This is a genomic window from Massilia sp. BAP21 (genome assembly GCF_057801335.1).
In genome coordinates, this window is sequence record NZ_CM173596.1 from 3837347 (window position 1) to 3895017 (window position 57671).

48 protein-coding genes, 1 tRNA gene, 1 pseudogene and 1 riboswitch (1 of these 51 cut by a window edge) are annotated in these 57671 nt (G+C 61.5%); of the genes and pseudogenes, 28 read left to right on the top strand and 22 right to left on the bottom strand.

Features of this window, described 5'->3' with window-relative positions; genetic code table 11:
* Positions 1 to 1259, top strand: partial view of an efflux RND transporter permease subunit gene (locus tag ACWYRN_RS16920; RefSeq protein ID WP_488688737.1) — the 3' portion only. Its footprint begins 1993 nt before the window's first position; only the last 1259 of its 3252 coding nucleotides appear in the window; its start codon lies off the left edge, out of view; the stop codon is at positions 1257 to 1259.
* 156 nt (positions 1260 to 1415) lie between these two features.
* On the opposite strand, the gene ACWYRN_RS16925 is transcribed toward ACWYRN_RS16920, so the two are convergent.
* The 6 genes from ACWYRN_RS16925 to ACWYRN_RS16950 form a co-directional block, all read right to left on the bottom strand.
* Complete coding sequence (locus tag ACWYRN_RS16925; protein ID WP_488688738.1) at positions 1416 to 1931, bottom strand: hypothetical protein; 516 nt, start codon at positions 1929 to 1931, stop codon at positions 1416 to 1418.
* Positions 1932 to 2001: 70 nt separating this feature from the next.
* Positions 2002 to 2475 (bottom strand): hypothetical protein, encoded by a 474-nt coding sequence (locus ACWYRN_RS16930; protein ID WP_488688739.1) that lies wholly within the window; start codon positions 2473 to 2475, stop codon positions 2002 to 2004.
* A gap of 410 nt (positions 2476 to 2885) precedes the next feature.
* Entirely contained in the window at positions 2886 to 3353 is a 468-nt protein-coding gene (locus ACWYRN_RS16935; protein ID WP_488688740.1) for a hypothetical protein, read from the bottom strand.
* Between the two features lie 257 nt (positions 3354 to 3610).
* A complete protein-coding gene (locus ACWYRN_RS16940; RefSeq protein WP_488688741.1) occupies positions 3611 to 4603 on the bottom strand; it encodes an NAD(P)H-hydrate dehydratase in 993 nt (330 codons plus the stop codon).
* 16 nt (positions 4604 to 4619) lie between these two features.
* Entirely contained in the window at positions 4620 to 5384 is a 765-nt protein-coding gene (locus ACWYRN_RS16945) for a histidine phosphatase family protein (protein ID WP_488688742.1), read from the bottom strand.
* A 111-nt stretch (positions 5385 to 5495) separates the two neighbouring features.
* Entirely contained in the window at positions 5496 to 6896 is a 1401-nt protein-coding gene (locus tag ACWYRN_RS16950; RefSeq protein WP_488688743.1) for an L-cystine transporter, read from the bottom strand.
* 255 nt (positions 6897 to 7151) lie between these two features.
* Here ACWYRN_RS16950 and ACWYRN_RS16955 point away from each other — a divergent pair, with 255 nt between their 5' ends.
* The 4 genes from ACWYRN_RS16955 (at position 7152) to pbpC (ending at position 18360) form a co-directional block, all read left to right on the top strand.
* On the top strand, positions 7152 to 8861 hold the full coding sequence (locus ACWYRN_RS16955; RefSeq protein ID WP_488688744.1) for a methyl-accepting chemotaxis protein: 1710 nt from the start codon (positions 7152 to 7154) through the stop codon (positions 8859 to 8861).
* A 273-nt stretch (positions 8862 to 9134) separates the two neighbouring features.
* Positions 9135 to 10208: a DUF3466 family protein gene (locus ACWYRN_RS16960; RefSeq protein WP_488688745.1), complete on the top strand. Its 1074-nt coding sequence runs from the start codon at positions 9135 to 9137 to the stop codon at positions 10206 to 10208.
* A 131-nt stretch (positions 10209 to 10339) separates the two neighbouring features.
* Positions 10340 to 16210, top strand: coding sequence for an alpha-2-macroglobulin family protein (locus tag ACWYRN_RS16965; RefSeq protein WP_488688746.1), 5871 nt, complete (start codon positions 10340 to 10342; stop codon positions 16208 to 16210).
* Positions 16210 to 18360: a penicillin-binding protein 1C gene (gene pbpC, locus ACWYRN_RS16970; protein ID WP_488688747.1), complete on the top strand. Its 2151-nt coding sequence runs from the start codon at positions 16210 to 16212 to the stop codon at positions 18358 to 18360. Before ACWYRN_RS16965 ends, pbpC begins: the two co-directional genes overlap by 1 nt.
* Before the next feature lie 34 nt (positions 18361 to 18394).
* On the opposite strand, the gene ACWYRN_RS16975 is transcribed toward pbpC, so the two are convergent.
* Positions 18395 to 18754 (bottom strand): hypothetical protein, encoded by a 360-nt coding sequence (locus tag ACWYRN_RS16975; RefSeq protein ID WP_488688748.1) that lies wholly within the window; start codon positions 18752 to 18754, stop codon positions 18395 to 18397.
* Positions 18755 to 18873: 119 nt separating this feature from the next.
* Entirely contained in the window at positions 18874 to 19767 is an 894-nt protein-coding gene (locus ACWYRN_RS16980) for a DUF3667 domain-containing protein (protein ID WP_488688749.1), read from the bottom strand.
* 687 nt (positions 19768 to 20454) lie between these two features.
* Between ACWYRN_RS16980 and ACWYRN_RS16985 the strand changes: the two genes are divergently transcribed.
* On the top strand, positions 20455 to 20763 hold the full coding sequence (locus ACWYRN_RS16985) for a hypothetical protein (RefSeq protein WP_488688750.1): 309 nt from the start codon (positions 20455 to 20457) through the stop codon (positions 20761 to 20763).
* Positions 20764 to 20968: 205 nt separating this feature from the next.
* Here the strand turns inward: ACWYRN_RS16985 and ACWYRN_RS16990 are convergent.
* The 9 genes from ACWYRN_RS16990 to ACWYRN_RS17030 form a co-directional block, all read right to left on the bottom strand.
* Positions 20969 to 21044: transfer RNA gene (locus tag ACWYRN_RS16990), tRNA-Lys, on the bottom strand.
* 72 nt (positions 21045 to 21116) lie between these two features.
* On the bottom strand, positions 21117 to 21872 hold the full coding sequence (ybgF, locus tag ACWYRN_RS16995) for a tol-pal system protein YbgF (protein ID WP_488688751.1): 756 nt from the start codon (positions 21870 to 21872) through the stop codon (positions 21117 to 21119).
* 115 nt (positions 21873 to 21987) lie between these two features.
* Positions 21988 to 22512, bottom strand: a complete 525-nt coding sequence (pal, locus tag ACWYRN_RS17000) for a peptidoglycan-associated lipoprotein Pal (protein ID WP_488688752.1) — start codon at positions 22510 to 22512, stop codon at positions 21988 to 21990.
* A gap of 37 nt (positions 22513 to 22549) precedes the next feature.
* Positions 22550 to 23815, bottom strand: a complete 1266-nt coding sequence (gene tolB, locus ACWYRN_RS17005; protein WP_488688753.1) for a Tol-Pal system beta propeller repeat protein TolB — start codon at positions 23813 to 23815, stop codon at positions 22550 to 22552.
* 28 nt (positions 23816 to 23843) lie between these two features.
* Complete coding sequence (gene tolA, locus ACWYRN_RS17010) at positions 23844 to 24878, bottom strand: cell envelope integrity protein TolA (RefSeq protein ID WP_488688754.1); 1035 nt, start codon at positions 24876 to 24878, stop codon at positions 23844 to 23846.
* A 15-nt stretch (positions 24879 to 24893) separates the two neighbouring features.
* Positions 24894 to 25328, bottom strand: coding sequence for a biopolymer transporter ExbD (locus tag ACWYRN_RS17015; RefSeq protein WP_229439367.1), 435 nt, complete (start codon positions 25326 to 25328; stop codon positions 24894 to 24896).
* 18 nt (positions 25329 to 25346) lie between these two features.
* The gene (gene tolQ / locus ACWYRN_RS17020) at positions 25347 to 26030 is read right to left on the bottom strand and encodes a protein TolQ (protein ID WP_229439366.1); all 684 of its coding nucleotides are present in this window, start codon (positions 26028 to 26030) and stop codon (positions 25347 to 25349) included.
* A gap of 25 nt (positions 26031 to 26055) precedes the next feature.
* The gene (gene ybgC, locus ACWYRN_RS17025) at positions 26056 to 26460 is read right to left on the bottom strand and encodes a tol-pal system-associated acyl-CoA thioesterase (protein WP_229439365.1); all 405 of its coding nucleotides are present in this window, start codon (positions 26458 to 26460) and stop codon (positions 26056 to 26058) included.
* Between the two features lie 397 nt (positions 26461 to 26857).
* Positions 26858 to 27604, bottom strand: coding sequence for an SDR family oxidoreductase (locus tag ACWYRN_RS17030; protein ID WP_488688755.1), 747 nt, complete (start codon positions 27602 to 27604; stop codon positions 26858 to 26860).
* A 136-nt stretch (positions 27605 to 27740) separates the two neighbouring features.
* A riboswitch (ZMP/ZTP riboswitch) is annotated at positions 27741 to 27845 on the top strand.
* A gap of 105 nt (positions 27846 to 27950) precedes the next feature.
* On the opposite strand from ACWYRN_RS17030, the gene glyA reads away from it, so the two are divergent.
* The 15 genes from glyA to ACWYRN_RS17105 all read left to right on the top strand — a co-directional run bounded on the left by glyA (position 27951) and on the right by ACWYRN_RS17105 (position 41323).
* A complete protein-coding gene (gene glyA / locus ACWYRN_RS17035) occupies positions 27951 to 29198 on the top strand; it encodes a serine hydroxymethyltransferase (RefSeq protein ID WP_488688756.1) in 1248 nt (415 codons plus the stop codon).
* A gap of 108 nt (positions 29199 to 29306) precedes the next feature.
* On the top strand, positions 29307 to 29765 hold the full coding sequence (gene nrdR, locus ACWYRN_RS17040) for a transcriptional regulator NrdR (RefSeq protein ID WP_229439362.1): 459 nt from the start codon (positions 29307 to 29309) through the stop codon (positions 29763 to 29765).
* 139 nt (positions 29766 to 29904) lie between these two features.
* Positions 29905 to 30456 carry a type IV pilus modification protein PilV gene (gene pilV / locus ACWYRN_RS17045; protein WP_229439361.1) on the top strand — a complete coding sequence of 184 codons (552 nt, stop codon included), beginning with the start codon at positions 29905 to 29907 and terminating at the stop codon, positions 30454 to 30456.
* Positions 30453 to 31400: a PilW family protein gene (locus ACWYRN_RS17050; RefSeq protein ID WP_488688757.1), complete on the top strand. Its 948-nt coding sequence runs from the start codon at positions 30453 to 30455 to the stop codon at positions 31398 to 31400. The genes pilV and ACWYRN_RS17050 overlap by 4 nt, the downstream gene beginning before the upstream one ends.
* Before the next feature lie 7 nt (positions 31401 to 31407).
* Complete coding sequence (locus tag ACWYRN_RS17055) at positions 31408 to 32043, top strand: pilus assembly PilX family protein (protein WP_488688758.1); 636 nt, start codon at positions 31408 to 31410, stop codon at positions 32041 to 32043.
* 29 nt (positions 32044 to 32072) lie between these two features.
* Entirely contained in the window at positions 32073 to 32513 is a 441-nt protein-coding gene (locus tag ACWYRN_RS17060) for a type IV pilin protein (RefSeq protein WP_488688759.1), read from the top strand.
* Entirely contained in the window at positions 32510 to 33067 is a 558-nt protein-coding gene (locus tag ACWYRN_RS17065) for a GspH/FimT family pseudopilin (RefSeq protein WP_488688760.1), read from the top strand. Before ACWYRN_RS17060 ends, ACWYRN_RS17065 begins: the two co-directional genes overlap by 4 nt.
* A gap of 46 nt (positions 33068 to 33113) precedes the next feature.
* Entirely contained in the window at positions 33114 to 34217 is a 1104-nt protein-coding gene (gene ribD / locus ACWYRN_RS17070; RefSeq protein ID WP_488692834.1) for a bifunctional diaminohydroxyphosphoribosylaminopyrimidine deaminase/5-amino-6-(5-phosphoribosylamino)uracil reductase RibD, read from the top strand.
* A gap of 13 nt (positions 34218 to 34230) precedes the next feature.
* Complete coding sequence (locus tag ACWYRN_RS17075) at positions 34231 to 34869, top strand: riboflavin synthase (RefSeq protein WP_488688761.1); 639 nt, start codon at positions 34231 to 34233, stop codon at positions 34867 to 34869.
* A 91-nt stretch (positions 34870 to 34960) separates the two neighbouring features.
* A complete protein-coding gene (locus tag ACWYRN_RS17080; RefSeq protein WP_488688762.1) occupies positions 34961 to 36220 on the top strand; it encodes a tyrosine-type recombinase/integrase in 1260 nt (419 codons plus the stop codon).
* A gap of 74 nt (positions 36221 to 36294) precedes the next feature.
* Entirely contained in the window at positions 36295 to 36765 is a 471-nt protein-coding gene (locus ACWYRN_RS17085) for a helix-turn-helix transcriptional regulator (protein ID WP_488692835.1), read from the top strand.
* A gap of 372 nt (positions 36766 to 37137) precedes the next feature.
* Positions 37138 to 38325, top strand: a complete 1188-nt coding sequence (locus ACWYRN_RS17090; protein WP_488688763.1) for a hypothetical protein — start codon at positions 37138 to 37140, stop codon at positions 38323 to 38325.
* A 244-nt stretch (positions 38326 to 38569) separates the two neighbouring features.
* Complete coding sequence (locus tag ACWYRN_RS17095) at positions 38570 to 39517, top strand: PD-(D/E)XK nuclease domain-containing protein (protein WP_488688764.1); 948 nt, start codon at positions 38570 to 38572, stop codon at positions 39515 to 39517.
* Positions 39514 to 40656, top strand: a complete 1143-nt coding sequence (locus tag ACWYRN_RS17100) for a hypothetical protein (protein WP_488688765.1) — start codon at positions 39514 to 39516, stop codon at positions 40654 to 40656. Before ACWYRN_RS17095 ends, ACWYRN_RS17100 begins: the two co-directional genes overlap by 4 nt.
* The gene (locus ACWYRN_RS17105) at positions 40643 to 41323 is read left to right on the top strand and encodes a hypothetical protein (protein WP_488688766.1); all 681 of its coding nucleotides are present in this window, start codon (positions 40643 to 40645) and stop codon (positions 41321 to 41323) included. The genes ACWYRN_RS17100 and ACWYRN_RS17105 overlap by 14 nt, the downstream gene beginning before the upstream one ends.
* 449 nt (positions 41324 to 41772) lie before the next feature.
* Here ACWYRN_RS17105 and ACWYRN_RS17110 read toward each other — a convergent pair whose 3' ends face one another.
* Entirely contained in the window at positions 41773 to 42807 is a 1035-nt protein-coding gene (locus ACWYRN_RS17110; RefSeq protein ID WP_488688767.1) for a hypothetical protein, read from the bottom strand.
* A 133-nt stretch (positions 42808 to 42940) separates the two neighbouring features.
* Here ACWYRN_RS17110 and ACWYRN_RS17115 point away from each other — a divergent pair, with 133 nt between their 5' ends.
* The 6 genes and pseudogenes from ACWYRN_RS17115 (at position 42941) to ACWYRN_RS17140 (ending at position 48169) form a co-directional block, all read left to right on the top strand.
* On the top strand, positions 42941 to 43291 hold the full coding sequence (locus ACWYRN_RS17115) for a hypothetical protein (protein ID WP_488688768.1): 351 nt from the start codon (positions 42941 to 42943) through the stop codon (positions 43289 to 43291).
* A 442-nt stretch (positions 43292 to 43733) separates the two neighbouring features.
* Positions 43734 to 44690 (top strand): reverse transcriptase domain-containing protein, encoded by a 957-nt coding sequence (locus ACWYRN_RS17120; protein WP_488688769.1) that lies wholly within the window; start codon positions 43734 to 43736, stop codon positions 44688 to 44690.
* Entirely contained in the window at positions 44687 to 46024 is a 1338-nt protein-coding gene (locus tag ACWYRN_RS17125) for an AAA family ATPase (protein ID WP_488688770.1), read from the top strand. Before ACWYRN_RS17120 ends, ACWYRN_RS17125 begins: the two co-directional genes overlap by 4 nt.
* A 125-nt stretch (positions 46025 to 46149) precedes the next feature.
* The gene (locus tag ACWYRN_RS17130) at positions 46150 to 47457 is read left to right on the top strand and encodes an AAA family ATPase (protein ID WP_488688771.1); all 1308 of its coding nucleotides are present in this window, start codon (positions 46150 to 46152) and stop codon (positions 47455 to 47457) included.
* A gap of 112 nt (positions 47458 to 47569) precedes the next feature.
* Positions 47570 to 47632: pseudogene (locus ACWYRN_RS17135) on the top strand (hypothetical protein); the annotation flags it as partial.
* 69 nt (positions 47633 to 47701) lie between these two features.
* On the top strand, positions 47702 to 48169 hold the full coding sequence (locus ACWYRN_RS17140) for a hypothetical protein (RefSeq protein ID WP_488692896.1): 468 nt from the start codon (positions 47702 to 47704) through the stop codon (positions 48167 to 48169).
* A gap of 297 nt (positions 48170 to 48466) precedes the next feature.
* Here the strand turns inward: ACWYRN_RS17140 and ACWYRN_RS17145 are convergent, their stop codons facing one another.
* The 3 genes from ACWYRN_RS17145 to ACWYRN_RS17155 form a co-directional block, all read right to left on the bottom strand.
* Positions 48467 to 49426, bottom strand: a complete 960-nt coding sequence (locus ACWYRN_RS17145; RefSeq protein WP_488688772.1) for a site-specific integrase — start codon at positions 49424 to 49426, stop codon at positions 48467 to 48469.
* Positions 49427 to 49949: 523 nt separating this feature from the next.
* Entirely contained in the window at positions 49950 to 50378 is a 429-nt protein-coding gene (locus ACWYRN_RS17150) for a hypothetical protein (RefSeq protein ID WP_488688773.1), read from the bottom strand.
* A 550-nt stretch (positions 50379 to 50928) separates the two neighbouring features.
* Positions 50929 to 52182, bottom strand: coding sequence for a nuclease-related domain-containing protein (locus tag ACWYRN_RS17155; RefSeq protein WP_488688774.1), 1254 nt, complete (start codon positions 52180 to 52182; stop codon positions 50929 to 50931).
* A gap of 211 nt (positions 52183 to 52393) precedes the next feature.
* Between ACWYRN_RS17155 and ACWYRN_RS17160 the strand changes: the two genes are divergently transcribed.
* A complete protein-coding gene (locus ACWYRN_RS17160) occupies positions 52394 to 54385 on the top strand; it encodes a S9 family peptidase (protein ID WP_488688775.1) in 1992 nt (663 codons plus the stop codon).
* A 300-nt stretch (positions 54386 to 54685) separates the two neighbouring features.
* On the opposite strand, the gene ACWYRN_RS17165 is transcribed toward ACWYRN_RS17160, so the two are convergent.
* Entirely contained in the window at positions 54686 to 57589 is a 2904-nt protein-coding gene (locus tag ACWYRN_RS17165; protein WP_488688776.1) for a M16 family metallopeptidase, read from the bottom strand.
* Between the last annotated feature and the right edge of the window lie 82 nt (positions 57590 to 57671).

Below are 57671 nucleotides of genomic sequence, written 5' to 3' on the forward strand. Positions count from 1 at the left end.
ACGACTCGCGCAAACTCATGGAGCTGACCACGGCCTACATGGAAAAGCTGCGCCAGGTGCCGGGCGCGGTGGATGTGACCCTGTCGCAGCAGGACCCGAAGGACGAGCTGCAGATCGAGCTCGACCGCGGCCTGGCGAATTCGATGGGCGTGTCGGTGGGCGACGCCGCTACCGCGCTGCGCGTGGCCTTTGCCGGCATCGAGGTTGGCGACTGGGTCGACCCGACCGGCGAAACGCGCGACGTGGCGGTGCGCCTGCATCCGGAAGACCGGGTCAGCATCGAGAACATCGAGCGCCTGCCGATCGCGATTGCCGGCACCAACACCATGGTGCCGCTCGAGCAGATCGCCCGCATCAGCATGGGTAAAGGCCCGTCGGAAATCGTGCACAAGGACGGCAAGCGCGTGATTACCGTGTCGGCGAATGCCCAGGGCCGCTCGAACGGCGAAGTCACGGCCGACGCCATGGCCCTGGCCAAGAGCTTCGACTTCCCGCCGGGCTATGGCCTGGCGCTGGGCGGCGCCGGCAAGGACCAGGCCGAGCTGTTCCGTGAAATGACGATCGCCCTGTTCGGCGGCATCGGCCTGATGTACCTGATCCTGGTGATGCAGTTCGGCTCCTTCACCGCGCCGATCGGCGTGATGATGTCGCTGCCGCTGTCGCTGTTCGGCGTGGTGGTGGCGCTGCTGCTCACCGGCGGTACCCTGAACCTGATGAGCTTTATCGGCATCATCATGCTGATGGGCCTGGTGGCGAAGAACGCGATCCTGCTGCTGGAGGCGGCGCGCGCCCTGGAACACGAAGGCTATGCCAGGGAAGAAGCGCTGATGAAGGCCGGCCGCGTGCGTCTGCGTCCGATCCTGATGACCACCTTCGCCCTGATCGCCGGCATGCTGCCGGTGGCCCTGGCGCTCGGCCCGGACGGCAAGTTCTACCAGCCGCTGGCGGTGGCCATCATCGGCGGCACCATCACCTCGACGCTGCTGACCCTGCTGGTGGTGCCGACTTTCTACGACAGCATCGAGATCGCGCGCGACCGCATGGCGGCCAAGTTCGGTCGCCGCGCGGAACGCTGGCACGTGCTGCCGGCCTTCCTGGTCACCTTCGTGGAAGCGATCCTGACCCTGCTGCTGGTGCGCTTTGTGTTCCGCATGGTCATGTGGCTGTTCCGCTTCGCTACCGGCCGCGGCCGTGGTCCGGGCGCCGGCAAGACCGTGCCGCTGGCGAAGAAGCCGGCCAAGGTGGCCGAAGGCGTGTAAGACGGCGGCCCGCTGCAGGGCCGTCCAGGGCGCATGGGTTTGCTGCATGCGCTGCGCAATAAAAGAGCCCGCACATGTGCGGGCTCTTTTGTTTTTGCAGGTATCCCGTCCTGGCCTGGCGGCGGCCAGGCTCAAGACCAGGATGCGGAACGTGAATTAGCGGCCGGTGCCGGGAGCCGGGTTCAGCGGGCCCGATTCGCCGGTGCCGGCGCGGGTCGATGCCGGGCCAGTGCCGGTAGTGTTGCCGGTGCTGCCGCCGGTGACGGCGCCTTCGCTGCCGGTGGCAGGGGCCGGGGCCATTGGCGCGCCGCCCGGATTGGCGCCGCCGGTGGTGCTGCCGTTCGGGCCGACCTCCACGGCGCCGCTCACGCCGCTGGCGCCGCCGACCGCGCCTGGCGTGTTCTCGCGCGAGCCGCCTTCGTTTTCGCCGACGGTGCGCGGGTTGTTGTTGGTGTTGTACTCGACGCCGCCCAGGCCGGTATCGCCGGCGTTGCCGGTGGCGCCGCTGGTGCCGGCCGCACCGCCGGTACCCGCGCCTTCGCTGCGGCTGGAGACCGCTGCCGCGTCGCCGTCGCCGCCGATGCCATTGTCTTCCTTCTTGCAGCCGCCGAGGACGGCGGCGAGCAGGGCGGTGGTCATGATGATGGCTGGGATTTTACGTGTCGTTTTCATGGTGGGTCCTTTGTCTGTTGTCGTCGGTACGCCGGCGCCGTGCCGGCGATTGCCCGCGTTGCGCCGGCCTTTACTGGCCGGTCGTGGTGGTGCCGGTGCCGGTGTCGCGGTTGTTCGCGCCGGTGCCGGTGCCGGTGCCGGTGGTGGCGGCATTGGTGCCGTCGGCATTCGCCGGCGTCATGGTGTTGGCGCCGGGGCCGCCCGAGACCGTGCTGCCGGTGCCGCCCGAGCTGGTGCCGCCGTTGTTGCCGGCCGCGCCCTCGTTGTCGCCCTGTACGCCGATGTTCGTGGTTTCGCCGTTGGTCGGGTTCACGCCGGCATTCTGGCTGGCGGTGGCGTTATCGACGCCGCCCGAGGTGGTGCCGGCGGCGCCGCTGGTGCCGACCGCGGTGCTGGTGCTCAGGCCGCTGCCTGCGACCGGGCCGCCATCGGCGCCCTGGGCCACCGGATCGGCAGCCGGCTCGTCCTTGCGGCAGCCGCCCAGCATGGCGGCAACGACGGCCGCGGCCAGGATGATTTTCGGTAGGGTAGTGGTGCGGTTCATGGTGAACCTCCTTAAGAATATGGGAAACAGAGTCGCAGCAATGCCGCGTTGGTTCCCATTCTGGCGGCGCGCAACCACGCAGTCCGTGCGCGGGCCAACGTAAGGCGCAAACAGGTGCGGTTGGCGGTCATGGTGTGAAGCAAGGTCTGGCAGCGTGCCGGAGGCTTGCACAAGACAGGTACGAGGGAAAAAGGGAAGAAGAAAGTGGAGCGAAGGAACGGGGGGGGCGATACAACGCTAGAGCGATGGCGCCAAGGGGGAGAGGAAAAGCGATGTGGAGGAAACTGAACAACAAAGCGTAAAACCACGCAACACCGGCTCGGATGCCGGCGGCGTGATGCACTGATGACATGCGCACACCGCAGAGCCTGCAAAAAGCAGGCCCTGCTGAGTGGTCAAACGCGGCCCGATTAGCGGCCGGTGGTGCCCGAGGTACCGGTGCCGGTGCCCGACGAATCGGTGCTGCCGGTGGTGCCGCTGGCGCCGGTGGTGCCGGTCGTGCCCGAGGTGCCGCTGGTGCCCGTGCCGGTGGTGCCGGTGCCGGTGGTGTCGCCAGTGGTGCCCGTTGCGCCGGTGCCGGTGCCGGTGGCGCCGGTACCCATGGTGTCGCCGGTGGTGCCGGTTGCGCCCGTGGCGCCGGTGCCGGTTGCGCCGGTGCCGGTGGTGTCGCCCGTGGTGCCGGTGCCGGTGGCGCCCGTGCCGGTGTCACCGGTGGTGCCCGTGGTGCCGCTGGTGCCAGACGTCGAGCTCGGCGAGGTTGCCGAGGTGTCGCCGGCGCCGGTGGTGTCGGCGGTGTCGTTCTTCTTGCATGCGCCCAGCATGGTGGCCAGGAGGGCTGCGGTCAGCAGGATTTTTGGTGCTTTGGTCATTGCGTTCATTGTTTATACTCCTCGTTCACGTCTATCTTGTGCCGTTGACTCCAGGTGAGGCGCTGGAGGGCTAACGGCGCCAGTTCAGTTTCACCATGGAACCTCGCTGGGCCCATTGGTGAAACCCTCAGGGAACCGACGCAACACGCGGCCCCGTTCGGTGCACGAATCCGACTAGTGATTAGACTGACATTGTTACCACCAGTTCGCCGGATTGCGCACATCTTGCTTTATTCCGCGGTACGGCATGCGGATTTTGATACCAGTCAAACGGTTTCCCGCCCGACCGTGTCCCCCGGCGCAGGCCGGATGGTCTTTTCCTTGCCGGCATCCTTGCCGGCAACCGATTCGAGCAGGGCGGGAATTTCGTCCGGTATCTCCCGCGCCAGGTAACCCAGTACACCCATGCGCTCGGCCAGGCGTTCGCCGGCGCGCGCATGCAGGGCCACGCCCCAGCAGGCCGCCTGGGCCAGCGAGGCGCCGCGCGCCGCCAGCCCGGTGATGATGCCCGACAGGGTGTCGCCCGAGCCCGAAATGCCCAGGCCGACGTTGCCCCCTTCGTGCTGCCACAATTCGCCGTCGGGCGAGGCGATCACGGTGCGCGCACCCTTCAGCGCCACCACGGCGTTCCATTCGGCGGCCGAGGCCAGCGCCCGCGCATCGGGTCCGGACACGATGTCGGGCTTCGCAATGCCGGTCAGGTGCGCCATTTCGCCGCAGTGCGGGGTAACGATCACCGGCTGCTCGAAACGGTAATTCTCGTTCGGGTCCCAGCCCGGCGGCGCGTGCAGCAGCGTGCCCATGGCGCAGGCGTCGAGCACCACGGCGGTGTCGCCGCCCTGCAGGCGTTCGAGCAGGCCGTGCACCAGTTGGGCGGCGGCCGCTTCGTCTTGCATGCCGGGGCCGATCAGCACCGCGCTGACGCGGTCGGCCAGCGGGTCGAGCCGGGCGATCGCGTCGGGCGTGAAGCCGCCGGCCTCGGTTTCGGCGAGGCCGATCACGCGCGCCTCGGGCATGGCCAAGGCCACCAGCTGGGCCACGCTGGCGCCGGTGGCAATCGTCAGCTTGCCGGCGCCGGCGCGCAGGGCGGCGGTGGCGGCCAGGATGACGGCGCCCGGCATTTCGCGCGAGCCGCCCAGCACCAGCACGTGGCCGCGCACTTCCTTGTCGCTGTCTTCGCCGGGCATGGGCAAGGGCCACGCACGCAGCAGCTCGGTGGTGACGTCGTGCACGGCAGGTGCGCTCTGGATGGCGTTCATGGTGTCAGGGTAGGGGTCAGGCCTTGGGCGCCGCCGGCACGTCCTTGCTGACCGTGACCGGCGTGCCGCTCGCTTCCAGCGGGGCGACGAAATTCACCAGGCGCAGTACCAGCTTGCCGCGCTTGCCGGCGTCGGCATCGAAGGCATACGAGGTGACCGAGCAGTTCGGCACGTCTTCGGCGCGGTCGAAGGCCAGGATGCTGGCTTCGTCGAGGCGCTCGATCAGGTAGCGGAAGCAGTTGACGATGACCTGGTGCGCCACGATGAGCACGCGCTCGCCGCCGTATTCGCGCGCGATGGTGTCGAGCAGGCTGCGCAGGCGCAGGACGACGTCGCACCAGCTCTCGCCGCCGGGCGGGCGGAAATAGAACTTGCCGACGTGCTGGCGCTGTTCGTACAGCTCGGGGTACTTGTGGGCGATGCCGTGCGTGGTGAGGCGGTCGAGGATGCCGAATTCCTTTTCGCGCAGGCGCTCGTCGTGGTGCACGGCCAGGAAGGACTCGCGCTCGAGGCGGCGCATCAGGATGTTGGCGGTTTCGGCGGCGCGCACGTAAGGCGAATGCAGCACCACGTTCGGGCGCTCGGCCTCGGGCAGGGCGGCGAACCAGGAAGCGAGGGCCTCGGACTGGCGGATGCCGAGCTCGGACAGGGGCACGTCGACGTCGCGCTCGGCGATGTCGATCATGTGCCCGGCCGCCGCCTCGGCCACGTCGCGCGCGACGTTACCCGCGCTTTGACCGTGCCTGACCAGCCAGATCTCCTGAGGCCACTTCCGTTCCATTAGCTGCCCGCCATGATTATTGACATGACGTCATCATAGACGGATTCTGCAGCGGGTCAGCGCACGATACTTTTTGCTAACAAATTACGAAAAAAACAGCGAAAAATTCGCTCAGGCGGTTTGCTCTTCGCCGTCCAGGTTGGTTTCCGCATCACTATTGAAAACCGCCATGTTGCTGGCGCCGAGGGCGCGCGCGGTCAGGGTGCCGGCGGTGATCGATCCGCTCACGTTCAGGGCGGTGCGGCCCATGTCGATCAGCGGCTCGATCGAGATCAACAGGCCCGCCAGCGCCACCGGCAAATCGAGCGCCGACAGCACGATCAGGGCGGCAAAGGTGGCGCCGCCGCCCACGCCGGCCACGCCGATCGAACCGAACACGACGATGGCCACCAACGGCAGCAGGAAGCCGATGTTCCACGGGTCGATGCCGACCGTGGGCGCGATCATCACCGCCAACATGGCCGGGTAGATACCGGCGCAGCCGTTCTGGCCGATGGTGGCGCCGAACGAGGCGGCGAAGTTGGCGATGCCCTCGGGCACGCCGAGGCGGCGGGTCTGGGTCGCCACGTTCATCGGAATGGCGCCGGCGCTGGTGCGCGAGGTAAAGGCAAACACCAGCACGGGCAGGATCTTCTTCACGTAGCGCAGCGGGTTGTAGCCGGCCAGGGCGACCAGCAGCAGGTGCACGCCGAACATCAGGAACAGGGCGCTGTACGAAGCGAGCACGAAGTTCAGCAAATTCAGGATGTCCTGCAGGCTGGAGCCGGCCACCACCTTGGTCATCAGGGCGAACACGCCGAACGGGGTCAGGCGCAGCACCAGGGTCACCATGCGCATCACGATGGTGTGGGCGACGTGCACGAAGTGGCTGAAGGAAGCGAATTCGGTCGGCTTCTTGGCCGCGATGCCGGTCGCGGCAATGCCGATGAAGACCGAGAACAGGACCACCGCAATCGTCGAGGTCTTGCGCGCGCCGGTCATGTCGAGGAAGGGATTGGCCGGGATGAACGACAGGATCATCGACGGCAGCGAGATTTCCTTGGCCGTCGAGAGCGAACCCTGCAGGTATTCGCCGCGCGCCACTTCCGCGGCCGAGGCCGTGAGACCCACCGCCGTCAGGCCGAACACCTTGGCCATGGCAATGCCGATCAGGGCCGCCACGGCAGTGGTGGCGATCAGGATGCCGATGGTGAGCGCGCTGATCTTGCCGAGCGAGGCGGCGTCGCGCAATTTCAGGATGGCGCCGATGATGGACACCATGATCAGCGGAATCACGATCATCTGCAGCAGCTTCACGTAGCCGCTGCCGACCACGTCGAGCCAGGCATTCGTGCCGGCCACTTCCGGCGAGGCGGCGCCGTAGATGGCTTGCAGGGCCGCACCCAGCACCACACCCAGGCCGAGGCCGGTGAACACGCGCCGCGTGAACGACTGGTGGCTCGCCTGCATGCGGTAGAGCAGGACGCAGACGGCGGCAGCAACGGCCAAGTTGAGGAGGATGGGAAGGGTCATGGCTGCCTCTTGTTTTAAACATCAATTGAATCGCAGCATTTTATAGGCAAACGCCGTGCGCCGCAGGAAGGCGGTGGCGCACACTCCTTGACGCTCTGTCAACGCCTGTTGTGCGAGGGCGACGATAAACCCATGAAACCAGTAAGGTATTAGGCAGAAAGTTTCCGTATGGATTCACTTGTTCCTATAATCAGGGGAGCCGGCCGGTCCAGAACCTGCTCCCGACCAACCTGTTACCCGATTGCGGGCTTTTACATGTTCAAGAATCTCACCATCAAGTCGCGCCTGATCTTCGTGCTCGGTTTCCTCGTTTTCGAGCTGATCGTCGGCTTCGCGATCGGCATCCTCAATCTGAACAAGTCGAACCAGGCGCTCGAGCACATGTACAGCGACCGCCTGCTGGCCCTGGCCGATCTCGACGAGATTGGCCGCCTGATGACGCTGAACCAGCTGAACCTGGCCAAGGCCAGCCTGCCGAACGCCCAGAACACCGATGCGGTCATCGAGCAGGTGGAAGCCAACGCCAAGCGCGTGGAGGCGCGCTGGACCGAATACCTGGGCACCGAGATGGCGGCCGACGAAAAGGCGCTCATCGCGCGTTTCGTTGTTGAACGCAAGGCGTTTGTCGAGGACGGCCTGAACCCGGCCATCGCCGCCGTCCGCGCCCGCGATACCGCGCGCGCCGCCGAGATCGTGAACGGCGACATGCAGCGCCTGTTCGCACCGATGAACAAGACCGTGACCGAACTGGTGGAACTGCAGCAAAGCTCGGCCAAGGCGAGTTACGAGGACTCGCAGGCGATGTACCGCCTGGTGCTGGCGGTCTGCATCGCCGGCCTGGTGTTCGGCGTGCTCGTGGCAAGCGTGCTCGGCTGGATGCTGGTACGCGCCATCGTCATTCCGCTGCAGGCCGCCGTGAAGATCGCCGGCGGCGTGGCCCAGGGCGACCTGACCCAGCAGATCGAGGTGCGCTCGAACGACGAAACCGGCCGCCTGATGGCCGCGCTGAAGGACATGAACGATTCCCTGGTCGAGATCGTGACCCGGGTGCGCGCCGGCACCGACAACATCGCCACCGCATCGAGCGAAATCGCCGACGGCAACCTGGACCTGTCGGCGCGCACCGAGCAGCAGGCCGGTTCGCTGGAAGAAACCGCGTCCTCGATGGAAGAGCTGACCTCGACCGTGAAGCAGAACGCCGACAACGCGCGCCAGGCCAACATGCTGGCCGGCTCGGCCTCGGAAGTGGCGGGCAAGGGCGGCGTGGTGGTGGCGCAGGTGGTCCAGACCATGGGTGCGATCAATACCTCGGCGGGCAAGATCGTCGAGATCATTTCGGTGATCGACGGCATCGCCTTCCAGACCAACATCCTGGCGCTGAACGCCGCCGTGGAAGCGGCCCGTGCCGGCGAGCAGGGCCGCGGCTTCGCGGTCGTGGCCGGCGAAGTGCGCAGCCTGGCCCAGCGCAGCGCCGCCGCCGCCAAGGAAATCAAGCTGCTGATCGACGACTCGGTGGACAAGGTGCACCATGGCGCGGCCCTGGTCGACCAGGCCGGCGCCACCATGAACGAGATCGTGCAGAGCGTCAGCCGCGTGACCGACATCATGGCCGAGATCACCGCCGCCAGCCAGGAACAGACCGCCGGCATCGAGCAGGTGAACGCGGCCATCGCACAGATGGACCAGACCACCCAGCAGAACGCCGCCCTGGTCGAGGAAGCATCGGCCGCGGCCCAGTCGCTGCAGCAGGAAGCCTCGACGCTGGCGCGCACCGTGGGCGCCTTCCGCATCGAAGAAAGCCACGTGCGCGCCGCCGCTTCAGCCGCCAAGGCCGCCCCGGCCCATGCACAACTGGCCAAACCGGCAGCACGTCCCGCGGTGGCCAAGCCCGCCGCCACGGCGAAACCTGCCGCCGAACCATCGAAGGCTGCCGTCACCGCCGGCGACGGCTGGGAAGAGTTCTAAGGCACCGGACATGCCCGTGTCGTAGGGTGGGCACCCCGTGCCCACGCGGAACTGTGAACATTGTTGGCCGAACAAACTGAACATCGCCAACGTTTCCCGCATCACGAACCCCAACCCGCACGCATTCCAAAAGGGCGACACCATGGCCCTTTTTTCTTATCCGCAAACAAATTCCTTGAGCAAAATCGATCTTCGCTACCGCTGCGCTTGCGCAAACTCGCAGCCAACGCGGCAGTTACGCTGACTGTACAGATTGACTTTGATGAGGATGTGATGCGAACCCCCTTGCTGGCGCGGTTCGCGGCAGGCCTGCTCCTGGCCATGCCGCTGCTCGCCGCCGCCGACCCGCGCTACACCGTCACCGTCCTGGCCGGCCCCGACAGCCGCGCCTGGGACATCAACCTCTCCGGCCAGGTCGTCGGCGCGAACGGCGACAACGCCTGGCTGCACGACGGCGCCGCCTACATCGACCTCGGCAGCGGCACAGCGTTCGGCATCAACGATTCCGGCCAGGTCGCCGGCCATTCCGGCAACAACGGCTTCTTCTACAACGGCGGCGTGATGACCGCGATCACCGGCTGGGGCTTCACCACGGCCCGCGGGCTGAACAACGACGGCGTCGTGGTCGGCATGGCCGAATTCGAGGACGCCGAAAACGGCTTCGTGCGCCACGCCATCAGCTGGCAAAACGGCGTCACCACCGACCTCGGCACCGTGTACGGCTTCCAGAGCCGCGCCTACGGCGTCAACAGCCAGGGCCACGTGGTCGGCGGCAGCGACATCGGCGGCGCACCGAACTACCCGCTCACGCCTTTCCTCTACCGCGACGGCGCCATGAGCGAGATCGCCCAGTTCCCGGGCCCGTGGAGCGAGGCCACGGCCATCAACGACCACGACCAGATCGTCGGCTTCGGCAACCTGCTGCCGAACGGCCCGGAACTGTATCCGCGCACCGCGTTCATGTGGGACGACGGCGTGCTCACCGATATCGGCGCATTGAGCGGTGGCGCCAACAGTTTTGCCTACGGCATCAACAATGCAAGCCAGGTGGTCGGCTGGTTCGGCAACTTCGCCAGCGAGCGTGGCTTCCTCTTCGAATATGGCAGCTTCTACGACCTGAACACCCTGATCGACCCCGCCTCCGGCTGGGTGATTGCCGAGGCAAATGCGATCAACGACCTGGGCCAGATCGCCGGTACCGCCTGCCGCGACGGCAGCTGTCATGCGGTGCGGCTCGACCTGGTTCCGGCCGTGCCCGAGCCGGCCACCTGGGGCATGTTGCTGGCTGGCTGCACCCTGGTCGGGTGGCGTCGCCGCCTGCGCACGCGGGGAGCCTTATTTCGTTGACAACGTTGTGCCTTTTTGCAACACTCAGGTAGCTGTCGAGCCCGGTAAGCACGCGTGGTGCGCTGCTTCGGGCTGGCAGCGACGATCCAGTCGGAGAACCGATGCGCGCCTTGCCCCGAGTGTTGTTTCTGATGGCTTTATCTTGCTGCGCGCAGGCGGCGCAGTCCAGGGGGGCGGGGCAGACCTCCGCCTCGACTCCGGCCGCGACTCCGGCTTCGGCCGCAGCCCAGTTGCTGGCCCAGGCGCCGGCCGCCCCGGCCCCGGCGCAGACAAGCGTGGAGTCATTCTCGCCCGAGGGCGAAGTGCGCCAGGTGCGCCAGGTGACGGCGCGCTTCACCCAGCCCATGGTCGCTTTTGGCGATCCGCGCGGCGCCGACCCCTTCATCATCGACTGTCCGGCCAAGGGCAAGGGCCGCTGGATCGACGGCGCCAACTGGAGCTACGACTTCGACGCCGATTTGCCCGGCGCAACGGCCTGCCGCTTCACCCTGCGCGACGACAGCCGCGACCTGGCCGGCAAGCCGCTGGGCGGGCAGCGCGCCTTTGCCTTTACCACCGGCGGCCCGGCCGTGGTGCGCACCCGGCCTTACGAGGGTTCCGGCCAGGTCGACGAAAACCAGATCTTCGTGCTGGCGCTGGACGCCCAGGTGGCGCCGGCCAGTATCGCGCGCCATGCCTGGTGCCGCGCCGAAGGCATCAACGAGAAAATCCCGCTGCGCGTGCTGGAAGGCGAGGAGCGCGAACGCATCCGCGCCGTGCAGCGCGACTTCATCGACGGCCACCTGGGGCGCTGGTTCAAGGCACGCGGGCGCAGCTGGCGCGATAACGTGCCGCTTTCCGGCGAACTGCCGCTGGCCGTGGTGCAGTGCCGCCGCACGCTGCCGCCGAGCAAGGAAATCGCGCTGATGTGGGGCAAGGGCGTGGCCGCGCCGAACGGCATCGCCACCACCGAGGACCAGCAGCTCGACTTCCGCACCCGTCCCGACTTCACGGTCTCGGCCCGCTGCGAGCGCGTGAATGCGCGCGCCGGCTGCGTGCCTTTCCTGCCGGTGCGCGTCGGCTTCAGCGCGCCGGTGGCGCTGCAGGATGCCCAGGCCATCGCCCTCGAAGGGCCGGGCGGCAAGCGCTACCCTGCAAAGTTCGACGACGAGCATGCCGGCCATGTCACCGGCATGTCGTTTTCCGGCCCCTTCCCGGAACGCGCCGAATTGCGCCTGCTGCTGCCTCCCGGCCTGAAGGACGATGCCGGCCGCAGCCCGGTGCTGCGCGCGAAGACGAAACTGGTCCTGCGCACCGACCGCCAGCCGCCGCTGGTGAAGTTCGCCGCGCCCTTCGGCATCATCGAAGCGCGCGGCGACCGCATGTTGCCGGTCACGGTGCGCAACGTCGAGCCGGCCCTGGCCACCGCCGTGCGCACGAGCGGCGCCAGCCAGCGCGTCAGCCGCGAGGAAGACGTGCTGGCCTGGATGCGCAAGGCGAGCAGCGGCCAATACCACAGCCTCGAGGAGCAGGTGCTGGGCAAGGGCGCCGAGGGCAGCATCGAGCGCTTCGCGCTGCCCAAGCCGAACGGGCGCCGCGCCTTCGAGGTCATCGGCATCCCGTTGCGTAAACCCGGCTTCTACGTGGTCGAGCTCAGCAGCCCGCAACTGGGGGCGGCGCTCAACGACAAGGGCAAGCGGGCCTACGTGCACACCGCCGCCCTGGTGACCAACCTGGCGGCCCACTTCAAGCATGGGGCGGCGTCCTCGCTGGTCTGGGTGACCTCGCTCGACAAGGGCCGTCCGGTGGCCGGCGCCCAGGTGGCGGTGCGCGACTGCGCCGGCAAGCCGCTCTGGAGCGGCAGCACCGACGCCAGCGGCGTGGCGCGCATCCGCAAGGAACTGCGCGCATCGCGCTGCACGTCCGGCGGCGGCTTCTTCGTTACCGCGCGCAGCGGCGAGGACTTCACCTTCACGTTGTCGGAGTGGCAGCGCGGCATCGAGTCCTGGCGCTACAACGTCTCCACCGAGGGCGTCGACACCGACAGCCGCCTGGTCGCCACCGTCTTCGACCGCACCCTGCTGCGCGCCGGCGAAACCGTGCACATGAAACACTTCCTGCGCCGCCGCGTGGCAGCCGGCATCGCCCTGGTGCGTGCCGGCGACAAGGCGCCGCAGAACTTGTCGCGATGGGCCGATGATGAGGCCGACCAGGCTGGAGAGGGTGCGGCCGCCGACAAGGGCCCCTTGCCGGCCAAAGGCTGGCTGGTGCATGGCGGCAGCGGCGAAAAGGTCGCCTTTGCCCTGCGCTGGGATGCCGGCGGCGCCGCCCTCGGCGAATGGAAGATCCCGACGGAAGCCAAGCTCGGCGAATACCAGGTCGTGATCGGCGGCCAGGTGGCGGGCGAGTTCCGGGTCGAGCAGTTCCGCGTGCCGACCATGAAGGCGCTGCTGAAAGGGCCGAGCGGGCCGGTGGTGGCGGGGCGCGGCGTCAGCATCGACGCCCAGGTGAATTACCTGTCCGGCGGCCCGGCCGGCCTGGCCCCGGTCAAGCTGCGCACCGTGCTCGAATACGGCGGCGTCGCGTTCCCCGGCTACGAGGGCTTTGCCTTTGCCGCCGGCGACGTCAAGGAGGGCATCGAGCGCGAAGGCACGGGCTATAACGAGGACGGCTATGACGATGGCTACGAGGGCGGGGAGGCGCCGGACGAGCAGGCGAATACAGCCGAAGGCAGCGAAGCGGCGGCAAACGCCGCGCGCACCCAGAGCGCCACCCTCGACCGCAACGGCGGCGCGCGCATCGCCGTGCGCGATTTGCCGCCGATCGACGGCCCGCGCACCCTGCTGGCCGAGCTGAGCTACCAGGACGCGAACGGCGAAACGCTCACGACCGCGACCCGGGTCAGCCTGTTCCCGTCGGAGGTCATGCTCGGCATCAAGACCGTCAGCTGGCTGAACAAGGAGCCGATCAAGCTGCAGGCCGTCGTGGTGGACGTGCACGGCAAGCCGGTGGCGGGGCGGCAGGTCGAGGTCGACCTGTTCCAGCGCACGAGCTACGCGCACCGGCGCCGCCTGGTCGGCGGTTTCTACGCCTACGAGAACAGCAGCGAGATCAAGCGCATCGGCGCGGCCTGCAGCGGCCAGACCGATGCCCGCGGCCTGCTGGCCTGCGAGGTGGCGGCGCCGGTCCAGGGCAACCTGATCCTGCGCGCGCGCACCCAGGATGCCGACGGCCGCGCGGTGGTCAGCCACACCGAGGCCTGGGCCGGCGCCGGGGCCGAGGCGCGCGACGACAACTGGTTCGAGGTTGACGACAACGACCGCATCGATTTGCTGCCGGCCAAGCCGCGCTTCGAACCGGGCGAGGATGCGCGCTTCCAGGTGCGCGCGCCGTTCCGCTCCGGCACCGTGCTGGTGACCGTCGAACGCGAAGGCATCCTCGAGACCTGGGTACGGCGCTTCTCCGCGAAAGACCCGACCATCAGCGTGCCGATCAAGGGCAGCTATGCGCCGAACGTGTTCGTGTCGGCCATGGTCGTGCGTGGACGGGTGGCCGGCGTGCAGCCGACCGCGCTGGTCGACCTCGGCAAGCCGGCCTACAAGCTCGGCATCGCCGAGGTGAAGGTGGGCTGGGCGGCGCACGAGTTGAAGGTCGCCGTCAGCACCGACAAGGAGGTCTACAAGGTGCGCGACCGTGCCCAGGTGCGCGTGAAAGTCACGCGGCTTGACGGCAAGGCGTTGCCGGCCGGGGCCGAGGTGGCCCTGGCGGCGGTGGACGCCGGCCTGCTCGAGCTGATGCCGAATGAGAGCTGGAAGCTGCTCGAAGCGATGATGCGCCAGCGCAGCCTGCAGGTGCAGACCTCGACCGCGCAGATGCAGGTGGTCGGCAAGCGCCACTTCGGGCGCAAGGCGGTGGCGCACGGCGGCGGCGGCGGGCGCGGCATGAGCCGCGAGCTGTTCGAGACCCTGCTGCTGTGGCAGGGCAAGGTGAAGCTCGATGCCAAGGGCGAAGCCACGCTGCCGGTGCCGCTCAACGATTCGCTGACGAGCTTCCGCATCGTTGCCGTGGCGAATGCCGGGGCCGGCCTGTTCGGCACCGGCGCCACCGACATCCGCAGCACCCAAGACCTGATGCTGATGTCGGGCCTGCCGCCCCTGGTACGCGAGGGCGACCGCCTGCGCGCCGGCTTCACGCTGCGCAACGCCTCCGAGCGCAGCCTGCAGGTGCGGCTGAGCGCGAGCGTGAGCGCCGACGGCGGCCAGGCCCGGGCCCAGGCCCCACAGAACGTGCGCCTGGAGCCGGGAGAGTCGCGCGAGGTGGGCTGGGACCTGACGGTGCCGCAGGCCCAGGCCCTGCGCTGGCAGGTCGATGCGCGTACCGGCGAAGGCGGCATCGGCGACAGCCTGCGCATCGTGCAGAAGGTGACGGCGGCGGTGCCGGTGCGCGTGTTGCAGGCCACCTTGCTCCAGCTCGACGCGCCGAAGACGATTCCCGTGGCGCGTCCGCAGGACGCCTTGCCGGGCCACGGCGGCATCCGCACCACGTTCACGCCGCGCCTGGCCGGCAGCATGGCGGGCGTGCGCGACTACATGGCCGCCTACCCCTACACCTGCTTCGAGCAGAACACCTCGCGCGCCGTCGCGCTGCGCGACACAAAGATGTGGGAGGGCCTGGCCGCCACGCTGCCGGCCCACCTCGACAGCGATGGCATGCTGAAGTATTTCGCCAGCATGCTCGAAGGCAGCGACAGTTTGACGGCCTACGTGCTGTCGGTCACGAGCGAGGCCGGCTACGCCATCGCGCCCGAGCAGCGCGAGCGCATGGAGGCGGCCCTGGTCGCCTTTGTCGAAGGCAAGCTGACGCGCGGGCAATCGCTGCGCAGCGGCGACCTCGCGGTACGCAAGCTGGCCGCGCTCGAAGCCCTGTCGCGTACCCAGGAAGTGCGCGACGCCTGGCTCGAATCGATCCGCATCGAACCGAACCTGTGGCCGACCTCGGCCGTGCTCGACTGGTACCTGGTGCTGCAACGTACCCCCGGCCTGGCCGAGCACGACACCCACCTGGCCCAGGCCGAGCGCATCCTGCGCGCGCGCCTGACCCTGGCCGGCACCACCATGGGCTTTTCCACCGAGGCGGGCGACGACTGGTGGTGGCTGATGGCCTCGCCCGACGTGAACGCCAACCGCCTGCTGCTGGCAATGCTCGACAATCCATCCTGGCAGGGCGACATGGGCCGCCTGGCGCGAGGCGCCCTGGGCCGCCAGCAGCGCGGGCGCTGGAACACGACGCTGGCGAATGCCTGGGGCGTGCTGGCGATGGAAAAATTCTCGGACAAGTTCGAGGCCGCGCCGGTGACCGGCAACAGCAGCGCCGTGCTGGCTGCCAGTGCGGGCAATGCAAGCGCCAACCCTGCCACCTGGAGCGGCGCCGTGCCCGCGACCGTGCTGCAGGCCTGGCCGCAGGCGGGCAGCGGCCAGCTCACGCTGCGCCACGAAGGCGGCGGCAAGCCCTGGGCCACGGTGCAGAGCCTGGCCGCGGTGCCCCTGAAGGCGCCGCTGTCCGCCGGCTACCGCATCAAGCGCACCGTCACCCCGGTCGAGCAGGCGAAGCAGGGCGCCTGGAGCCGCGGCGACGTGTACCGCGTGAACCTGGTCATCGACGCCCAGTCCGACATGACCTGGGTGGTGGTCGACGACCCGATCCCGGCCAGCGCCAGCATCCTCGGCAGCGGCCTGGGCGGCGATTCGCAGTTGGCGGGAGGCGGGCGCAGGAGCGGCGGCTGGGGTGGCGATACCTGGGGTGGTGGCGGCTGGAGCTATGGCGGCCTCGAATACGAGGAGCGCACCCATGGCGCCTTCCGCGCCTATTACTCCTTCGTGCCGAAGGGCCAGTTCAGCATCGAATACACGGTGCGCCTGAACAACGCGGGCAACTTCAGCCTGCCGCCGACGCGGGTCGAGGCGATGTACAACCCCGAGACCTTCGGCGAGCTGCCGAATCCGGCGCTGGCCGTGGGGCCGTGATGCGCCGTTCGATGCTGTTGCCGGTGGTGCTGGTGCTGTCGGCCGCCGTCCACCTCGGCGCCTCGGCGGCCATGCCGACGCCGCAGCAGGTGCGCGCCGCATGGAAGCCGTCCAGCGCGCGGCTGCTCGACCGCCACGGCGTGCCGGTCGAATCGGTGCGCATCGACATGCGCGTGCGCAGGATGGCCTGGACGCCGCTGGCCGACATCTCGCCGGCCCTGGGCCTGGCCGTGCTGCAGGCCGAGGACGGACGCTTCATGGAGCATGGCGGCATCGACCTGCGCGCCATCGGCCAGGCCGCCTGGGACAATGTGTTCCGCGCACGCCCGCGCGGCGCCTCGACCATCACCATGCAGCTGGCCGGTTTGCTCGACGCCGAGCTGCGCGCCGGCGCGAACGGACGCAACTGGACCCAGAAATTCAACCAGGCCCTGGCCGCGCGCGAACTCGAAGCCGGCTGGAGCAAGGCCGAGATCCTCGAAGCCTACCTGAACCTGGCCAGCTTCCGCGGCGAACTGCAAGGCGTCGCCGCCGCCTCGCAGGCACTGTTCGGCAAGGCGCCGTCCGGGCTCGACCTGGCCGAATCGGCCATCCTGGCGGCGCTGCTGCGCGCGCCCGGCGCGGCGCCAAAAACAGTGGCCATGCGCGCCTGCACAATCGCCGCCGAGCTCAAGGCGCGCACCGGCTGCGCCAGCATCGAGTGGCAGGCCGAGGTCGCGCTCGGCCGTCCCGCCGCTGCCGCCATCAAGGGGCAGGCGCAGATGGCGCCGCAAGTGGCCAATCAGCTGCTAGGCACGGGCGGGCAGGACGTGCGCAGCACCCTCGACGCCGGCCTGCAGCGTTTCGCGCTCGACTCGCTGCGCCGCCACCTGCGCGAACTGAACGACCGGAATGTCGCCGACGGCGCCGTGGTCGTGATCGACAACGCCAGCGGCGAGCTGCTGGCCTATGTCGGCAACGGCGGCAAGGGCGAAGTCGACGGCGTGGCCGCCCTGCGCCAGGCCGGCTCGACCCTGAAACCCTTCCTGTACGAGCTGGCGCTCGAGCGGCGCCTGCTTACTGCCGCCTCGCTGCTCGACGACAGCCCGATCGACGTCGCGGGCGAGGCCGGCCTCTACGTTCCGCAGAACTATGACCGCCAGTTCAAGGGCTATGCCAGCGTGCGCACCAGCCTGGCCAGCTCGCTGAACATCCCGGCGGTGCGCACGCTGCTCCTGCTCGGGCCGGAACGTTTCCACGGCCGCCTGCAAGACCTCGGCATCAGCTCGCTGAAGGAAGACGCGGCTTTCTACGGCCCCTCGCTGGCGCTGGGCTCGGCCGACGTCTCGCTACTGGAACTGAGCAACGCCTACCGCACCCTGGCCAACGGCGGCCTGTACGGCCCGGTCACACTGCGCGCCCGCGCGCCCGCGTCCAGGCCCGGGCCGAAGCAGCGCGTGCTGGACGCCGGCGCGGCCTGGATCGTGGGCGACATCCTGTCCGACCGCGGCGCGCGCAGCCCGACCTTCGGCCTGCGCAGCGACCTTGCCACCGCCTACTGGAGCGCCGTCAAGACCGGCACCAGCAAGGACATGCGCGACAACTGGTGCGTGGGCTATTCCACACGCTACACGGTCGGCGTCTGGGTCGGCAATTTCGACGGCCAGTCGATGTGGGACGTCTCCGGCGTCTCCGGCGCGGCGCCGGTCTGGCGCGACGTGATGGACTTCCTGCACCGCGAACATCCGCCCCGGCAAGCCGCCGCGCCGGACGGGGTAGTGCGGCGCGAACTGCGCTACGCCCCGGCGCACGAGGCCGCGCGCCAGGAGTGGTTCCTGCGCGGCACCGAAACCAGCCTGGTCGAAGCGGTGGCGCCGGAACGCCGCACGCCGAAGATCATCTACCCGGTCGACGGCAGCATCCTCGCCACCGATCCCGACATCCCGGCCGAGCGCGAGCGCGTGCTGTTCCAGGCCCAGGCCGGCCAGGGCCTGCGCTGGCGTCTCGACGATGCCGAGCAGGGCGCCGCCGATGCCGTCCTGGCCTGGCGCCCGGCGGTCGGCCCGCACCGCCTGGAACTGCTCGACGCGGCAGGCAAGGTACTCGCCACCAGCCGCTTCGAAGTACGCGGCAACCGGGTGCCGGCAGCGGACCAGAAGCCCGGCTTATAGATGAGCTCGTTCTATCGCGAAATCCGATGGCAGCTCACTTGCCGATCCAGCTGCGCTCGCCAAGCCGCTGGCCCTGCGGGAAGCGCTGGTGCCGGATCAGGATGCGTTCGACCGGACCGTCCGGCAGGTATTCGATCGTCAGGTTGCCGTCTTGCGAACTGAGCAGGTTTGGCGACACGGGGAACACCCGTTTGCGGTAATGTCGGTTCAGGTCGGCATACAGCTGCTGGTCGACCAGGCTGAGGCGCACGTCAAGGCCGCTCGCCAGCCGGTATTGACCGGCAACGGCGTCTTTCAGGTCTTGCGCATCGCCACGGTCCATGGAAGCGGCGGCAAGGGCGGATGAAAAGAAAGCGGTGGACGACACGAAGGCAAGGCAAAGCAGGGCACGCATGGCTGTCTCCTTCATCGAACGTTGAACGACACGACTGACGAAGGTTGGACAGGCCGGGTTTCAGCGCGACTGCACGTATGTATTAAATTTTGCTGCAGAAACCCGCGAAATGTACCGGCTCAGGCCTGGTTCACGATGCCGATGAATTCCACAATCAGTGTCGCCGCGCCAACCACCAGTACATGTGCAGTCACCAGCACCAGCCAGCGGCAGCACGTGGCGAAACGGCTTCCGCCATAGACCCGCTGCATAGCCATCGGCAGATAGGCTATCAGGCAGAGAAAGGGAATGATCTGGAAAATGTCCCATGCCGAAAGCACGTCGCTGGATACGCCCTTCAGGAATGGGAACATCGCGGCCCATCCTATGCTTCCAGGTATGACGATCATCAGGCTGACAACCAGGAAGGCAAACGCATTGGTATGCAAGGCAAACACCAAATGCTCGCCGTAGTGGAAGTTGGAGCGCCGGTAAATCAGTTTCAGGTACAGCGCAAAGAGCGGTAGTGCGCCAATCAGCATGTAGGGCGCATATGCAAGGAATCCGTGATTCAGCGCCGCGCTTTTTTCCTTGTCGGTTTGTTTGAGAAAGTTGTTCAGCTTGTCCTGCCAGTGTGTATTTACCTTGCCTATGGCGGCGATGGCGTCCTGGATGCTGTCGTTCACGGTTGGGGATTCGTCCGTTGTTTCCGCATGCTGCGGGTCATGCACCGCCAGCGTGAAAATCGCTCTTGGCGTCTTGCCTGGAGCATAAGTTCCCGGAGCCGCGTGGCTATACGTAAAGCCGAACTGCCCGTCTTCGATCAGCAACTGGGGCAGTTCAATATGAAAGACAATAATGAGAGCAAACAGGATCAGACTCAGGGTCAGATACAGCCGCAACGGCGGAATATACGGCATGCGGCGCCCAGCCAGGAATTCCTTTGTCAGTTCGCCAGGACGCAGGACGAGCAACTTCAGCGTTTGCCAGAGCTTGCCTTCCAATGCCACGTAATGGCCGACGAATTCATGCACGAACTCACCCGCGCTCGGGACGTGGGCATGGGTCGGCTCTCCGCATTTTGCGCAGAAGTTATCGGTAACGATAGCGTTGCAACTGCGGCAGTGTGAGGCGGGAAGAGCGGAGTGCGGGGCAAGGGTACTTTATACGGCAGCAGTCTGCATGGTATCTGTTGCAAAAGTTTCCAAACAAACACATGCTACCTCAAGCCTTGGCAACGCGACAATGCCAGCGTGCGGTTGTTGAAGAAAGCCGACAAAAGAAGTAAGGGCGCTAAAAGAAGAGAGCAGGTAAAAAAAGGCCCGTGATTGCTCATGGACCTGTCAATGCTGTCGGATCGGCCGATCTGCCCGTCATGCTCTAGACCAATTGCTCAGCCGTTGGCTCATCAGGTCGAGATGTTGTGGTTCCACTCGAAGTGACCTGATCGCACCAGCGGCATGGGATCATCGAGTTTGCCCCGCGAATGCATCGAGGCTTGCGACTATTTCGCTCAAGACATCCTTTTCGTTCAAATGCTATTTTTGCGCCATTAAGCAAATGGGCAACGTGACCGACTGCAGGGCAGAACTCGGTCCGGACACATCAAAGGTGGCGACAAGCGTATGTGGAAAAACAAAAGCGTAGGCGATTCCCATATTTTCGACTATATGTCGCCGGACACGTGGTGCCCCTCGCAGCTGGCCAAAGAACGTTCAGCCATGATCGCCCTGCTGGAGGGACAGGTTTCTACAGATGAGCAAGGCTGGCTTGATCTGGCCCGGCGCCTGCCCACTGGACTGCGCAGTGCACTGATCAAAGAGCTCGCAGCCGGCAACTCGATTGTCTCGATCTCGGATACCGGATGGCCCCATCCGGGCAGCATCGTCGTCACCATGTGTGAACGATTTCACGTGACTCGCCGGGCGCCGCCGCATGGAGTGTCATGGCGCGCGGTAAATGTCCCGCATTATTGGCGCGAAGAACTGAGCGAAAACAGTAGTGGCATCGAATTCTTGCTGATCACGTAAGCGTGGCATGGCAGGCGCCTCGCTGAGCGACGCCTTCGGCATTGCTTGTCCACACAAATCGCGGAGAGCGCCATGCACGTGCTCTACGAAGTGCGCGGTCGTGCGAGCGTAACAAGTACGGCGCAGCAGTAGAAGAGGAAGAGCTCCAGAAAACAAAAAAGGCCCCATGATTTCTCATGGAGCCTTCAGTGCTACTGCGCATTCGTGGTAGGCCGTGCGGGATTCGAACCTGCGACCAACGGATTAAAAGTCCGCTGCTCTACCAGCTGAGCTAACGACCCGAAAGAAGCAAGATTATAGGGGTGAACACCGATGCTGTCAAATGTCCACGCTTAAAATCTTGCCGTGGAGCCTTATTTGAGTACCGCCAGCCGGTCCTTGGCCGATTGCGCCGCCTGGGTGCCCGGGAACTTGGACACCAGCTGCTGCAGCGTCTTCTTCGCCTTCGGCAGGTCCTTCAGTTCGGCATAGCTGGTGGCCATGTTCAGCATGGCGTCGGCCGCCTTCGGGCTGGTGCCGTAATTGGTGGTCACGATCTCCTGAGCCGCGATCGCTTTCTTGTAGTCGCGCTGGGCGTAATAGGCGTTGCCCAGCCAGTACTGCGCATTCGCGGCATAGGCCGAATCCGGATAGCGCTTCACGAAATCCTGCAGCGCAGCGGCGGCAGCCTTGTAGTCGCCGCCCTTGAAGGTTTCCATGGCAGTGTCGTAGGCCTGCTTTTCCGACGGCAGCACTTCAGCGGTCTGGCCGTCGATGTTTTCCTGGCGCGGCTCGAGTTTCTTGATGCGGGCGTCGAGGTCGGCGTACAGGGTGCGCTGGCTGTTTTGCGCCTTGGCGATTTCGTTGGCCAGCACTTCGATCTGGCCGCGCAGCTTGGCGATCTCGGCCATGGTGCGCTCGTTCTGGTTCAGCATGTCGAGCGTCGCGGTCTTGTCGGCCTTATTGTCGAGGCGGCCGTTCAGGTCGCGCGCGATATTGTCGACTTTGGCGCGCAGGTCGAGGATGGCCTTGCGGGCTTCATCGTCGTCGAGCAGGCCGGCAGAGGCCTGCAGCGGCAGCCAGGCAGCGATCAGCAGGCAGGCAAGACGGGACGGAACCAGTTTCATCATGTCGTAGTTCTTTCTAAACCAGTGGGGCAAAGGAAAACGGGGCGGGTTGCAGTCTGCACTGCACCCGCCCCGCTGTCAATTAACCGGGTCTTAATACGACCCGGACGCGACAGGATTACTGATAAACGATGTCGGCGCGACGGTTTTCAGCCCAGGCGGATTCGCCCGAACCGGTTGCCTTTGGCTTTTCTTCGCCCAGCGAGACGGCTTCCATCTGGCTTTCCGACACGCCCAGCGATGCCATCGAACGACGGACGGCTTCGGCGCGCTTCTGGCCCAGGGCCAGGTTGTATTCGGTGCCGCCGCGATCATCGGTGTTACCTTGGATCAGGACTTTGCGGCCCTGGTTCTTGGTCAGGTAGCCCGAGTGGTTGGCGACGACTGGCTTGCCGTCTTCGCGCACGACGTAGCTGTCGAAGTCGAAGTAGACGCTGCGGTTGGCCAGCACGCCTTGTGGGTCGTTCAGTGGGTCGACGGTTGCGGTTTCGACTGGACGCACGTCACGTGGGTCGGCGGCGGCGGCGACTGGCGCAGGCGACTTTTCTTCGACTGGCGCTGGTGCGTCCGGCACTGGGGTTTTGCACGCTGCCAGCAGGGCAGCGGAGGCGATGATGAATGCGAGGCTCTTGGTATTGCGCATGGTTTCTCTCCTGGTCTTGGTTAGTGATTTACTGCTATTACTTCATGAAAGGACCCCAGCTGGGCTCCCGAATGTTTCCCGCTTTGGTGGTCAAACGTTGCTTGACCCGTCCATCCACCGAAACCACGGCCAGCGCAGTACGCCCGCCGCCTTTGTTCGCATACATGATGTACTTGCCGTTAGGCGAAAAACTCGGTTCGGTGGCCCCATCGGCCAGGCGCAGTTCCTGGCCGCTGGCCAGGTCCATCGCAAAGAGGGAATATCCGCCGTCGCGCTGCGAAATCCAGGCCAGGGTCTTGCCGTCTGGAGCCACGCGCGGGCTGATGTTATAGCTGCCATTGAAGGTGACGCGGGTCGCATTCCCGCCATTCACGCTCATTTTGTAAATCTGCGGGCCGCCGCTGCGGTCGCTGGTGAAATAAATGGTCTGGCCGTCGGCCGAGAATTGCGGCTCGGTGTCGATGCCGTTGCTGTTCGACAGGCGGCGCAGGCCGGAACCGTCGGCATTCACGATATACACCTGGTAGCTGCCCGACTTCGACAGGGCGATCGCCAGCTTGCTGCCGTCCGGCGACCAGCTCGGCGCCGAATTGCTGCCTTTTTCGTTGGCGATGACGCGGCGCTTGCCGCTGACCAGGTCCTGCATGTAGATCACAGGCTTGCGGTCTTCAAAGGAAACGTAGGCAACCTTGCCGCCGTCCGGCGACCACGATGGCGAAATGATCGGCTCGCGGCCCTGCACGGCGATGATTTCGTTTTCGCCGTCGGCATCGGCCACGGCCAGCGCGTAATTGCGGCCGGCGCGGTTTTCTTTCACGTAGGCGATGCGGGTCGAGAAAATGCCGCGCACGCCGGTCAGTTTTTCGTACACGTCGTCGGCAATGCGGTGGGCTTGCAGGCGGGTATAGCGCGGCTGCACTTCGCCGCCGAGGGCCGACAATTGGCCGCCCTTGACGGTATCGAACAGTTTATAGCGCACGGCGAAACGGCCGTCCGGCTGGCGCGATACGCTGCCGACGACGAGTGCATCGGCGCCGCGTGCTTTCCAGGCGCCGGCGTCGATATTCGCGCTGTCGCTGATCACCTGGCCGGCGTCGATGACCTTGAATACGCCGCTGCGTTCCAGGTCGGCGCGGATGATGGCCGACACCTGGTCGGGCGCCACGCCTTCGTCGGCAAAGGCGGCGACGGCGACCGGAATCTGGGTGCTGCTGACGCCGGCGATTTCGACGCGGAATTGCGCGTGCGCGGCGCTGCCCATCAGGAGGGAAACGCTGAACAGAAGGGTATGTAGTTTCTTCATGGGCCTCTCAATACTTGAATACTGGTGGTCACTGCAAATCTTTTAACTTGAAGACGAGTGGGAAAGACCGTTCTACCGTACCATCTTTTTTCTTCGGTAGTGGTGACGATTTGTTAATGCCCCTTTCCACTGCTTCGTCGAAAGCCGGAACGCCGCTGCTCTTGGTCTTGCGCACCGACAGGATTTCACCGGTCGGCAGTTGCTCGATGCGGAATTCGACGGTCGGATTACCCGGCTCGTCGCCGCCCGGATAGACCGTATTGCTCTTGACCTTGGCCGCAATCGCCGCCTGGTAACCGCTGTCGAGTTTTGGAGCGCTCGATTTCTGGGCATTGCCGGTCGAACCGGCGGCGCCCGCAATGCGCTTGAGTTCCAGGTCGCGCAGTTTATCGAGCTGGGCCTTTTCGGCGGCGTCGGCTTTTGCTTTCGCGGCTTTTTCGGCGGCGAGTTTCTTTTTCTTGTCGGCTTCGGCTTTCTCAGCCTTTTCTTTCTCGACGGCGAGCTTCTTCTCGGCTTCTTTCTTCTTCTCTTCTTCTTTTTTCTTCTGTTCGGCGATTTCGCGCTTTTTCTGCTCGTCGCGTTCCTTTGCATCCTCGCGGCGCTTCTCTTCGGCCAATTCCTTGCGCCGCTGTTCTTCGCGTTCTTCGCGTTTCTTTTGTTCCGCGATTTCGCGCTCGCGTTCCTTCTTCGCCTGTTCCAGCTTGCGTTCTTTCTCGCGCTGGAGCGCGATGTCCGGCGCAGTCGGTTTGACTGGCTCGGGCTCCACCACTTTCGGCGCCGGCGGTGGCGGCGGTGGGGCAGGCGTTGGCTCGGGTTCCGGTTCCGGCTCGGGTGCCGGCTCAGGTTCCACAACCGGCGCCGGCAGCGGCGGCGCGGCGGCCGTCTCGACCTTCATGTCCCAGACTTCCGCCTCGACCGAGATCGGCGTATTGCTCTGCCAGCTGATACCGAAATACAAAAAGGCCAGCAGCAGGGCGTGCACGGCCAGCGCCAGCAGGATCGCTGGCATGCGGCTCGGTTCGGGCGGCACCGTGTATGGGGCGCCGGGGGAAGCTGGCTTCATTACTGGTATGACTCTTTACTGGGTGGCAAGGCCAACGCGGGCAATGCCCATCTTCTTCGCTTCCGAGATCATCTCGATCACTTCCTCGTACTTGCTTTCGCGGTCGCCGGCGATCAGCACCGGATAATCCGGGTTGTCCTGGTGCAGGGTGCGCAGGCGGGCGAGCAGGGCGGCGCGGTTGTCCATGCTTTCGGCCGGCGTCGATTCCTTGCCGTGGACACCGATCGAGAGTTCCGCGTTCGGCTTGATCGAAATCTGGATATAGGTGTCAGGCGGCAGCGTCGACTTTTCGGCGCGTGGCAAATTCACCACATTTGGCGTCTCGTTCGCTGGCACCGCCATGAAGATGATGAGCAGCACCAGCATCACGTCGATGTAGGGCACGACGTTGATCTCGGATTTCAGTTTGCTGCGGCGCCCGCTGCGCATGCTGCTGCCGGAATAGGCCATGTCGGTTCCTCCTGACTATCAGCGCGACTGGCGCTGCAGGATGTTCGAGAATTCCTCGACGAAGCTCTCGAAGCGGATCGCCAGGCGGTCGATGTCGTGGGTGAAGCGGTTGTAGGCGACCACGGCAGGAATCGCGGCGAACAGGCCGATGGCAGTGGCGATCAGCGCTTCGGCAATGCCGGGTGCAACCACGGCCAGCGTCGCCTGCTGGACATTCGCCAGGCCGCGGAAGGCGTTCATGATGCCCCAGACGGTGCCGAGCAGGCCGATGTAGGGCGAGACCGAGCCGACCGACGCCAGGAAGTTCAGGTGCAGGTCGAGGGCGTCGAGTTCGCGCTGGAAGGCGGCGCGCATGGCGCGGCGGGCGCCGTCCAGCACTGCGCCCATGTCGAGGGCGTCGCGCGAGGCTTGCTTGCCCTTGATGAACTCGCCCATGCCGGCTTCGAAGATGCGGGCCAGGGCGCCGCTCTGGTCGCGCTGGGCGCTGGCGCTCTGGTGCAGGGTGTGCAGGTTGCCGCCGGCCCAGAAGCTGCGCTCGAACTGCTCGGTCTGGCGCCGTGCGGCGCGGATCGCGAACAGCTTGCGGAAGATGTACGACCACGAGAAGACCGACAACAGCAACAGCAACAGCATGATGAGCTGCACCAGGATATGCGCGTTACTGATCAGGGCAATGAAGGAAAGGTCGTGGGTCGGGGTCATCGGTTGGGCAATATTGTCGGTTTATTTAAGCGGCACGCATTTTATCAGCCACGTGGCCGGGGAGCGAGCGCGGCCGTACAGACGCGAGGTCGACGCAGCCGACCTTGACGCTGGCTTCGGCCAGGAGTTGGTCGCCGCGATAGGCCTTCTGCGCGAACTGCACCGAGGCGCGGCCGAGCTTTTCGACCGCCAGGGTCAGCGTGATTTCGTCGTCCAGGCGCGCCGGCGCGTGGTAGTCGATGGTGGCGCTTTTCACCACGAAGCCGGCATTGTCAGAAGCGATCAGGTCCTGCTGGCCAATGCCCGCCGCGCGCAGCCATTCGGTGCGCGCGCGTTCGAAGAACTTCAGGTAATTCGCGTAGAACACGATGCCGCCGGCGTCGGTGTCTTCGTAATAGACCCTGACAGGCCAGGTGAAAACGGAGGGCATGCTACAAGCCATAAATGATAATAGGAAACATTTTACGCTATTCGATTCCGCATATGTACTCCAGCGAACATGGCGGATGGAGAGCGCGACCAGGCGCATGCTGGTGAATTGCCAGGATTGCGAGGTAGTAGACGAGATGCAACCCTGTCAAGACAACAACTGTAACACTTTCTCACAATTATCAGAGGTGGGGCGCACGGTGTGCATATGCTCCAGGCCAGCGGTATTCGTCGCGGGTAATCGCATAGCTGCCGTGGTAGGGTGGGCACTTGTGCCCACGCGGCTCGACCTCTTGAGCAGACCGGACGAAAACAGCAGACATGTAGGCATGAGTCCCATACCGCGTGGGCACGAGTGCCCACCCTACAACAGCAATCCCATCCGTAACGTCGAGCGACTACGCGCGCTTGATGTTGAATGGTGAGAACCCCTGGCAAGTCGGCATCAGCTCGATCAGGTTGACGTTGATGTGCGGCGGCAGGGTCGCGATCCAGTACGCCGTATCGGCAATATCCTGCGCGGTCAGCGGCGTGGTGCCTTCGTACACCTTGGCCGCGGCCGCATCGTCGCCCTTGAAGCGCACGTTCGAGAACTCGGTGCCGCCGCACAGGCCCGGCGCCAGGTTGGTGGCGCGCACGCCGGTGCCGACCAGATCGGCGCGCAGGTTCAGGGTAAATTGCTCGACGAAGGCCTTGGTGGCGCCGTATACGTTGCCGCCCGGGTAAGGGTAATGACCGGCCACCGAGCCCAGGTTGATGATCAGCCCGCTGCCGCGCTCGACCATCGCCGGCAGGATGGCGCGGGTCATGGTCACCAGGCCCTGGCAATTGGTGGCAATCATGGTTTCCCAGTCTTCCAGCGGCGCTTCGTGGGCTGGCGCGGTGCCCAGCGCCAGGCCGGCATTGTTGATCAGCACGTCGATCGGGCGCCAGGATTGCGGCAGCAGGGCCAGCGCTTCCTCGATCGAGGCCTTGTCGGTCACATCCATTTCCACCGGCAGCGCCGATTCGCCCAGCTCGGCGGCGAGGGCGTCGAGGCGGTCCTTGCGGCGCGCCGCCATCACGACCTGGTGGCCGTTGCGGACGAACGTACGCGCCATGTCGGCGCCGAAGCCGGCCGATGCGCCGGTGATGAAAACGATCATGATGAGTCCTCGGGTTGGCTGAACCCGATGATTGTAGCCGAAACAATCATGTTGCCAGCTCTTTAAGGCCACTTGCAGGCAGCCGGGCAGTTTCCTTGCCCTGAATGGGCACATCACATACAATCCGAGCTCCATTTGCGTCTCACGTGACTGGCGAAAACCGCACGGGCCTGGCTCTGCGGCAAGGTGGCTACCACCGTGGAGCGTGAGACCTCATCCGCCGTTCGCCTGGGCAACCGACAAAGTGCACGCGCAGCAGACCTCTGCCGCGCGGCCGGTTGCGTCCAGGCTTCCTGCCGATCCGGCTCTGCCCTGTCTGGTTCTCTTATCGATTGGAGTTTTGTTCATGTTTGCAAAAGATCACACGCTGGCCAATGTTGACCCGGAACTGTGGGATGCGATTCAGAAGGAAAACACCCGTCAGCAAGATCACATCGAGCTGATCGCGTCGGAAAACTACACCTCGCCGGCCGTGATGCAGGCGCAGGGTTCGCAGCTGACCAACAAGTACGCCGAAGGCTATCCGGGCAAGCGCTACTACGGCGGCTGCGAATACGTCGACGTTGCCGAGCAGCTGGCAATCGACCGCGTCAAGCAACTGTTCGGCGCGGAAGCCGCCAACGTCCAGCCGAACTCGGGTTCGCAGGCCAACCAGGGCGTGTTCTTCGCCATGCTGAAACCGGGCGACACCATCATGGGCATGTCGCTGGCCGAAGGCGGCCACCTGACCCACGGCATGGCGCTGAACATGTCGGGTAAATGGTTCAACGTCATTTCCTACGGCCTGACCGAGCAGGAAGACATCGACTACGAGGCCATGGAACGCCTGGCGCGCGAGCACAAGCCGAAGATGATCATCGCCGGCGCCTCGGCCTTCGCCCTGCGCATCGACTTCGAGCGCTTCGCCCGCATCGCCAAGGAAGTCGGCGCCTACTTCATGGTCGACATGGCCCACTACGCCGGCCTGATCGCCGCAGGCGAGTACCCGAACCCGGTGCCGCACGCCGACTTCGTTACTTCGACCACGCACAAGTCGCTGCGCGGCCCGCGCGGCGGCATCATCCTGATGAAGGCCGAGCACGAAAAGGCGATCAACTCGGCGATCTTCCCTGGCATCCAGGGCGGCCCGCTGATGCACGTGATTGCCGGCAAGGCAGTCGCCTTCAAGGAAGCGCTGTCGCCGGAGTTCAAGGCTTACCAGCAGCAGGTCGTGAAGAACGCCAAGGCCCTGGCCGACGCCCTGATCGAGCGCGGCCTGCGCATCGTGTCGGGCCGTACCGAGTCGCACGTGATGCTGGTCGATCTGCGCGCGAAAGGCCTGACCGGCAAGGAAGCCGAAGCGATCCTGGGCCAGGCGCACATGACATGCAACAAGAACGGCATTCCGAACGACCCGCAGAAACCGTTCGTGACCTCGGGCATCCGCCTGGGCAGCCCGGCCTTCACCACCCGCGGCTTCAAGGAAGAAGACGCGGCGAAAGTGGGCCACCTGATCGCCGACGTGCTGGACAACCCGCACGACGCCGCCACCATCGAGCGCGTGAAGGCCGAAGTCAAGGTCCTGACCGACAAGTACCCGGTGTACGCAGCGTAATCGTCACGACGCTGCAAACGTAGTAGAGTTCAGGAACGGCGCCGGAAGCATGGCGCCGTTCCTTGCATCACCCCGCACCATCCGCATCATCAGCACCATCGGCGCCCCATGAAATGTCCGTTCTGCCAGCATGAAGATACCCAGGTCCTCGATACGCGCGTATCCGAGGAAGGCGACGCCATCCGCCGCCGCCGCCGCTGCGTGCAATGCGACAAGCGCTTCACCACCTATGAACGCATCGAACTGTCGATGCCGATCATCGTCAAGAAAAACGGCAGCCGCACCGAATTTGCCTCCAGCAAGCTGCGCGGCAGCCTGATGCTGGCCCTGCGCAAGCGCCCGGTCTCGGCCGAAGCCATCGACGCCGCCGTCGCCTCGATCGAGGAAAAACTGCTCACCAGCGGCCGCCGCGAAGTCGATACCGGCTATGTCGGCGAACTGGTCATGCAGGAACTCAAGCGGCTCGACGAGATCGCTTACATCCGCTTTGCCTCCGTCTATAAAGACTTCAAGGACCTCGCCGAGTTCCAGCAGGCGCTTGCCGAAGTCGGGCATCCGCGCAAATAAATCCGCGGTTCTACGCGACCCTGGCACACACAAGTTTGGCAAGCGCGCACGCTTGAGCGGCCGCATGGGTGCACCTTAGCTCGCTGATAACTTCACAGCTCGCGCGGATTTCCCGCGCCTTGAACCTGTGGAGGTGGCCGTGCAACGCTGTGGTGCCAAGGGTTTTACGCTGGTCGAAGTACTGGTCGCGATGTTCATTTTGGCCGTCGGCGCCATCGGTGCGGCGGCCACGCAATCGACCGTGGCGCGCCTGCGCGAACAGGCTGCGCTCGAATCCGAAGCCGTGCAGCTGGCGGCCTCGCTGTCGGCGCGCATGCTGGCCAATCCGGCGCAGATGGCGCTGCCCGACGCGGCCAACCCCTACCTCCAGCTCGACTACGACGCCGACGACGGCGACCCGGACGCCGCGCCCGTGCAGTGTTTCGATGGCGCCGACTGCGACCCTGCCAGCCTGGCCCGCTTCGACCTGTATGAAACGGCGCGCCTCGTGCAGCGTGCTTTCCCGGGTGGCCGTATCGCGGTCTGCCGCGATGCCGCCGTGTGGAATCCGGCCTTGCAGGCGCCCGACTGGGAGTGCGTCAGTTCGGCGCAAGCTCCGATCGTCATCAAGCTCGGCTGGCGCCTGCACGCGCGCCAGGGGCAGCCGGCGAGCGGCGCGCAGGCCTTTGTCACGATGGCGGTGCCGGGATGAAGGCCGCGGTCCGTCAATGTGGCATGACGCTGGTCGAGCTGCTGGTGGCGCTGTCGCTCGGTCTCGGCGTGCTGCTGGCCGGTTCCACCTTGCTGCTTGGCGCGAACGCGGCGTATGCCGGCCATGCCGATGCGGCTGCCATCGACGACAACGGCCGCTATGCGCTCGAAGTCATCGGGCGCGCCGTGCGCCAGGGCGCCTTTGCCGATTGGGAGCGCCTGGGCGCCGCCGGGCCGGCCCCCGCTGCGCCGGCTCCGCTGCTGGGTCTCGACGATCGCTCGATCGGCAAGGCCAGCTTCGGCATCGACAGTCCGTTTCCTGCCAGCGTCAACCATAGCGACGTGCTGGCGGTGCGCTACGGCGGCGCCGGGGCGGGGCCGGATGGCGACGGCAGCGTGCTCAACTGCGCGGGCTTTCCGGTGCACGAAGCCGAGGACGGCTGGAGCATCTTCTATGTGGCGCGCAACGGCGACGGCCAGGATGAACTGCGCTGCAAGTACCGCGGCACGACGAGCTGGGGCGCGGATGCGGTGGTGGCCGGCGTCGATGGTTTCCAGGTCCTGTACGGCATCGACACCGACACGCCGCGCGACGGCATCGCCAACCGTTTCGTGAACGCCAGCGCGCTGAACGCGCTCGATGCGGCGCTGGCGCCGAGCGGCGCCACGCCCGCCGACCTGGAAGCGGACCGGAATGCCAAAACCTGGTGGAAGCGGGTGACGAATGTGAAGGTGGCCTTGCTGCTGCATGGCGAGCGGCCATCGACAGTGGCGGCCCCGGCTGGCTACGACTTGTTCGGGCAGGCGTACAGCGATGCGCACGCGGCGGGCGACCCGGGTGTGCGCCTGACACAGGCCGAGCTCGCTAGCGGCGAGGGTGCACCCAGGCAACCGCTGCGAAGGCTATTCACTGCCGTGTATGCAACCGGCGCCGCCGTCCCTTGAGACCGCAATGGATACCCTTCGAAAAGAACGCGAGCGCGGCGCGGCGCTGGTCACGGTCCTGTTCCTGATGCTGGCCGTTCTGATGATGTCCGTTTCCAGCACACGGGCGTCGCTGGCCGCCGTCAAGTCGGCACGCCATGAGCGCGACCGCCATATTGCCCACCAGTCGGCGCAGGTGGCGCTGTTCGACGCCGAGCGCGATATCGCCGGCGCGGCAGGTCCGGCCTCGCCGCGTACTGCGATCTTCGTCGCGGCAAACGCTTCCGCTTTCATCGCCGCCTGTGCCGGCAGCGCCGAACATGCGGGCCTGTGCCGACTCGTTCCGGCGCCGGGCATTCCATCGTGGCAGGCGGTCGATCTCGCCGGCGCAGCGTCGGTCGAATACGGCCGCTTCACCGGCGCCGCGATGCCGACCGGCCTTGGCCTGCTGCCGGCCCGGCCGCCGCGCTACATCGTCGAACTGCTGGACTACCCGGCGGCCGATCCGGTCTACCGCATCACCGCCATCGGCTTCGGCGCCAGCGAGGCCACGCGCGTGGTCCTGCAGGGCCACTACCGCCGCGCCAGCGCCACCGCGCCCGCGCGGCGCCTGGGCTGGCGCGAGGTCGCCAACTGGCCTGAGCTGCACGCCGCCACGCTCTGACATCCACCCTCAAGCGAAGGAGAACGACGATGTGCCGCAGTCCCGGCTTTACCCTGATCGAAACGATGGTCGTGCTGCTGATCCTGGCTATCCTGGCGGCGATCGCCTATCCCGGCTATGCCGAGCACCTGGCGACGATGCGCCGCATCGAAGGGCAGGTGGCGCTGATCGACGCCATGCAGCAGCAGGAACGCCACCATGCGCTGCACCATAGCTATGTCGCGTTCTCGGCGGCGGCGCCGGTCGAGGGCCAGCGCTGGTGGTCGGGCAACCACGCGCCGGAGAGCGCCTACGAACTCGAGGCGCGCGCCTGCCCGGACAGTGCGCTGCGCGATTGCGTCGAGATCGTCGCCACGCCGGGCACGCCGAACGTCGACGCCAGCTACCGCGACAGCGCATGCGGCACGCTCAGCATGCGCAGCACGGGCGAGCAGGGCGCCAGCGGCACCTCGTCACGCTGCTGGCCATGAGCACACAGCCACAGCGCGGCATGACGCTGCCCGAACTCATCATCGTCACCGCCATCGCGGCGACCCTGCTCGCCGTCGGCCTGCCCAACCTGCAGGCGCTGGTGCACGCCCAGCAGGTGCGCAGCGCCACCAACGATCTGTTCGGCGCCATCAACCTGGCGCGTGCCCAGGCCATTGCGCGCAACGAGCGCGTGAAGATGGTGCCGCGCGACCCCGAGGGCACCCAGTGGGCGCGCGGCTGGACCGTGTTCGCCGACCGCGACGGCGATGGCGAACCCGGTCCGCCGGACGACATCATCGCCGTGCACGGGCCGCTGCCGAGCGGCGTGGCGTCGGTCTTTGCCTTCACCAGTCCTGCAGCGCCGTATTACATCGCCTACAATGGCGCCGGGCGCAGTTGCAGCGATACCAGCAGCGCGTCGGCGCGCTGGGGCACGCTGTCGCTGTTCTACGGCAGTGCGATCCGGCGTATTAAAATCAACATGCTGGGCCGCGCCCGCGTCTGCGATCCGCAGCGCGACGCCAACTGCGAAGGCGCCGAGGCGCCTTCCTGAACCAACCACATTGAACACAGTGCAAATCAAGAGCGATACCGAAGGCATGGCGCTGGCCCTGGAATGGGCCGCAAAGGGCATGTATATCACCGCGCCGAACCCGCGCATCGGCTGCGTGATCGTCAAGGATGGGGACGTGATTGGCGCCGGCCATACCCAGCCGGCCGGCCAGGCCCATGCCGAGATCCAGGCCCTGCGCGACGCCGCCGCCCGCGGCAACGACGTGCGCGGCGCCACTGCCTACGTCACGCTGGAGCCCTGCAGCCACTATGGCCGCACGCCGCCCTGCTCGAAGGCGCTGGTAGAGGCCGGGCTGGGGCGCGTGGTGGCGGCGATGGGCGACCCGAACCCGCTGGTGGCCGGGCGCGGCATGGCCCAGTTGGAAGCGGCCGGCATCGCGGTGGCGATGGGCGAACTGGCGAGCGAAGCCCACGAACTGAACATCGGCTTCTTCAAGCGCATGCGCCAGGGCCTGCCCTGGGTGCGCCTGAAGACGGCGGCCAGCCTGGACGGCTTCACGGCGCTGGAGAATGGCGAAAGCCAGTGGATCACCGGGCCCGAGGCGCGCGCCGACGGCCATGCCTGGCGCGCCCGCGCCTGCGTCATCCTGACCGGCATCGGCACGGTGAAGGCGGACGATCCGCAACTGACGGTGCGCGGGATCGACATGGATGTGGTCAATGCACGCCAGCCGCGCCGCGTGATCGTCGACAGCCGCCTCGAGATCGACCTGAATGCACGCATCCTGCAGGGCGCGCCGTGCTGGATCGTGGTTGCAGTCGACGATGGCGACAAGGCGAAGCAGCTGCGTGATGCTGGCCATGAAATCATCGTGCTGCCCAACGCTTCCGGCAAGGTCGATTTGCCGGCCCTGATGCGCGAACTGGGCCGGCGCGAGATCAACGAGGTCCATGTCGAAGCCGGCTCGAAATTGAACGCCTCGCTGGTGCGTGAAGGCTGCGTCGACGAGCTGCTGGTCTACCTGGCGCCGAGCCTGATCGGCGCCGGGCAGGGCATGTTCGCGCTGCCTCCACTGGCCCGGCTGGCCGATAAACACGCACTGCGCTTTCACGGCGTGAGCCAGGTCGGCGCCGACCTGCGCATCCTGGCCCGCTTCGAACAACAAGAACAACCCCTAGAATCAACCTGAGGAATCAAGCCGTATGTTTACTGGAATCGTCGCCGCTGTCGGCAACATCACTTCGGTCTCGCCGCTGGCGGGTGGACATGACGCGGGCGTGCGCCTGGATATCGACGCCGGCAGCCTGCCGCTGGGCGACGTCATCCTGGGCGACTCGATCGCCATCAACGGCGCCTGCATGACCGTGGTCGCCAAGACCGATAACAGCTTCGCCGTCGACGTCTCGCGCGAAAGCCTGAACAAGACCGCGGGCCTGGACGCCGCCGGCGAAGTCAACCTGGAAAAGGCCCTGACCCTGGCCGAGCGCCTGGGCGGCCACCTGGTGTCGGGCCACGTCGACGGCCTGGGCACGGTGCACAGCTTCGCGCCGGTGGGCGAATCGCACGAGCTGGTGATCGATGCGCCGCAGGAACTGGCCAAGTTCCTGGCCTACAAGGGCTCGGTGGTGGTGAACGGCGTGTCGCTGACCGTCAACCGCGTGGAAGACCTGGAAGCGAACGGCGCCAAGGTGTGCCGCTTCTCGATCAACCTGATCCCGCACACCATCGAGGTCACGACCCTGAAGCACCTGCGCGCAGGCAGCAAGGTCAACCTCGAGATCGACCTGATCGCGCGCTACGTCGAGCGCATGCTAGGAGCATCTAATACCGTCTCGCGCTGAATAAAAACGTATAAAATTCAAGGGTTTGCATTCCTGCTGGACAGCTTTAGACAGATTGATCTATTGAAAGCTCGACGGTATGATTGACGGTATGAACACGTCAATTAAAGCAAATACCGTCAAGCTGACGGACCGAAGCGTCAAGGCTATTCGAGTTGTCGAGAGGGCGCAGAAATTCGCCGATGAGAAGGGGTTGTACCTGTACGTCACCCCTACGGGCTTGAAATCGTGGCGCTATGATTACCGTTCAAACGGGAAGCGGGTTACTGTTACTTTCGGAAGGTATCCAGACGTTTCCCTTGCGACCGCGCGCAGGAAGCACCTTGATGCGCGTGCGGCACTGGCAAACGGAACAGATCCGGCGCAACAAAAGAAGATGCAGAAGCTCGAGCGGCGTAATGCTCTTAGCAACACGTTCGATGATGTGGCTACAGCCTGGTTTGCTGGAAAAGAGGCGCGTCGTTCAGCGGTATGGAGGGAGACCCATAGCCTTTACATGCGCCGAGACCTCTCGCCATACATTGGGCGGCTGCCATTGAGCGAAATTTCGAGCGAGACGCTTCTCGCCGTGCTCGAAGGCGCGCGCGCGCGGTCGGGCGCAAAAACCGCTGACCGCGTACGTCAGACTGCAGTGCAGATTTTTGACTACGGAAAGCGCAAACTGATGGTTTCCTTGAATGTCGCGCGTGGCCTTGTAGGATGGGCCGATGGCGACATGCCTGCAAAGCAGCATCGCGCGTGGCTCAAGGCTTCCGAACTCGGCGGCTTTCTTGCCGCATTGGACTGCTATCCCGGTTACCTCACCACCAAGTCGGCAGCCATTTTGCTGCTTCTGACGTTCGTACGAAAACGGGAACTCATCCACGCAAAGTGGGAAGAGTTCGATTTCGATATGAATGTTTGGACTGTCCCTGCCGAACGAATGAAAATGCCAACCGAGGAGAAGGGGCGCAGACATGGGGGGCATCAAGTGCCTTTGAGCGAACAAACCGTCCGCATGCTCCGCGAGCTCAAACCGCTGTGCTCCGGATCAGCCTACCTCTTCCCCAGTAACTCAAGCCTCGATAAGCCTATGAGTGCAAGCACCTTGAACATGATGTTCAAACGTATGGGGTACGACGGCTTGCTAACACCACATGGGATTCGGGCTACCGCCAGCACTATCCTGAACGAGAGTGGCTTTCGTGGCGATATTATCGAGCGGCAGCTCTCGCATGTGGAGCGAAACGAGGTCCGAAGAGCATACAATCATGCCGAATTTATCGATGATCGACGTACGATGATGCAGTACTGGGCTGATTACGTTGACAGCGCGCGTACAGCGAAAATGAATGGTGTGGAGGCTAAGTGACCGACGACATGTACCTCAGGATCAAGCAGGTAACTGCGGTTACTGGTCTCTCTAGGGCGACGATCTACAACATGATGGCAGCAGGAGACTTTCCGATGCGAACGGCACTCGGGGCTCGCGCTGTAGGATGGCTGTCTTCTGAAATTCAGCATTGGATGGCTGCGCGTAAGTCAGTCGAAAAGACGGGTCTTGAGGCGAACCCCGCTCGTCGTAAGATTGTTCGCAAGGCGAGCCCGGCGCCTAGCGTATCGCAGGGAGATTCGACACCAGTTGTACGGGCGGGGCCGAGTGTCAGTAAGCCAACCGAATGGTCCGATCGGGCAGACGATCCCGGGCCGACAGCTGCTGAAAAGCAAGCTATTTCGGATCGCCTTAGGCTCAACAATGCGATGAGAAAGCAGAAAGCGCAGACGGGCCCATTAGTGAAGGTCCGTAGTAGAACGTTTTCTATCATAGGTGGTCGAGCGCAGCCCGCCCCAGTTGAAGATCGTTCCGCCGCATGCTTAGGTGATCTGTCAAAGCGTTCGGCAAAGCGCAAGACATAGACCGGTTCGGTCTATGTCTACCGTTTCTCAAGGCACTTAACTGTCACGGTTAAGTATGAGCAATGTGAGCGTAGTTCATGTCAAAGCGGCTTGCGGAGGGCTCCGCCGGCCCTTCAGACGCGTTTGTGCTCAGTTTGAATGATGTGCGTCGCGTATGACTTTGCATGCTATATAAAGTGCGAAAAATCATGTGATGGTTGTCAATTTGCAGCGACGCGCGCCACCGCTACGGCACCATCAACGTACCGAACTCAAACGCTAGCTGCCGATTCACTTCCGCATGACTGCCAATATCAGATTGTCCATGCGCCTAACCAGAGGAGCTAGTACCAAAGCATCGCCTGGTTAGGTTAACGCTAACCGGAGTTCAGTATGACCGATTCGATCCGCGCCGTTCTCGACCTTACCAAGATGAGCAGACAAGCTCGCATGGACATTGATGCAACCATCGGACGCGATATTAGTCCGCAGGGCGTGGTCAAACGTCAGTATGACAAACAGTCAACGCAGAAGAGCCCACTGAGCGATGCCAAGACCTCTTGGCGGACGCGAACCGAACTAATAGACGGGGAGTTCGTCCCGACCAAGATCGAGGCCAGTCTCAACATTCCAAATGCTGTAGCTGGTCAGAATGTGGTTCACGGCACAAGCGTGTTTGCGGCAGCCGTGTCCGCGTTCTACCTTCTGAAGATCTGGATGGCTGAATCCGGCGTGCCTGGTATAGAGCTGGACAAGCTCACACTCGCCGACATACGTATTGCAGGTGTAACTCTGTCATATCCTCAGGAATGCGCTGGAATGGCAGACGCGCGCAGCTTGGTTGAAGCAGTTCGTGATGTGGGCAGAGCTCTGTACGGCGACAAATGCACCGTTCTCAGTTCAAGCAACGACACGGTCTACATTGATCGAGGCGACTATGAACTCACCATCTACAACAAGACCGATCTGTCTCATTGTGCCTTCAAAGAAGGCACGCCGATTTCGGCGTTGCGGGCACTCTCTCCAACCATCGTCCGCATTGAGGTTAAGTTAGGGGCTCGGCTCTTGCAGAAGCGTGGCCTCACCTCAGCAGAGAGTTGGCGACATGCGTACGCTGAGGAGCGGTATAAACAGCTATTCAATGAACTGGTCCGCGGGACACTCCACCTCGACGACGATCTTCGCTGCAAGGCGCCTCGCCCAGAAGTTTTCGCGAGGTTGACCGAATTGGAAACCCATATTCTTCGCGGTTACCTGAACGGACGCGACCCTAGGGCTGCTAAGACGGTGCTCACTAGCGCTCGTCCGACTAATCGCTTCTATGAACTACGCAGGGCCCTCATGAACAAGGCGCAGGTCGATATAGTCATCCCTTGGACACTTCATAAGAAGCTTAGATCTGCTGAGCTGGTTGGTCGCCTGGTCTACCGTGGGGATTTTGATCCTGCGCCCGAGAACACAGACTGGGCTTTTGCGCGATCGAGTTGGGACGCCTTGCGAAGAACTATGTATGGGCTATATGACCAAGCGCTAGCAAACGCGTCTCGCGAACCTGCAAATCTACCTTCCGCGCATCGCTAAAATTCGCTGAAGTAGGGGAGCGGGTTGCTCGCTCCAGTCGACTTCAACCAAGTGAAACGACTGTCTGACTTCCAACCAGACCGTCTAACGACAACTTTTCTTGTTGGTAATAACCTCCCGATAACAGCTATACTTGGTAGAACGCAATGGCGTTAGTCGCCTTGCGCATATCACGAGGCTTACCAAGGCTAAATCAACAGGGGGATGTTTGGAGACCGATCATACAGCTGAGCAGGCTGAAATTATGGCAAGCGAACTGTTCAGCGAATTTTTTTGGAATAAGCTTGGCCCAACTAATCATGATTGGCCATGCGAAGACCAAGACATACACCAAGTCAAGACACATCCTTGCGATGTAGTTTACTACTACGATGAGCCATACGCTGCTCGTCAAACATATATCCACTGTGATTTGAAAAGTTACGCAAAAGGTTCGATCACCTCTTCAGCGGTCAAAGCAGCGGCCGAAAGCTTGGCTAAACAAGTTGCATGCGCAGAACGAAGTGACGAATGGAGACAACTTCATACCCAAGAACACGTCACCTTTGCTGTTAGCGGTCTGCTCTTCGTTTATAACCATGACGGCGAGTACGATAAAGACTTTAACTCTACTTTGCTGGGTATCACACCGGAATCGCTGCTATTACCGAGAGGTAGTAAATTATATATTCTTGGACCAAGAGAGATATTTTGGCTCGACAACGTCCGTGACGAAATTCAGCGCATGAGAGGGAAGAAAAAGCCTGAAATTCCATCTGCGGAGTATTGCTCATACTTCCATCCGCAGTTGATGCGGCGAGCTAATTTGCAGGTGAGAAAAGCCAAAGCGGCTACTTTGGAAACGCTCACCTCTCCAATTATCATTCTGGAGCACAGGGACCCCCGTGGCTTGGATCAACGTGGCGTAGTCGTTTTCTACGGACGTAATGGCGAAACACCGGACGAGTTCATGTACTTAATAGACACACTAAGAAAGTACGATCTCTTGGACGGCCGTACCGATGTAGTTATCAAGACGTTAGATGCTTCACGAATATCCTCCCCGATGTTTCAAAAAGCGAAGTTAAAATACGTTGATGGGCTTGCTGGTGCTGCAACAGACTTGGGTGAATATGTTTTAAACATTCGCTATGAGACAATGTCGCATATTAAAACAACTTATTCCAATATCGACTTGGGAACTTGGTCATGACCTCCTTTTTGGATCACCTCAGTGCGAATGATAACGATATCTACGATTTACTGATATCCGGAAAGCAGCGTTTGACGGAGTCGGTCCTCCGGGAAATTTTGCGAGATCGCGGCATCTTCTGCTCGCCAGAGGATGAGCGGGAACAATTAGCAGACTATATTTCCGTATTGCCACATGGGTTCCACGACGTTGCTTTGATAATGCAAAAGCGAGACCCTGGACCGCGCAGAGAGAAAACAACCTCTGTAAGGCTTAACGCGCTACTCACGCCTGAGGAGATCAAAGAGGCGACCGCGGATTATGAAAGCTCATTTGGTGACAGGGAGCGCGTTACACATCGGCCTGCTAGCAACGGAAGCTATATAGTGCGAGTGGGATATGATGAGTTCAATAGAACAAAGACGCGCTTACTGCAAAAGGAAAGGCAAGAGGCGGAGATCGAATTCGTTGTGCAAGATGGACGTACTATCGCTCGACTGCCAGCGACGGAAAAAGCGCAGAGAATCATTTCAGAATTAACAGATAGAGTCGAGCGCAAACGAAAAGAACGTATTTCAGTCGACAAGATAGAACTGACTGGAATTACAACTGCGGCACTAAAATCACGATTTTTCACGCAGTTGATCTCTCAAATGCCCGGGTTAAAACTAATTAACGTGATGAGCTTAAAAGTCTCATCGGAGCGCTCTGAGGATGGGGAATACGACGATGCGTTGGATCTTGAGGATCAAGACGAAGCAGGTGCGGATGCACTAATGTTCGCTGCGGTAGTTCACAGCATGCATCTTAGCGGCCAGAACTTAGTCCAGTCCAAAGAATATAAAGAGCTCATACATCGAGGATTTTATATCACTGCGATTTCGTGGCGTGCTGAAATACAGAGTGAGCCCCCGGACATTGTGCAATTCGATGCAGCGTTTCAAGATCGCAAAGATGGGAAAGGATTTAAGTACGGAATCACGGGGGCATTCAGAGCACATAAAGGCGGGCACCGGAAGTCGATAGCGCCAATGCTTGACGCCGAAAAGGCTGCACTATTTGCCTCCTTAGAAGACACAGCGCGTAAGATCATTTCCGATCTTAAGGAGGATGCCAACAAACCGAGCGGCGTCCCAGGGGGCACTGATGGCTCGATATAGGTGGTTAAGCGCCGACTGGCCGATAACTGTCGGCACACTTGCTGCCAGAATAAAAACAAAACCATTTACCTCTGAGGTTAAGCATGGTTTTGTTATTGATCGCGTTCGAGATGACTTTTTAGAGGCGAGGTATATTGAACGCATTGAATATAAAGACTCAGTCATCGACCCGTTCGGCAAAGAATTATTTTTTGATAGAGTCGAATTTAGGAAAAGCACATTTCGGGTTTCGGCGCTACAGCCGAGCATAGAGCTATACGAGCCGCCGCGAAGCGTCCAGGCTTTGATCAATCAGTTGTCGGAACTCGTCGATTTTCAGCTTTCGGTATCTACGGATCCTGTAAACGTTCTTTCGTGGGCCGAAAAAATCCAAATTTTATCAAGGCGCAGCTCGGTGATAGATTCGGTGCAGATTAACTCGTTAGCGCTGAAAGAAAATGTCACCGCCAAAATGATTGTCAAAGGCACGATCGATGTCAGATCGTCGTATCAGGATCTAACGCAGAATCGAAAATATACGCTTGAAAAGGTCCAGTTACGATTTGATGGCTCAACTAAGGGATTTATTATACTAGGCAACACCAGCACGGCAAGCGTTGAGATAGATGATCCCAAGGGAGAAATTATTCTGGCGGTGCGATCTGCATTGGCCGAGCTAAAAACTTGAGAAGTCTGCTCACTCGAGTATTGGATAGCTCGCTTTGAGAAAACACTTTGGAGGTGGCCGAAACGATATGCATTAGCAAGAGTGACTTGCTATTATGTCGCTTCTTAAATTTCGGATAAGTTCGAATTTAACGGGTAATGTGCAAATTAACGAAAACACGCAGTTATCGCTAGTTGAAAAGTGCGAAAGCGTAGTAAGCGACGTGCAACTGCCGCATGACTCTGCATAGGCTCAAGGATACATACCCTCCCCGGGCCGATGTCCTGCATTAAAATTTATCAGAGGTAAATATCTGGTTGAAAGCCAGTATTCGGCCGGTAGGTAATTTGGCTAGAATTACTAATGCCTGCGAATAAAAAATAAAGTTCAAGCGCATTATTCGGAGCGTCGAGATATCGTCGCCGCTATAGAAATTCAATAGGATTCTGTAACCGTGCTTCAGATAAAGCCTATTCACACCCATACTCAGAACGATATTGCTCGGCGACGTCATTAATTTTTTCTAAGATCCTAAAATAGCGATCAGCAACCTTTTTATTGCGGGCTGCCTTGTCATGCTTTCCAAAAGCTTGCGCCACCTCATCGATTGCCTCTGATACGTCCTTCCCCTCGGCGTGAACGAGTTCCCAAACGCGCATCGAGCAAAGGGTTACGGCGATACTATTTTTTTGGCTTACATATATATTAGAGCGTGTCGGCTTGCCGATAAATGCCTTAGCAAGTTGATCAGTTATCTTCCAATCTGAACTAAGGCGTGCGCCATCGGAACTTGGTGAAAAATAACGGCGAGCCATTTGAAAACGAAATTTGTATTCATCAAGAGCCTCAAGGAAGTCCTCAGCACTTATGTCGTAGGTGGCGCCGAACGCAGGAGCAAATCCTTCAGAATTCATCCCGACATCGGACGGAGCAAAGAAAAACATACGTGCCGACGGATACAAAAATATCGGATAACGACGAAGTAGCTTTTCTATGATATCGGAAAGGTCCGTAGGTACGAGCTTAAGTTCTCCATTTGATGGCTCACTTAAGCAGCGAAATTCCTTACTGAAAAGCCCGCACGCTGCTTGAATGGTTGAGTCTAATTCGAAAGGACGAAGAAGCTCGGCTGCCCGTAATCTCTCCAATACCGGAAGATCTATCATTCTAAATGCATTGACATAACGATTTCGAAACTCAGCGATGTTCTGGCAAAACGCGCGTTCGATCCGATCGTCATACAGAAATTCCGCAGGCCGCTCAAACCGGAAATTGCATTGCAGAAGATCCCAGGCGCTATCGATCAAGTAGCGCTCTTCCAGTATGTCTTCCGTAAAACCTCTATCGATCCAGAAGTCTCGAATCACCCGATCGAACTGAAGGAGTTCGATGTATTCGTTGTTCCAAATAGTTTTCGCTGCGCTAGCTCTAACAAAAAACTCAGTTAGGCGGTCGATCGTATGTACGATTGCTGTAGAAATGCTGTCATCCAACGATTTTTTCATAGCGGAAACTTTGGTGCGTTCGACATCAGTGTTCGTCGGCGAAGGCGATTGTCTGTGAAACTTCTTGTCAGCAGTTCGTCATGGACGAAGTGCGCCTCGCCCTTTACATTGAATCTTTTTGAAAGGAGCTAAGATGATCTCACAAGCTAAGAGGCTTGGCACGCTAGAACCTGCCCATGACGACCTGCCACTGGTACAAGTGGCGGCTGTACCTTCGATACCTCGAAAAGAGGCGACGGGCCATGTGCTGTCGCTGCATGACGCCGAGATGAAACTTATCAATAGCGGACCATTGGGCATGAGGCGCCTCGCTTCGGCACGCGCATTTGACATACAAGAACTCCTTCCGAATCTGCCTGACCGTGATGCACAGCTCATCGGCGCTGGCTACGTGTTGTTGCGTTTGCAGGCAGCAAGCGGCAAGCTCATCGAAACAACTCGAGCAGAGGTCCAGCGCTTGGACGCACAAGAGAGAAATGTATAACGAGTGCGAAGCCATACGGCTGTATGGGACGCAGGAGTGTAACGAGCCCGCAAAACGGGGCTCGTTACCAGATTGCCACTACGTGCTAGCTCATCCACTTGTCGATTGTACACTTCAGGTCGCAGTACCGTTGAGGTGTGCTAAGGCCGAGCGATACAAATCGAAAAGGCGTAAATTTAGGCGAGCGCGACTTACCAACACTCCAGGTCAAAGCAGCATCTCCTTTTGGGTACCGCTTCCCCAGTCCCGTCCAATGTGTTAGAATTTTCTCATACCAGCGACTAGGAGGAGCTCCGGTCTAATGTCTGGTCCCTAGGGCGATTTATCTACTTACGCATGCCCGGTCGCTGGCTTACGCCCGACCGGGCGTTTCGTATGCATCCTACATACTTGCAGTTAAAATTCTTACCTGCGACCGTGAAGGAATTTCAGGAACTGCTCGATGACTCTAAGGCCGCTGCATCAGCTGTTTGATGCGATGTATCACGAAAAGTATCGGTTCGAGGAGTTCTTGGCATTGAGGCCTGAAGAACATTACAGCCCCGTTCGGTGGAAAAATCGAACCATATATAAGCCATCTCCAATTCTAAAAGAATTTCATTATTTTCTTAATGGATTTCTTCTTGAATATCTTCCGGTTGACCACTCGGTTTCGTTCGCTTATCGCAAAGGTGCAACGCTGCTTCAGGCCGTTACACCTCATGCTCATAGCCGCGCTTTCTATCAGACTGATCTCGAGCTTTTCTTCGAAAGCATTACTTCAGATCTAATTCAGGCGGTCCTTAGCCGAGCTAATACCCCTATCTCTGACCTGCCTAATTATATTGACCATATTCTCGACGTTCTAACTATCGACGGTAAGCTGCCGATCGGCTATTCCACATCCCCAATCCTGAGTAATGCTTGCTTATTCGGATTCGATCAGCGCCTGGGCGCGGTTAGTAGGGAGCGAAAATGGATATATACCCGTTATGCTGACGATATCATCCTTTCAGCGGGTCATCGCCTGGCAGTTGAAGATGCAAATGAAATAGTCGAAGGATGCCTTAAAGCCGAGCTAGGTGATGGATTCAGAATTAACTATAGCAAAACTAAAATCACTACAGTTGGAAGAAAGGTAAAGCTTCTCGGGCTTGTTATTTTGCCAACCGGCAATATTGTTGTGGATCGTGATGTTAAAAATAGGATCGAGTCTCTACTACATTTTTATGTGACAGACCGATCCCGGTTAGCGAAAATATTCGTAGAAGAAAGAAGCGAGGGGATGGAAGAGGGTCTGCAGAGACTGAGCGGGCTTATAAGTTATGTTTATTCGGCCGATCAGGCATACCTGCAAAAACTTAGAACTAAGTTTGGGAGTACCGTAATAGACAGCTTTCTCCACAGGTCTGCTCAGTGAATCACCTGCAAGTAACACTTGAGTCGATTCAGCACGTTGTCAGTCTGACGTTTGATTTGGACTTGTCGGCCCCTGGATTGGTGTGCCTAGTAGGCCGAAACGGTACCGGCAAAACCACATTAGTTCGATCACTCCGTAATCTTGCCAGTGCTGATACTTTCGTCAGGACCGCTACGCCATACGCTTTTTCAGCTGCCAGCAGAATCAACTATGTCTTGGATGAGGACACGGTTGTATTTGAATACGACGAAAAAATCCGTTCTTTAAACTGTAAGGAGATCATACCGCCTGCTCTGCGTGACCTTATCGCAGCCGAGCTACCAATGCCTCATGGTACACGTTTCAATTACTTCAAGAGCGCTAGCGAGGCGGATTTAGACATCCGTAAGGCGATAGCTCTCCGTAATCATAAATTTCCTGAAGAGCTCGTTGCTTTCCTTACCGCGATGTATGGCACTGCACGTTATTCAAGTATGGTGGAAGTGAAGGTCAAGGGAAAGAGCTACTATGCCATCGTAAAAAACGACGGGACATATATTCGCGAAGACTATCTAAGCTCTGGAGAGTATTTTCTCATAAATCTTTATCGAACCATCAAAGGAGCTGCCCGGCTCATCGTCATTGATGAAATCGACATTTCCCTCGACTCGGCAGCGCAGGCTAATTTGGCGGGATGGTTAAGAGCCTTCTGTGTTCGATATAACCGAAAGATTTTGTTCACGACACACTCACTTGCCCTGATGCGACAACTCGAGGCCAGTGAGCTGTTTTACGTTAATGAGAATAACGGCGTTGTTTCGATAAATCCAACATCCTATAGCTATGCCAAAGCTCGGCTGTTTGGATTTGCTGGGTGGGATAGATATATTCTTACCGAAGACGAGGTGCTTCTAGGCTTCATTGAAGCCTTAATAGAAACGTTTTGTCACGACTGTTTTTTTCGCTACAAGGTTATATTTGTAGGTGGAGGGACACAGGTCGTCGGACTAATGAAGCACAACGAGCGGGAACAATTCTTATCGTCCCCGGAAAAAGTTATTGCTATCCTTGACGGGGATCAAAAAAACGAGAAGTTTACCTCGCACCCGAGTGTTTATACAATTCCGATTGAGAGCGTCGAAAAGGCTATCTATGCGGACAGTCAAACGAATCTGGACTTTCCCTTTCGAGCCCAGCGCACAAATTTTACTAGCGCCAAAGATTTTCACAGTTACATTCAGCAGAAAAAGATAGCAACGCAGAAACAAATCTTCAGCTATCTAATTAGTAGAAACGACGTTGCGCTGCAGCATATAGTGGGCGTGCTTCGAAATTTCCTTACTCTTGCCTCTTAGCACTGTCCTTATTTAGATACTTACGACATTCATAACATGGAGCAAGGCTTGAAATGCCGAGCGCCTGAACTCTAAGACTCAAATCAGGAAAGCTGAATGGGTGGATATCATATGTGGTGTGGATTATGAGAATAGACAAAATTAGCATTAAGAATTTCAAAGGAATCGCAGACAGCGAGTTTTCTTTGAATAAGCGTTTCACCGTGTTTATTGGCGAGAATGCCACAGGAAAGACAACTATTCTCGATGCCCTGGCGGTGGCGTTAGGCAGTTTCTTTCTTGGTATTGAGGGCGTCAATTCACGCTGTATATATTCCGACGAAATCCGGGTTATTTCCTTGGACGGGCAACCTCGGCCTCAAAAGCCGGTGGTAATTGAAGCACACGGCGAAATTGATGGCCAAGAAATCCGCCCGTGGAAGCGCGAGATAACAAACAGAAACACGAGTTACAAAGATGCTACCTCGATCCGATCTATCGCTAGCCAAAAGCTTAAAGAAAGCAGAAAACCTAAGTCAGAGCGTGACGAGAAATCTATAGTTTTTCCGTTGATAGCTTACCTCGGCACAGGGAGACTTTGGGCCGAACATGAAAAAGTTGGTTATCAAAAGCAGGATGAGGGAGTCGTCCGCGCTTATACGAATGCGCTATCTCATAAATCTTCAGCTCGAGAATTTTTGTCTTGGTTTAAGACCCAAGAGGATACGATAAAAAAGTTCGAGAATCCACAGGATATAGCCCATTTCAAAGCGTTCAAACATGTCATCCTTTCCTTAATACCAGGGAAGCGTTGGGAAGACATGGAGTACGACTTCAAGGCTGATGGCTTGATGGGATATTTTCGGGATAAAGATGGAGTTATTTGCAAGCTGGCTTTTAACCAGCTGAGCGACGGATATCGCAATTTGATTGGGATGGCTGCGGATTTAGCATATAGATGTATTCAGTTAAATCCGCAACTATTGGAGCGAGCAGTGTGTGACACGCCCGGTGTGGTGCTAATCGATGAAATTGACCTTCACTTGCATCCGAATTGGCAAAAGTCAGTAGTTGGATTGTTAAAAGAAGCTTTTCCAAAAGTTCAGTTTGTCGCCACGACTCATTCACCTTTCATAGTTCAAAGTTTAGACTCGGATGAGCTAATTGATTTAGATCACAAAGTAGTTAATGGCGATCCAAAAGAGCTCCCTCTCAACAAGGTGGTAACTGAAGTTATGGGTGTCGACAGCATTCGGAGCGACGAATTCGAAGAACGTGTTAAAGATGCTCAGCTAAAGCTGTCGGCGATCAGTGAAGAAAAAGGCGAGTTGACGCTTGATGACTATCAGGAAATCAGCAAAGTGTTAGGTGAATCGTTGGTAGACGAAACCGACGACCCAGAATATAAGGCATTTTTACTCGAAACCCAATTTAAGAAAAATGAGACCAATTAACAAAGGGGGGTGGCCCGCGAGTAGCGGTGGGAAAAATTACGTTTTCAATGATTGGAAACGGGCAAAGCGGCATCTAACTGGCCGGACTGGAATATATTGCCACTTTTGTGAAATGCGAGTTAATAACTCTCTGGCTGTCGAGCACATAAAATCCCGTGACGATTTCCGTCGCCTGGCAAGCAACTGGAACAATTTTCTGTTGACTTGCACGTACTGCAATTCGAGGAAGAAGGCTAGCAAATTATTGATTCCGTATCGGGTAAATTATTATTGGCCTCACCTCAATAATACTTGGCTCGCTTTTTCCAGTCCAATTGTTGGTCCGAATGCTCAGCTAATCGAACCTCGGAGCACTCTTTCAAAATCTCAAGCGCAGCGGGCTAAGAACACTATTGCGCTCTACGCCTTAGATCAGCGTTCAACGTCGACAGGTGATAGCGACACTCGCCATTTGGAGCGTAAAAAGGCTACGAAGATAGCGGTCGATCGTAGAATTGAGTATTTATCTAATAAGGCAACGATTGCAGCGATCGTGGATAGTGCGCAAATCACGGGATTTATTAGCGTGTGGCTAAATGTTTTTCACGATCTTCAATCTGTTAAGATTGCGTTGCTAAATGCGCCGGATTTCAAGATTGATGCGAATTTGTATTTTGATCAAAACTATAATCTTATTCCTCGTAATCCCATGAACAAAAACGATCCTATCTAGTTTCGCCTTTCGATTGGGCTTGGAGACTAGACGCAAATGCCGGTGGCGGTGCCGTCTAATTTGCGGTGGCGGCTTGCGCGGGATCTCAAGGAGGAGGTACACAACGGTGCTGCGTTGCCCACATCTACGTGCCCGACTATATGCTCCCACAAAGGGCTTTGTGTCTAATTGACTTGCATGCCTTGCGGAGCACAAGCTTGACTGTTTGGTCTTGTGTGGATCACACAGCATGTCTTAATGTAACCGCTTTCACGAAAGCCCGGCGGTAGGTTATTGGTAAGAGGTCGTCACTTACTTTTAAAGAAGACTCGGTATTTTTCTTTTATTAGCCGGCCTGATGTATCGTGCGAGCGTCACATCTGATCTGTGGCCCGTCTGCTCGCGTATTTGATATGCCTGGAGCCCTACCGCTGCCGCTTCAGTACAGTAACCAGCCCGAAGACTGTGTCCTGCCACGTGCCTCGACGCCTCCTCGCCGCGCATCATTTTGACATACGACTTGATCAGGAGCGCGACGGTTTGCGGCGTCAGAGCTTTTGAACCTACAATGCGATCATGCCGACTCAGCCGTAAAAATACAGGCCCTGAGGCGATTCCTGATGCAATTAGCCATTCTTCCAGAGCTTTGACCGGGCAGCGTCTGCCTTGTGTGTACGGGATAAAGACAGTACGACCCAGCCCTTCTTGATCTGTTTTAGATCGGGTTATAGTTAACTCGATTCCGTTGTCGTACCTAACGATGTCTTCAGTTGTTAAGGCAACAAGCTCTGACCGTCGGAATGCACCTGCAAACCCGAGTAGCACCAGAGCTTTATCACGTGCGGCGCGCATCGGCGCTTGACGTTCGATGTGCACGACCATTTCGAGCAGATCGTCTTTCACTAGAGCGGTTACGCGTCGCTGCTTAACCCCCAGAGTGCGACGAATTCCTTGCATTGTTCGCTTAACCAACTGATCTTTCGCTGGCGAAGGCAGGTTAGCATCGATGTGCGCTCGGTGAATTGCAATCAAGCGATGCTGTAATGTTGCTACTGATAGGCTGCCCGCAAAATGTGCCAGGTATTCGGCGGTTGCTGCTGGAGTGGCTGGTATCGTGCCACCATGTTGCTTGAAGTGCCGTATGTTCACGTCATATGAGCGCGTAGTAGCGCTTGACTGCGCTGCAGCTGAAAAGTTAGCTACAAGCTGCGACGGCGCGGCCTGACGCGTTCTCTGTGTTTTGTTCGTATGCAAGTCACTGTCTGCGCGTCTCTTCATCCTCGGTACTCCGATGGAAGTAGTAACGTTGTGCGGGCTCGATTTGTGCCCGTAATGATCCAAAGCCATTTCAGCCCGACGCTGAATGATGACAGCACTCTTCTACCGATTCCAATCGCGTGACAGTTTTGCTCGGCGTCACTAATCTGTATCGTCCCAAGGTCGCCCCCTTGATTGCTGCTGAGGTAAATCGAAGCATTTGCCCCAATACGATCAAGTAGATCAAGAGCGCCATGAGTAGAGATCATGTTGCCTAAACTGAACAGTAATGTGCGCCTGTTCCGGCTTTTAGGGTGACAAACGTCCTCTTGGTTCATTTCTTCCCTTACAAGCTGCTCGTGCAATAGTCATGATCGCGCGAAGGGGCTCCGCGCGATCATTAGTTGAGACAAGTAAGGTGGCAGGTTCGCAGCCTGCTTAGACTTACTTTTTCGTAGACGTATTTCTTACTTTTTCGTAGAGGTATTTTTCATCGGATGCGCCCCGATGTACCAAGCTGGCGCCAAAAGGGAGATGTCAGTCCTCACGACTTGATTTGTACTAAGCGCAGTAGGGTCAATGATATATTCAACGATTTTGGCATCGTGACTACCTTTGGCGCGGTGGAAAACTGCATGACGTCCAACTTCCCATTCAGCGTCATAGTCGATAAGAACAATTGCCAGATCCGGTAGCTGGGATGGTTTCTCACATTCCTTCCATACCGTTGCGACCCAAGAATATTGGGCAAGGAGCCTTGCAATGAAGTCTCCGTCGAGGAAATGGAAAAAGGGCCAGTTTTTGGCAAGCTTAGTTCTTCTGCCTTTTTCCAAACGTCATCAAGCGTTGTTGACACGAGCGTCGCAATTGCGCCTAGAGCGCAGGCATGTCTGTCCTTCGTGCAAACTGGCGCAAAAGCAGGCTGGAAACCAGTGGCAGACGAGGTAACGGTAGTTGGAATAATTGCGGTCATGAGAGACTCCAGTAATTGTTGAGATATGCACTACCATGCCGCCCCTATGGGAAACGAAATGATCGCGGAGGGAGGGAGTTACGCAGATGGCAGTGCTTGGTGGCTATAGCGTTTGCGAAAATATGGCTCAGCAGCAATATTTTAACATAAAATATAGAAATTTTGATAACTTTTAACTTTGCTTAGGGCACACTTCAGAATGCAAAGTTTAGGTCAACCACGATTTGCCCTTGAGCTGAACTAACGGGACGATTTGTATGCTCGTGGGACTGAGTGTAGGCTGCAGGGTCAGCGAGCAGGATTAGGCCGACTTGTGGCTGGGTGCATAGAGACGTGGTTTAACTTAGTCGGCGCACGCGGCGCACAAGCGATTCGTCGCCGAATGTCGTCGCACTCAGCCATTTACGGTATATATGACGGTATTTGGGTTCGTTAGCTCGCGGGAGGTCGCTGTGAGGCGGGTTTTGACGCGATTGAACATAATCGCGCGCTACGTCGAGCGCATGCTGTCGGCCTCGAAGGTCTGAAGCCCTGAACCAGTCCGCAGTGCCTACTGCGGATTGGTGAAGTAGAGCGAGCTGGTGCCGCAGCCTGCGCACTCGCGGTAGAAGTGGCGACCGTCCTTGCGGATGCGTTCCTTGTGGTCGGCGCCGCCGCAGCCCACGCTGAACGGCGTATTCCCGCCGCAGCCGCCGCACTTGAAGTAGTAGCCGTATTTTCCCCAGACGATGGACAGGTCGGCGCCGCCGCAGCTGCGGCAGGCGTGCGGTTGCGCCGCCGTGTCATGGCTTGCCATTGGCGCGTCGACGGCGTGTGTGGACGCAGCGCCAGCGGCGGCGTGCGCCATCGGCCGGGCAGTGCTTCCCTGCGGCTGGATGACCACCCGCGGGCCGGCGCGTGGCGCGTCCACCGTTGCCAGCGCCGGTTCCCGCTCCATACTGGCGGAGGGTGCGGAACGTGGCGGCGCCGGCCTGGCCGGGTTCGGCTCCTGCGGCGCCGCTGCGCGGCCGGCCGGCGCCTCGGACGCCGGTGCGGCAGGGGCGGGCGGCGCCGGGTCGGCCCTGGACGGTGCCGGCGCGGCCTGCATCAACGCGTCGCGCTGCACGCCGAAGCGCGCCATGTAGTCCGAGGTCGAGGGCCGGTGCAGCGCCACCAGCTTCTTCGCGATGTCGCCGATCGAGTCCGACACCGTGTTCTTCAGCAGGCCGCTGAGCACCGTCAGCACCGGCGCGCCTTCCAGCGACTTGTGCAGCCTTTCCATGAACTGGTCGGCCTTGACCACCTGCGAGGTGTCGAACTTGCGCGGCCGGTCGATGCGCGCTTCGGGCGCCACCAGCACCAGGGTCTCGATCGGCGATTCGCCCAGGCCCAGCGTTTCCAGCACCTTGCGCAGCACCAGGGCATGGCGCTCGTTCTGGGCCAGCGGCGAAGGCATGCCTTCGTAGGTCTTCTTCCAGTCGTTCCAGCGCAGGAATTCGCCCTGCTCGGTGATCTTCACGCCGTGCGCGAAGTGCTTGGTCTCGAGGATGTAGATGCGGCGCGTGCGGTGGATCAGCAGGTGGTCGATCTGGGCCACGCGGCCGTCGTCGAGCACCAGGCGCAGGTCGTGCACGACGGCGGTGCGGGTCGAATCCTTCAGGTGGAAGTCGATCAGGTAGGCCGACTCGCGCTCGCCCTTCACGCCGGCGCGCATGATGCGCAGCTCGCGCTCGATCAGCGCCTTCTTGTCCGCGCCGGCCAGGCTCAGCATCTTCTCGAGGATGGCGAGGACCGGTTCCTTGTTGTCGGTGTCTTTGTAGATCATGCTTGTCTCCTGCTCGGTTTACCCGGGAAGTGTAGCGTTGGGGCAAGAAGTCATCATGATATTTTCTTTCCTCAAGGCAAAATAATGCGATCTGCATAAGAATTGTTGCGCGGCGAACTCAGGAGATGTCGCGTAGACTGCGCCAAATCAAACAACGACGAGCCAGCCCGCGCATATCCCGTGCCCAGGGCGGCCAACGAGGAGGAGAACAATGAACGTTACCAAGGCCTTTGCCGGCGCCATGACTGCCAGCGCCCTGGTGGGCACGAGCCTGGCCGCCGCGGCTACTACCACGGCCGCCACCACGGCTTCCGCCCCAACCGCGCTGCGCGACTACCGTTCGGTCGCGATCACGGCCGACGGCGAGCGCATCGCCGCCATCGAGTCCGACGCCGGCGCGCCCGGCCAGCGCCCCCACGGGCGCATCGTCGTGCGCGACGCCGCGAGCGGCAAGGTGACCGCCGAATACGACCCCTGCGCCGCATGTTCCTATGATTTCCCCAGTTGGTCGCCGGACCGCCGTAGCCTGGCCTTCATCGCCGCCGATTCCCAGGCCGGCACGGCCACGCTGTGGGTAGTGCGCGGCGGCCAGCCCGCAGCCGCGGCCACGATTGCAGGCGTGGCCAACACGGCGCGCTGGTCGCCGGACGGCAGCCGCATCGCCTTCCTGGCCACGGTCGGCGCGAAGAAGCAGACCGGCGCGGTCGAGGCGGGCGAGCGCCTGGTCGGCGAGATCGGCGTCAACGAGGATGCCCAGCGCATCGCCATCGTGCCAGGCGCGGGCGGCGAGGCGCGCATGGTTTCGCCCGACGGCACCTATGTCTACGAATACGACTGGACGCCAGACGGCAAGGGCTTCATCGCCACCAGCGCGCAAGGCAACGGCGACAACAACTGGTGGGTGGCCACCCTCGGCCACATCGATGCGGCCAGCGGCGCACTGCGCATCGTCGCCGCGCCGAAGATGCAGGTCAGCCTGCCGCACGTGTCGCCGGACGGGCGCACGGTCGCCTTTGTCGGCGGCCTGATGAGCGACTTCGGCTCGGTCGGCGGCGACATCTTCACGGTGCCGCTGGCCGGCGGCGAGCCGGTCGACGTCACGCCCGGCTTTGCCGGCTCGTTCAACGGACTGGCCTGGAAAGGGACCGGCCTGGTCGCCTCCAGCCTGCAGGGCGACCAGATGACGGTGGTCGCGGTCGACCCGCAGGCGCGCAGCACGCGCCGCCTGTTCTCGCGCGCGGTCACGGCCAGCGGCTCGCGCGACGGCCGCATCGTGTTCAGCGCGGACGGCGGCGCGGCGGTGTCGGTGTTCGAGACCTACGAGCAGGCGCCCTACATCGCGGCCGGGCGCGTGAACGAGCTGGTGAAGCTCACCCGCGACAACGATGGCGCCGCGCCCCAGGTGGCGGCGCGCAGCATCGCCTGGACCAACGAGGGCTACCGCAGCCAGGGCTGGCTAATCGGCCCACGCCAGCCGCAGGCCAGGGACGAGCAAACGCGCAAGCACCCGATGGTGGTGATCGTGCACGGCGGCCCGGCCTCGGCCGCCACGCCGCGCTACGTCGGCGCCGGCGCATCGGCCAACCCGCTGGTGCGCGAGCTGGTCGAGCGCGGCTACTTCGTGTTCCAGCCGAACCCGCGCGGCAGCTATGGCCAGGGCCTGGCCTTCACCTCCGCCAACCGGCGCGACTTCGGCGGCGGCGACTGGCGCGACATCCTGGCCGGCGTCGACGCCGCCATCGCGCAGGCGCCGATCGACGGCGCGCGCCTGGGGCTGATGGGGCATTCCTACGGCGGCTTCATGACCATGTGGGGCGTGACGCACAGCACCCGCTTCAAGGCGGCGGTGGCGGGCGCCGGCATCGCCAACTGGATCAGCTACTACGGCCAGAACGGCATCGACCAGTGGATGGTGCCGTTCTTCGGCGCCACCATGTACGACGATCCGGCGGTGTACCGCAGGGCCTCGCCGATCGAGGCCATCAAGCAGGCGAAGACGCCGACCCTGATCTACGTGGGCGAGCGCGACGTCGAGACGCCGGCGGTGCAGTCGATGGAGTTCTGGCACGGCCTGCGCGCGATGGGGGTGCCGACCGCGCTGGTGATCTACGAAGGGGAAGGGCATGCGATCCGCAAGCCGGAGCACCAGCTGGACCAGCGCAAGAGGACGGTGGAGTGGTTCGAGAAGTATTTGAAGCAGTGAGAGTGGTTGCTTCACCGCGTGATGGCACGGCGGCGGTGACCGTACGGTGGGGGTTTAGAGGCCGGGGGCCTCTAAACCGAAGTGCCCACGCGGTTGCGTGCGTTTGATGTTGGCTACGTGCGGAGATGGTTCGCTCGCCGGCGTTACCGACAACCCGCACCGGCGGTGTCCCGGTTTTTGCAAACGCTGCGGGGCGAAACGTCTCGGCCAACGCAAGAAGGATAAGCACGTAACCGCGTGGGCACGGAGTGCCCACCGTACGGTCTTGGCCGCAGGCCTTATTTTGGCCGCAGGCCTTGATCAGTTTGCCGGTGCCGGCTCCGCCGCTTTCGCAGGCTCGTCCTTCGCCGCCGGCGCCGCGCCTTTTTCGGGATATAGCACCACCTGCACGTAATTCCCCGTGTTCAGGTAACGCTTCGCCGCATCCTGCACCTCGCCCGCTGCCAGCGCCTGCACGCGCTGTTCGTGGGTCAGGATCGCGGCCGGGTCGGTCCCGTCCAGCAGCGCCGATTGCAGCCTGCCCAGCCAGTAGCCGTTCTCGCGCAGGGCGCGGCGGTGGTTCTGGATCCAGTTCTGCTTCACCTTGGCCAGGTCGGCCGCGCTCGGGCCTTCGCGCTTGATGCGCTCGAATTCCTCGAAGGTGGCGGCAATCACCTTGTCCACGTTCTCCGGCCCGGTCGGCAGCGTCACCGACAGCGAATAGCTTTCATACGGAATCCGCCCCAGCGAGGCGCTGGCGCTGCCGCCGTAGATCAGCGACAGCTTCTCGCGCAGTACCTCGATGATGCGGATGTTCAGCACCTCGACCAGGGCCTGCAGGCGCATCTGCTCGGCGTCGGAGAACGACGCGTCGCCGGTGAAGGTGAGCGAGACCGTGCTCTTCGGCTCGCTGCCGCTGTGGACGGCGCGCTTGACCACGCCCTTCACCGGACGCAGGCCGACGTCGCGGTAGGCGGTCGGGATGTCCGGGGTCGGCAGGCTGCCGAGGTAAGTCGCGAGCAGCGGCTTCATTTTCTCGATGTCGAAGCTGCCGACCATGATGAAGGTGAGGTCCTTGGCGCTCGAGAAGCGTTCGCGGTAGATGGCGATGCTGCGGTCCAGGCTGATCTGCGAGAACTCTTCCGGACGCAGCGCGCGCGGCGCGCGCGGGTGGTTGTTGTACAGCGTGGCGATCAGGGTGTCGCCGAAGCGCGCGCCCGGCTGGGCCAGGCGGTTGCGCGCCGCTTCCACCTGCTTGCCGATGAAGGACTTGAACAGCTCTTCGTCGCGGCGCACGGCGTCGAAGCGCAGCCACAACATCTGCAGCATGGTCTCGATGTCGGTCGCGCCCGAGGAGGCGCCGACGATCTCGCTGTAGCCCGACAGGCCCATGGTCACGGCCGCCGCCTTGCCGGCCAACACGCGCGACAGGTCGAGCGGCGAATAGTCCTTCAGGCCCATGCTGGCGACAATGGCGTTGGCATAGCGCGCATTCAGGATGTCGGCGTCGCCGTACAGGCTCTGGCCACCGAAGCGCGCCGCGCTCATCACCACCTGGTCGTTGCGGAAGTCGGTCGACTTCAGGATCGCCTTCACGCCGTTCGAGAAGGTCAGCTCAAGCAGGCCGAGGGCCTTGTTCTCGGTTTCCTTGACGATGCTGCCGGCCTTTGGCGGCTGCGCCATCAGGGTCGAGCCGAACGCCTTTTCTTCGCGCGGCGCCACCTGCGCCTTTTCGGCCGTGGCCAGGGCGGCAAGCAGGGCGTCGCCTGCGGGCGGCGGCATGTCCGGGCGCGCAATGCCGGTGTAGACCACCAGCTTGCCCGAGTCAGCCGGAATGGTGCGGCGCGCGTAGGCGTTCATTTCGTCGAGCGTCAAGCCGGGCAGCAGCGTCTGCGCATAGCCGTATTCGGCGGCGATGCCGGGGATCGGTTCCTGCTGCAGGAAGTTGCGCATGTACTCGCCCACGTAGGAGCCGGAATCGGTCTTGTCGCGCTCGTTGTAGCTGCGCTCGAAGCTGCGCATCATGTCCTTCTTGGCCCGGTCCAGTTCGGCGGCGGAGAAGCCGTACTGGCGCGCGCGTTCGTTCTCGCGCACCAGGGCGTCGATGGCTCTCGGCGCGCCGCCCGGGCCGATGGCCGCGCTGGAGTTGTAGGCTTTATAGAAGGGCGTCAGCTTGCCGAGGGCACTGCCGCCGCGCAGGAAGGGCGGTTCGGCCTGCTGCGTCAGTTCCACCAGGCGCCCGTTCAGCATGCCGGTGAACAGGCTTTCGACCAGCTGCTCGCGATAGCCGCGCACGGTGTCGGGCTCGCGCACCGGCATCACCGGATAGCGGATCAGGATGCTGTTGCCGCCGGCTTCCTTGTCGGTGATGACCAGGGCTTCGGTGTCGTCGCGGCGCGGGATTTGCGCGTACTCGCGCTTGCGGGAAGGGGTCGGGTTCTTCAGCTTGCCGAAGTGGGCGCGGATCAGCTTTTCGGCCTGGGCCGGCTCGATGTCGCCCACCGCCACCACCGCCATCAGGTCGGGGCGGTACCAGTCGCGGTAGAAGCGGCGCAGGGTCTCGGGCTGGAAGTTGCGCAGCACCTCTTCCTTGCCGATCGGCAGGCGCTCGGCGTAGCGCGAGCCGTTGAACATCTTCGGATACAGCTGCTTGCCGATGCGGTCGCCCGCGCCCTTGCCGAGCCGGAGTTCCTCGAGCACGATGCCGCGCTCCTTCTCGATCTCGGCGTCCTCGAACGCGAGGCCGTGCGCCCAGTCTTCGAGCACCTGGAAGGCGCGCGTCACGTTCTCCGGCTTGTCGGTGGGGATCGGCAGGATGTACACGGTTTCGTCGAACGAGGTGTAGGCATTCAGGTCCGCCCCGAACTTCACGCCGATCGACTGCAAATAGTCGACCAGCTCGTGCTTCTTGAAGTTGGCGGTGCCGTTGAAGGCCATGTGCTCCACGAAGTGGGCCAGGCCTTGCTGGTCGTCGTCTTCGAGGATGGAGCCGGCCTTGACCACCAGGCGCAGTTCCACGCGGCGCTCGGGGCGCGCATTCTTCTGGATGTAGTAGGTCAGGCCGTTCGGCAGCTTGCCGACCTTCACCTGCGGACCGACCGGGATCGGCGCGTCGAGCTGGATGGCCGCCGCGGGCTGGGAGGGCTGGGCGGCGGATGCGGCAACGAAGGGATAAACCAGCAGGACAGCGGCGAGACAGGTGCGACGGACGAATTGGATGAGCATCGGGATTCCGTGACAGGATTCTGTAAATGAAGGTCGGAGCGCTATTGTTGGAGCGCTATTGTAAAGGCGTGGCCGCGAAGGC

Excerpts from the sequence above, each read along its gene's own strand:
- ACWYRN_RS16925 (WP_488688738.1), bottom strand. The coding sequence starts at position 1,931 with ATGAAAACGACACGTAAAATCCCAGCCATCATCATGACCACCGCCCTG.
- ACWYRN_RS16930 (WP_488688739.1), bottom strand. The coding sequence starts at position 2,475 with ATGAACCGCACCACTACCCTACCGAAAATCATCCTGGCCGCGGCCGTC.
- ACWYRN_RS16935 (WP_488688740.1), bottom strand. The coding sequence starts at position 3,353 with ATGAACGCAATGACCAAAGCACCAAAAATCCTGCTGACCGCAGCCCTC.
- ACWYRN_RS16940 (WP_488688741.1), bottom strand. The coding sequence starts at position 4,603 with ATGAACGCCATCCAGAGCGCACCTGCCGTGCACGACGTCACCACCGAG.
- ACWYRN_RS16945 (WP_488688742.1), bottom strand. The coding sequence starts at position 5,384 with ATGGAACGGAAGTGGCCTCAGGAGATCTGGCTGGTCAGGCACGGTCAA.
- ACWYRN_RS16950 (WP_488688743.1), bottom strand. The coding sequence starts at position 6,896 with ATGACCCTTCCCATCCTCCTCAACTTGGCCGTTGCTGCCGCCGTCTGC.
- ACWYRN_RS16955 (WP_488688744.1), top strand. The coding sequence starts at position 7,152 with ATGTTCAAGAATCTCACCATCAAGTCGCGCCTGATCTTCGTGCTCGGT.
- ACWYRN_RS16960 (WP_488688745.1), top strand. The coding sequence starts at position 9,135 with ATGCGAACCCCCTTGCTGGCGCGGTTCGCGGCAGGCCTGCTCCTGGCC.
- ACWYRN_RS16965 (WP_488688746.1), top strand. The coding sequence starts at position 10,340 with ATGGCTTTATCTTGCTGCGCGCAGGCGGCGCAGTCCAGGGGGGCGGGG.
- pbpC (WP_488688747.1), top strand. The coding sequence starts at position 16,210 with ATGCGCCGTTCGATGCTGTTGCCGGTGGTGCTGGTGCTGTCGGCCGCC.
- ACWYRN_RS16975 (WP_488688748.1), bottom strand. The coding sequence starts at position 18,754 with ATGCGTGCCCTGCTTTGCCTTGCCTTCGTGTCGTCCACCGCTTTCTTT.
- ACWYRN_RS16985 (WP_488688750.1), top strand. The coding sequence starts at position 20,455 with ATGATCGCCCTGCTGGAGGGACAGGTTTCTACAGATGAGCAAGGCTGG.
- ybgF (WP_488688751.1), bottom strand. The coding sequence starts at position 21,872 with ATGATGAAACTGGTTCCGTCCCGTCTTGCCTGCCTGCTGATCGCTGCC.
- pal (WP_488688752.1), bottom strand. The coding sequence starts at position 22,512 with ATGCGCAATACCAAGAGCCTCGCATTCATCATCGCCTCCGCTGCCCTG.
- tolB (WP_488688753.1), bottom strand. The coding sequence starts at position 23,815 with ATGAAGAAACTACATACCCTTCTGTTCAGCGTTTCCCTCCTGATGGGC.
- tolA (WP_488688754.1), bottom strand. The coding sequence starts at position 24,878 with ATGAAGCCAGCTTCCCCCGGCGCCCCATACACGGTGCCGCCCGAACCG.
- ACWYRN_RS17015 (WP_229439367.1), bottom strand. The coding sequence starts at position 25,328 with ATGGCCTATTCCGGCAGCAGCATGCGCAGCGGGCGCCGCAGCAAACTG.
- tolQ (WP_229439366.1), bottom strand. The coding sequence starts at position 26,030 with ATGACCCCGACCCACGACCTTTCCTTCATTGCCCTGATCAGTAACGCG.
- ybgC (WP_229439365.1), bottom strand. The coding sequence starts at position 26,460 with ATGCCCTCCGTTTTCACCTGGCCTGTCAGGGTCTATTACGAAGACACC.
- ACWYRN_RS17030 (WP_488688755.1), bottom strand. The coding sequence starts at position 27,604 with ATGATCGTTTTCATCACCGGCGCATCGGCCGGCTTCGGCGCCGACATG.
- glyA (WP_488688756.1), top strand. The coding sequence starts at position 27,951 with ATGTTTGCAAAAGATCACACGCTGGCCAATGTTGACCCGGAACTGTGG.
- nrdR (WP_229439362.1), top strand. The coding sequence starts at position 29,307 with ATGAAATGTCCGTTCTGCCAGCATGAAGATACCCAGGTCCTCGATACG.
- ACWYRN_RS17050 (WP_488688757.1), top strand. The coding sequence starts at position 30,453 with ATGAAGGCCGCGGTCCGTCAATGTGGCATGACGCTGGTCGAGCTGCTG.
- ACWYRN_RS17055 (WP_488688758.1), top strand. The coding sequence starts at position 31,408 with ATGGATACCCTTCGAAAAGAACGCGAGCGCGGCGCGGCGCTGGTCACG.
- ACWYRN_RS17060 (WP_488688759.1), top strand. The coding sequence starts at position 32,073 with ATGTGCCGCAGTCCCGGCTTTACCCTGATCGAAACGATGGTCGTGCTG.
- ACWYRN_RS17065 (WP_488688760.1), top strand. The coding sequence starts at position 32,510 with ATGAGCACACAGCCACAGCGCGGCATGACGCTGCCCGAACTCATCATC.
- ribD (WP_488692834.1), top strand. The coding sequence starts at position 33,114 with ATGGCGCTGGCCCTGGAATGGGCCGCAAAGGGCATGTATATCACCGCG.
- ACWYRN_RS17075 (WP_488688761.1), top strand. The coding sequence starts at position 34,231 with ATGTTTACTGGAATCGTCGCCGCTGTCGGCAACATCACTTCGGTCTCG.
- ACWYRN_RS17080 (WP_488688762.1), top strand. The coding sequence starts at position 34,961 with ATGAACACGTCAATTAAAGCAAATACCGTCAAGCTGACGGACCGAAGC.
- ACWYRN_RS17085 (WP_488692835.1), top strand. The coding sequence starts at position 36,295 with ATGGCAGCAGGAGACTTTCCGATGCGAACGGCACTCGGGGCTCGCGCT.
- ACWYRN_RS17090 (WP_488688763.1), top strand. The coding sequence starts at position 37,138 with ATGACCGATTCGATCCGCGCCGTTCTCGACCTTACCAAGATGAGCAGA.
- ACWYRN_RS17095 (WP_488688764.1), top strand. The coding sequence starts at position 38,570 with ATGGCAAGCGAACTGTTCAGCGAATTTTTTTGGAATAAGCTTGGCCCA.
- ACWYRN_RS17100 (WP_488688765.1), top strand. The coding sequence starts at position 39,514 with ATGACCTCCTTTTTGGATCACCTCAGTGCGAATGATAACGATATCTAC.
- ACWYRN_RS17105 (WP_488688766.1), top strand. The coding sequence starts at position 40,643 with ATGGCTCGATATAGGTGGTTAAGCGCCGACTGGCCGATAACTGTCGGC.
- ACWYRN_RS17110 (WP_488688767.1), bottom strand. The coding sequence starts at position 42,807 with ATGAAAAAATCGTTGGATGACAGCATTTCTACAGCAATCGTACATACG.
- ACWYRN_RS17115 (WP_488688768.1), top strand. The coding sequence starts at position 42,941 with ATGATCTCACAAGCTAAGAGGCTTGGCACGCTAGAACCTGCCCATGAC.
- ACWYRN_RS17120 (WP_488688769.1), top strand. The coding sequence starts at position 43,734 with ATGACTCTAAGGCCGCTGCATCAGCTGTTTGATGCGATGTATCACGAA.
- ACWYRN_RS17130 (WP_488688771.1), top strand. The coding sequence starts at position 46,150 with ATGAGAATAGACAAAATTAGCATTAAGAATTTCAAAGGAATCGCAGAC.
- ACWYRN_RS17145 (WP_488688772.1), bottom strand. The coding sequence starts at position 49,426 with ATGAAGAGACGCGCAGACAGTGACTTGCATACGAACAAAACACAGAGA.
- ACWYRN_RS17150 (WP_488688773.1), bottom strand. The coding sequence starts at position 50,378 with ATGACCGCAATTATTCCAACTACCGTTACCTCGTCTGCCACTGGTTTC.
- ACWYRN_RS17155 (WP_488688774.1), bottom strand. The coding sequence starts at position 52,182 with ATGATCTACAAAGACACCGACAACAAGGAACCGGTCCTCGCCATCCTC.
- ACWYRN_RS17160 (WP_488688775.1), top strand. The coding sequence starts at position 52,394 with ATGAACGTTACCAAGGCCTTTGCCGGCGCCATGACTGCCAGCGCCCTG.
- ACWYRN_RS17165 (WP_488688776.1), bottom strand. The coding sequence starts at position 57,589 with ATGCTCATCCAATTCGTCCGTCGCACCTGTCTCGCCGCTGTCCTGCTG.